The organism is Algoriphagus confluentis (assembly GCF_036245625.1).
GTDB classification, from domain to species: domain Bacteria; phylum Bacteroidota; class Bacteroidia; order Cytophagales; family Cyclobacteriaceae; genus Algoriphagus; species Algoriphagus confluentis.
This window is the reverse complement of sequence record NZ_BTPD01000005.1, coordinates 113,358-171,028: the sequence shown is the minus strand read 5'-3', so window position 1 is coordinate 171,028 and position 57,671 is coordinate 113,358. Positions and strand designations below refer to the sequence as shown.

48 protein-coding genes and 1 riboswitch (2 of these 49 cut by a window edge) are annotated in these 57,671 nt (G+C 46.0%); of the genes, 28 read left to right on the top strand and 20 right to left on the bottom strand.

Going from position 1 to position 57,671, the window contains the following annotated elements; all coding sequences use genetic code 11:
* On the bottom strand, positions 1-564 hold the 5' portion of the coding sequence (locus AAA943_RS09025) for a YncE family protein (protein ID WP_338223901.1). 489 nt of this gene lie to the left of the window's left edge; only the first 564 of its 1,053 coding nucleotides appear in the window; it begins with the start codon at positions 562-564; the stop codon falls past the left edge of the window.
* Complete coding sequence (locus AAA943_RS09020; RefSeq protein ID WP_338223900.1) at positions 561-2,534, bottom strand: TonB-dependent receptor plug domain-containing protein; 1,974 nt, start codon at positions 2,532-2,534, stop codon at positions 561-563. The genes AAA943_RS09025 and AAA943_RS09020 overlap by 4 nt, the downstream gene beginning before the upstream one ends.
* Positions 2,534-2,774: riboswitch (cobalamin riboswitch) on the bottom strand. (Overlaps the previous gene by 1 nt.)
* Before the next feature lie 232 nt (positions 2,775-3,006).
* Between AAA943_RS09020 and AAA943_RS09015 the strand changes: the two genes are divergently transcribed.
* From AAA943_RS09015 to AAA943_RS08985, 7 genes are all read left to right on the top strand, one after another.
* Positions 3,007-4,041: an ABC transporter substrate-binding protein gene (locus AAA943_RS09015; RefSeq protein WP_338223899.1), complete on the top strand. Its 1,035-nt coding sequence runs from the start codon at positions 3,007-3,009 to the stop codon at positions 4,039-4,041.
* A gap of 151 nt (positions 4,042-4,192) precedes the next feature.
* Positions 4,193-4,393: a helix-turn-helix transcriptional regulator gene (locus tag AAA943_RS09010; RefSeq protein WP_338223898.1), complete on the top strand. Its 201-nt coding sequence runs from the start codon at positions 4,193-4,195 to the stop codon at positions 4,391-4,393.
* A gap of 4 nt (positions 4,394-4,397) precedes the next feature.
* Entirely contained in the window at positions 4,398-4,733 is a 336-nt protein-coding gene (locus AAA943_RS09005; protein WP_338223897.1) for a HipA N-terminal domain-containing protein, read from the top strand.
* Positions 4,726-5,652 carry a HipA domain-containing protein gene (locus AAA943_RS09000; protein ID WP_338223896.1) on the top strand — a complete coding sequence of 309 codons (927 nt, stop codon included), beginning with the start codon at positions 4,726-4,728 and terminating at the stop codon, positions 5,650-5,652. The genes AAA943_RS09005 and AAA943_RS09000 overlap by 8 nt, the downstream gene beginning before the upstream one ends.
* 47 nt (positions 5,653-5,699) lie before the next feature.
* Positions 5,700-6,719: an iron chelate uptake ABC transporter family permease subunit gene (locus tag AAA943_RS08995; RefSeq protein ID WP_338223895.1), complete on the top strand. Its 1,020-nt coding sequence runs from the start codon at positions 5,700-5,702 to the stop codon at positions 6,717-6,719.
* Between the two features lie 145 nt (positions 6,720-6,864).
* Positions 6,865-7,842, top strand: a complete 978-nt coding sequence (locus AAA943_RS08990; RefSeq protein WP_338223894.1) for an ABC transporter ATP-binding protein — start codon at positions 6,865-6,867, stop codon at positions 7,840-7,842.
* Positions 7,843-8,504: 662 nt separating this feature from the next.
* Entirely contained in the window at positions 8,505-11,510 is a 3,006-nt protein-coding gene (locus tag AAA943_RS08985) for a PVC-type heme-binding CxxCH protein (protein WP_338223893.1), read from the top strand.
* A 929-nt stretch (positions 11,511-12,439) separates the two neighbouring features.
* Here the strand turns inward: AAA943_RS08985 and tnpA are convergent.
* Complete coding sequence (gene tnpA, locus AAA943_RS08980; protein WP_338223891.1) at positions 12,440-12,901, bottom strand: IS200/IS605 family transposase; 462 nt, start codon at positions 12,899-12,901, stop codon at positions 12,440-12,442.
* Between the two features lie 334 nt (positions 12,902-13,235).
* Positions 13,236-14,411 carry an ATP-binding protein gene (locus AAA943_RS08975; protein WP_338223890.1) on the bottom strand — a complete coding sequence of 392 codons (1,176 nt, stop codon included), beginning with the start codon at positions 14,409-14,411 and terminating at the stop codon, positions 13,236-13,238.
* A 723-nt stretch (positions 14,412-15,134) separates the two neighbouring features.
* Here AAA943_RS08975 and AAA943_RS08970 point away from each other — a divergent pair.
* The gene (locus tag AAA943_RS08970; protein ID WP_338223889.1) at positions 15,135-16,073 is read left to right on the top strand and encodes an alpha/beta hydrolase; all 939 of its coding nucleotides are present in this window, start codon (positions 15,135-15,137) and stop codon (positions 16,071-16,073) included.
* Positions 16,074-16,192: 119 nt separating this feature from the next.
* Positions 16,193-18,238 carry a family 20 glycosylhydrolase gene (locus AAA943_RS08965; RefSeq protein WP_338223888.1) on the top strand — a complete coding sequence of 682 codons (2,046 nt, stop codon included), beginning with the start codon at positions 16,193-16,195 and terminating at the stop codon, positions 18,236-18,238.
* Here AAA943_RS08965 and AAA943_RS08960 read toward each other — a convergent pair whose 3' ends face one another.
* The 4 genes from AAA943_RS08960 to AAA943_RS08945 form a co-directional block, all read right to left on the bottom strand.
* Complete coding sequence (locus tag AAA943_RS08960) at positions 18,239-18,712, bottom strand: acyl-CoA thioesterase (RefSeq protein WP_338221801.1); 474 nt, start codon at positions 18,710-18,712, stop codon at positions 18,239-18,241.
* A gap of 126 nt (positions 18,713-18,838) precedes the next feature.
* Positions 18,839-21,601, bottom strand: coding sequence for a TonB-dependent receptor (locus AAA943_RS08955; protein ID WP_338223887.1), 2,763 nt, complete (start codon positions 21,599-21,601; stop codon positions 18,839-18,841).
* A gap of 18 nt (positions 21,602-21,619) precedes the next feature.
* A complete protein-coding gene (locus tag AAA943_RS08950) occupies positions 21,620-22,711 on the bottom strand; it encodes a phytase (RefSeq protein ID WP_338223886.1) in 1,092 nt (363 codons plus the stop codon).
* Positions 22,712-22,903: 192 nt separating this feature from the next.
* On the bottom strand, positions 22,904-24,493 hold the full coding sequence (locus AAA943_RS08945) for a tetratricopeptide repeat protein (protein WP_338223885.1): 1,590 nt from the start codon (positions 24,491-24,493) through the stop codon (positions 22,904-22,906).
* Positions 24,494-24,803: 310 nt separating this feature from the next.
* Between AAA943_RS08945 and AAA943_RS08940 the strand changes: the two genes are divergently transcribed.
* Complete coding sequence (locus tag AAA943_RS08940) at positions 24,804-25,865, top strand: alkane 1-monooxygenase (protein ID WP_338223884.1); 1,062 nt, start codon at positions 24,804-24,806, stop codon at positions 25,863-25,865.
* Here the strand turns inward: AAA943_RS08940 and AAA943_RS08935 are convergent.
* The 6 genes from AAA943_RS08935 to AAA943_RS08910 all read right to left on the bottom strand — a co-directional run bounded on the left by AAA943_RS08935 (position 25,862) and on the right by AAA943_RS08910 (position 31,117).
* Positions 25,862-26,593: a class I SAM-dependent methyltransferase gene (locus AAA943_RS08935; protein ID WP_338223883.1), complete on the bottom strand. Its 732-nt coding sequence runs from the start codon at positions 26,591-26,593 to the stop codon at positions 25,862-25,864. The genes AAA943_RS08940 and AAA943_RS08935 overlap by 4 nt on opposite strands.
* A gap of 102 nt (positions 26,594-26,695) precedes the next feature.
* Entirely contained in the window at positions 26,696-27,220 is a 525-nt protein-coding gene (locus tag AAA943_RS08930; RefSeq protein ID WP_338223882.1) for a hypothetical protein, read from the bottom strand.
* A gap of 12 nt (positions 27,221-27,232) precedes the next feature.
* Positions 27,233-28,522: a hypothetical protein gene (locus AAA943_RS08925; RefSeq protein WP_338223881.1), complete on the bottom strand. Its 1,290-nt coding sequence runs from the start codon at positions 28,520-28,522 to the stop codon at positions 27,233-27,235.
* Positions 28,523-28,549: 27 nt separating this feature from the next.
* A complete protein-coding gene (locus AAA943_RS08920; protein ID WP_338223880.1) occupies positions 28,550-29,128 on the bottom strand; it encodes a YceI family protein in 579 nt (192 codons plus the stop codon).
* Between the two features lie 267 nt (positions 29,129-29,395).
* Positions 29,396-30,481: an endo-1,4-beta-xylanase gene (locus AAA943_RS08915; RefSeq protein WP_338223879.1), complete on the bottom strand. Its 1,086-nt coding sequence runs from the start codon at positions 30,479-30,481 to the stop codon at positions 29,396-29,398.
* 93 nt (positions 30,482-30,574) lie between these two features.
* Positions 30,575-31,117, bottom strand: a complete 543-nt coding sequence (locus tag AAA943_RS08910) for a hypothetical protein (protein WP_338223878.1) — start codon at positions 31,115-31,117, stop codon at positions 30,575-30,577.
* 153 nt (positions 31,118-31,270) lie between these two features.
* Here AAA943_RS08910 and AAA943_RS08905 point away from each other — a divergent pair, with 153 nt between their 5' ends.
* The 5 genes from AAA943_RS08905 (at position 31,271) to AAA943_RS08885 (ending at position 35,542) form a co-directional block, all read left to right on the top strand.
* Complete coding sequence (locus tag AAA943_RS08905; RefSeq protein WP_338223877.1) at positions 31,271-31,849, top strand: hypothetical protein; 579 nt, start codon at positions 31,271-31,273, stop codon at positions 31,847-31,849.
* Positions 31,850-31,929: 80 nt separating this feature from the next.
* Positions 31,930-32,361, top strand: coding sequence for a VOC family protein (locus tag AAA943_RS08900; RefSeq protein ID WP_338223876.1), 432 nt, complete (start codon positions 31,930-31,932; stop codon positions 32,359-32,361).
* Positions 32,362-32,516: 155 nt separating this feature from the next.
* Complete coding sequence (locus AAA943_RS08895; RefSeq protein WP_338223875.1) at positions 32,517-33,470, top strand: carbon-nitrogen hydrolase family protein; 954 nt, start codon at positions 32,517-32,519, stop codon at positions 33,468-33,470.
* A 198-nt stretch (positions 33,471-33,668) separates the two neighbouring features.
* On the top strand, positions 33,669-34,847 hold the full coding sequence (locus AAA943_RS08890) for a hypothetical protein (RefSeq protein ID WP_338223874.1): 1,179 nt from the start codon (positions 33,669-33,671) through the stop codon (positions 34,845-34,847).
* Positions 34,848-34,927: 80 nt separating this feature from the next.
* Positions 34,928-35,542, top strand: a complete 615-nt coding sequence (locus AAA943_RS08885; protein WP_338223873.1) for a DUF4230 domain-containing protein — start codon at positions 34,928-34,930, stop codon at positions 35,540-35,542.
* 241 nt (positions 35,543-35,783) lie between these two features.
* Here AAA943_RS08885 and AAA943_RS08880 read toward each other — a convergent pair whose 3' ends face one another.
* Positions 35,784-37,154, bottom strand: a complete 1,371-nt coding sequence (locus AAA943_RS08880; RefSeq protein WP_338223872.1) for a Gfo/Idh/MocA family protein — start codon at positions 37,152-37,154, stop codon at positions 35,784-35,786.
* A 149-nt stretch (positions 37,155-37,303) separates the two neighbouring features.
* On the opposite strand from AAA943_RS08880, the gene AAA943_RS08875 reads away from it, so the two are divergent.
* The 5 genes from AAA943_RS08875 to AAA943_RS08860 all read left to right on the top strand — a co-directional run bounded on the left by AAA943_RS08875 (position 37,304) and on the right by AAA943_RS08860 (position 41,839).
* Positions 37,304-38,161 carry a geranylgeranylglycerol-phosphate geranylgeranyltransferase gene (locus tag AAA943_RS08875; protein ID WP_338223871.1) on the top strand — a complete coding sequence of 286 codons (858 nt, stop codon included), beginning with the start codon at positions 37,304-37,306 and terminating at the stop codon, positions 38,159-38,161.
* Positions 38,162-38,493: 332 nt separating this feature from the next.
* The gene (locus AAA943_RS21885; protein WP_420915599.1) at positions 38,494-38,778 is read left to right on the top strand and encodes a type II toxin-antitoxin system RelE/ParE family toxin; all 285 of its coding nucleotides are present in this window, start codon (positions 38,494-38,496) and stop codon (positions 38,776-38,778) included.
* Between the two features lie 259 nt (positions 38,779-39,037).
* The gene (proB, locus tag AAA943_RS08870) at positions 39,038-40,120 is read left to right on the top strand and encodes a glutamate 5-kinase (RefSeq protein ID WP_338223870.1); all 1,083 of its coding nucleotides are present in this window, start codon (positions 39,038-39,040) and stop codon (positions 40,118-40,120) included.
* Positions 40,113-41,354, top strand: a complete 1,242-nt coding sequence (locus AAA943_RS08865; protein WP_338223869.1) for a glutamate-5-semialdehyde dehydrogenase — start codon at positions 40,113-40,115, stop codon at positions 41,352-41,354. Before proB ends, AAA943_RS08865 begins: the two co-directional genes overlap by 8 nt.
* 71 nt (positions 41,355-41,425) lie before the next feature.
* Positions 41,426-41,839, top strand: a complete 414-nt coding sequence (locus tag AAA943_RS08860; RefSeq protein WP_338223868.1) for a rhodanese-like domain-containing protein — start codon at positions 41,426-41,428, stop codon at positions 41,837-41,839.
* A gap of 1 nt (position 41,840) precedes the next feature.
* On the opposite strand, the gene AAA943_RS08855 is transcribed toward AAA943_RS08860, so the two are convergent.
* Together AAA943_RS08855 and AAA943_RS08850 are read right to left on the bottom strand one after the other, a co-directional pair.
* On the bottom strand, positions 41,841-42,296 hold the full coding sequence (locus tag AAA943_RS08855; RefSeq protein WP_338223867.1) for a hypothetical protein: 456 nt from the start codon (positions 42,294-42,296) through the stop codon (positions 41,841-41,843).
* Between the two features lie 130 nt (positions 42,297-42,426).
* Complete coding sequence (locus tag AAA943_RS08850; protein WP_338223866.1) at positions 42,427-43,527, bottom strand: Gfo/Idh/MocA family protein; 1,101 nt, start codon at positions 43,525-43,527, stop codon at positions 42,427-42,429.
* A gap of 94 nt (positions 43,528-43,621) precedes the next feature.
* Here AAA943_RS08850 and AAA943_RS08845 point away from each other — a divergent pair, with 94 nt between their 5' ends.
* Positions 43,622-44,074 (top strand): GlcG/HbpS family heme-binding protein, encoded by a 453-nt coding sequence (locus AAA943_RS08845; RefSeq protein ID WP_338223865.1) that lies wholly within the window; start codon positions 43,622-43,624, stop codon positions 44,072-44,074.
* Between the two features lie 41 nt (positions 44,075-44,115).
* On the opposite strand, the gene AAA943_RS08840 is transcribed toward AAA943_RS08845, so the two are convergent.
* Positions 44,116-45,153 carry a patatin-like phospholipase family protein gene (locus tag AAA943_RS08840; protein WP_338223864.1) on the bottom strand — a complete coding sequence of 346 codons (1,038 nt, stop codon included), beginning with the start codon at positions 45,151-45,153 and terminating at the stop codon, positions 44,116-44,118.
* A gap of 305 nt (positions 45,154-45,458) precedes the next feature.
* On the opposite strand from AAA943_RS08840, the gene AAA943_RS08835 reads away from it, so the two are divergent.
* The 4 genes from AAA943_RS08835 (at position 45,459) to AAA943_RS08820 (ending at position 48,900) form a co-directional block, all read left to right on the top strand.
* A complete protein-coding gene (locus tag AAA943_RS08835; protein WP_338223863.1) occupies positions 45,459-45,830 on the top strand; it encodes a VOC family protein in 372 nt (123 codons plus the stop codon).
* A 74-nt stretch (positions 45,831-45,904) separates the two neighbouring features.
* The gene (locus AAA943_RS08830) at positions 45,905-47,059 is read left to right on the top strand and encodes an aspartyl protease family protein (protein ID WP_338223862.1); all 1,155 of its coding nucleotides are present in this window, start codon (positions 45,905-45,907) and stop codon (positions 47,057-47,059) included.
* A gap of 11 nt (positions 47,060-47,070) precedes the next feature.
* The gene (locus AAA943_RS08825) at positions 47,071-47,922 is read left to right on the top strand and encodes a CHAD domain-containing protein (RefSeq protein ID WP_338223861.1); all 852 of its coding nucleotides are present in this window, start codon (positions 47,071-47,073) and stop codon (positions 47,920-47,922) included.
* A 12-nt stretch (positions 47,923-47,934) separates the two neighbouring features.
* Positions 47,935-48,900, top strand: a complete 966-nt coding sequence (locus AAA943_RS08820) for an NAD(P)-dependent alcohol dehydrogenase (RefSeq protein ID WP_338223860.1) — start codon at positions 47,935-47,937, stop codon at positions 48,898-48,900.
* A 27-nt stretch (positions 48,901-48,927) separates the two neighbouring features.
* Here the strand turns inward: AAA943_RS08820 and AAA943_RS08815 are convergent, their stop codons facing one another.
* Positions 48,928-50,289 (bottom strand): M20/M25/M40 family metallo-hydrolase, encoded by a 1,362-nt coding sequence (locus AAA943_RS08815; protein WP_338223859.1) that lies wholly within the window; start codon positions 50,287-50,289, stop codon positions 48,928-48,930.
* A gap of 247 nt (positions 50,290-50,536) precedes the next feature.
* On the opposite strand from AAA943_RS08815, the gene AAA943_RS08810 reads away from it, so the two are divergent.
* The gene (locus tag AAA943_RS08810) at positions 50,537-53,347 is read left to right on the top strand and encodes a PQQ-dependent sugar dehydrogenase (protein WP_338223858.1); all 2,811 of its coding nucleotides are present in this window, start codon (positions 50,537-50,539) and stop codon (positions 53,345-53,347) included.
* Positions 53,348-53,402: 55 nt separating this feature from the next.
* On the opposite strand, the gene AAA943_RS08805 is transcribed toward AAA943_RS08810, so the two are convergent.
* Complete coding sequence (locus tag AAA943_RS08805; RefSeq protein WP_338223857.1) at positions 53,403-54,329, bottom strand: C1 family peptidase; 927 nt, start codon at positions 54,327-54,329, stop codon at positions 53,403-53,405.
* 209 nt (positions 54,330-54,538) lie between these two features.
* Here AAA943_RS08805 and AAA943_RS08800 point away from each other — a divergent pair, with 209 nt between their 5' ends.
* Entirely contained in the window at positions 54,539-56,926 is a 2,388-nt protein-coding gene (locus AAA943_RS08800; RefSeq protein WP_338223856.1) for a DUF1549 domain-containing protein, read from the top strand.
* 173 nt (positions 56,927-57,099) lie between these two features.
* Positions 57,100-57,671, top strand: the 5' portion of a protein-coding gene (locus tag AAA943_RS08795) for a DUF1501 domain-containing protein (protein ID WP_338223855.1). Its footprint extends 856 nt past the window's final position; only the first 572 of its 1,428 coding nucleotides appear in the window; its start codon is at positions 57,100-57,102; its stop codon lies beyond the right edge, outside the window.

Below are 57,671 nucleotides of genomic sequence, written 5' to 3'. Positions count from 1 at the left end.
TTTGCTCTCCTCCGAACTTGCCACAAAAACGTACTTCCCAAAAGCAAACAAATCCTCCGGCTTGCTAGAAACCTCGATTTTCTTTTTCACCGGACCTCCATCCAAACCGGAAACCACCGCCACATAGGAATCAGGAGTATTGAAACTGGCGTCATAAGGTCCATAATCTGAGATAAAAAGCTTTCCCCGGGCTGTAGCCAAAGATCTTGGCTGATCCAAATCTCCAATCACAGATCCGGAGGATTTGAAATCTCCAGGATTGACGATCTCCACCTTTCCGGTATTGGCTACCAAATACAGGCGATCTTCTTCCAAGACCATATCCTCCAGCAAACCCGCAAAAGGCCGGTTATTTTCTGCTTCAAAAATGTTTGGAGTCAGGGTCCCTGATGAAGGATCAAAGTGAAACACCTCCCCGTCATTGGCTCCAAAAGCACCTTCATTCATGAAGAGAATTCCAGTATCATACTTCCCAAGAGGACGCTCCTCGGTACCATTCTCACAAGAAAAAAGAAAGGTAATCAGGACCAAGGCCCATAGTTGGTTTTTAAATAAATACTTCATAGTAAAAGAGTTAGGTTAAGTTGATATGATCGACCGGGCATGGCCCGGAGGTAAAGCACTTGATAGTCCCGATCCAGCAGGTTGAGCACCTGAAAGCTGATCGGGATTTGGAATTTTTTAAAGTTGAGCTGGGAAAAAGAAAGCCCCGCATTCCAGAGTTGGTAGCCATCCAAGACTCGGGCATTGCCTGTCCCTATAGATCGTGAACCAACATAAAAAGTGGAGAGATTGATGGAAAATCCGCTTCGCTGCGCCTCTAAGCTCCAGTTGGCCTGATGCTCGGGTGTGTAGGGAAGTTGCTGGGGATTTTGAGCATCAGAGGTGAGATCCAGGGCTTTAGAAAAGGCATAACTTCCTCTGGCTTCCCAGTTCCATCGACCGGATTTCCAGGCTAATTTCCCTTGATACTCCAAGCCCTGATTTTGTACTTCCCGAATATTCTGCGGACTCCAAATATTCCCTTGAGGCAGCCAGATAATCCAATTATCCACCTGCATTCGATAGTAAGTCAGACTTTGCTCCAATGAAAAATCCCCTTTTTTGATCCAGTTTAAGCCCATTTCTCCATTCAAACTTTTCTCGGGTAGCAGGTCGGGGTTTCCTCCCGGATTCCAAAAGCGGTCATTCAGCGTGGGCACCTTAAATCCTTTTCCCGCGGAAGCTTTGAGCAAAAATTGATGTTCTCCTTTTCCCCAAATCAAAAAATCCATCCCCAATCCCGGAAGAAAAGGTTCAATCTGATCCTGGTAGGCCAACTGACGAAAATTCGCAGAAAGTGAAAGTCGATCACTTGCCTCCCACTTGGCACTTTGATACAACTCGAGTCGCTGGTCGGTGGCCGAATAGGTACTCAGATCACCTTTGGCAAAAGTCCCTCTTAGGCCGAGTTTAAAAGTCCAGTTTTCAATTTTTTGGATATCCCAGTCGGTAGCCAATAGGAATTGACGAGTACGGTTTTCGCTTCCGTTGAAAGTGAGTTGGTCTGCCACCCAACCTGCTTTGACATTCCAAATCGACCCTTCCCCAAAACGGAAATAGTCCAGCACGGCTCGCCAACTTTGATCTTGTTGGGTGTCCTGAGTGGCCGAACCCATCACCGGCTGAATCTGTCGATCCGCGCGATTCCACCAAAAGGAGGCTTTCAGCTGACTTTTTTCTGAAAGATTCCAAGCCAAATCCTGCACCCATCCGACTTGTCCGGTTTGGGCATTTTCAGCTCGGATTTCCGGAGTTCCGGGCCTGGAAAGGTCTCGGAAAGGAAAATCATTGACTGCAAACTGTCGGTAAATCTTGGTTTGAGAGCTAAAGTTTTTTCCAGAAAACCCAGCAGAAATCGCAGAATTCCTTAAACCAAAACTTCCAAATGTCTGACTCAATCGCCCTTTGAAGCCTTGACCAAAACGAGCCTTGGTGCCTAAATGTACACTTCCTCCGATGGCCTCATTGCCAAAAAGCGCCCCCGAACTTCCAAAATGAACTTCTGCCTGATCGATGGCCTGGACCGGCAAAAGACTAAGGTCACTTTGACCTAGAGATATGCTATTGATGGGGAGGCCATTCCAAAAAACGGCGGTATGCCCGGCCGAAGTCCCGCGGAAAGATGGGGAAGCAAGCATACCGGCGCCGTATTGACGCACGAAAACAGGAGACTTTTCCTGAAGTAAATCACCAAGAGATCGTGCTGCATAGGCCTCCAAGTCCCTTTTCTCAAAGGAAATCACTTTTTGCCCCTGGGCAAACCGATCCAAGGCAGGCGCATACACCTCCACCTCAGCCAAAGCCACCGTGTCCTGTGAGGCAGACACGCCAAACAGCGAAAACACCCAAAACACCAAGGTCATATCCGATCGAATAGGTTTAGTCCAATCGATTCGGCCTTGAGAGAAATTAAGAAAGAAATGAAAGGTTTCACTACCGACTAAGTCGGCTGAGAAATCGACACGTCTTCTTCGCTTTTCCTCCGAAAGCACAGAATCAGCTGATCTAGGCAGGTCTCCTGGCTCGTCTGACTTTTGCCGGCCTTCTCTCCCGTCCCAATAGCTATCGGGAGCGGAAAATGGCTAAGTGGTGCAAAAGTACTTCCCCATGTTGCGATGGGGCAGACTTACAGTTGCGGGGACAGCTCCGGTTTTGCACCGGATTCCCTTTTAATCCCAAGCTCCAACCCAAAATCAAGAGTTGGTTTGAGAACCAAAATCAATTCAAAGTAAAGCGATTTTTATTCGGAAGAAAACCTTCCCGATGTTAAATATTTTGGAAAGCAGGGAAAATGGCGTTTACCTTGGTGGAAAATTTCGCCTATTTCAGGAGATGAATAGCCCCCTTTCAAAATTTACTTCATCTTATCTTCCAGCGCCTTACCTCCTTTTTTTGGGTTTGGTGTTTTTTATTTTTTCCTGCGAAAAGAAATCGGAAACTGCTCTGGAAAAAAATTTAGTTCCCTTGGAGTTTGCCAAAGGGTTTGAACTGTTTCGAGGGGAAAATTTCTGGGAAATCCATGTCACCCAAGGCTACACCGGTGCGGAAAAAACCTTCCGATATTTGGTTTTGGAAGAAGGTACCGAAGTCGAAAAAAGCGGTTTTGATGCGATAGTCCAGCTCCCGATTTCCAAAGTGATTTTGACCTCGACCACGCAGGTTCCTCACCTCGATATGTTGGGGGATACGGATAAATTGATTGGCTTTCCACAGACCGATTTGATCTCATCTGTTGCTGCCCGTGCCAGAATAGATGCAGGAAAAGTTACCGATTTAGGCAGTGGACCTTCGGCCAATCCGGAAATGGTCATCGACCTGCAACCGGACTGGATGATGATTTCGACTTTGGGAGAAGATTTGCGGTACTTGGATCTCTTTGCCCAAGCAGGAATTCCCGCTCTAATCAACGGGGAATACGTGGAGCAAAATCCGCTCGGAAGAGCCGAATGGATCAAGTTTACGGGGATTTTACTTGGGAAATATGAGGAGGCAGTTGCGGAATTTGAAGAAATCAAAGCGGCCTATCAGGACGCTGAAAAGCTAGCCGCTCAAATCACTGCTGACAATCAACCCAAAGTCCTTAGTGGGGTGATGTATCAGGACATTTGGTACGCACCGGGCGCCGAAAGTTGGGGTGCGCAAATCCTCCAAAATGCAGGCGGAGACTATGTATTCTCTGACCAAACAGGCTCAGGCAGCTTGCAACTCAACTATGAATTCGTACTTGATCGGGCCGCAGAAGCGGAAGTTTGGATTGGTTCGGCAGACTTTCCAAATGTCAAAACCATGGGGGCCAATGAATCCAGATACCGAAATTTTCAATCTTGGAAAACAGGACAGGTCTACACCTACACTGCCAAAAAAGGAGCCACCGGAGGCCTGGAATACTTTGAACTCGGCTATGTGCGTCCCGATCTGATTCTCAAAGACCTGATCAAAATCCTCCATCCGGAACTTTTGCCTGAGTATGAGTTATATTTTTATCAGAAGTTGGAGTGAGGGAATAGGTAATGAAGTTTGATTGGGTCAATTCTAGAAAAAATTTAAAATACCCGATCGGGTATATTTAATACCACTTTCATAAGAATTATACCCGATCGAGTATATTTATAAAAATTCACTTAAATTTATACCACAAAGGGTATAAAAAATGACAAATTTCTCCATCTTCTTAAAGGAAAAGCGAAAGTCTGTAGGACTAACTCAAGAGGAACTTGCTGCTAAGGCAGGTGTCGGGTTACGATTTGTCCGTGATCTGGAGCAGGGCAAAGAAACGCTTCGGCTTGACAAGGTGAATCAGGTTTTGATTTTGTTTGGTAAGCAAGTGGGTGTAGTGGACCTTGACTCTTGAACCTATGAGCAGAAAAGCACTTGTTTACTATCAAGACCAACTCGCAGGATACTTAACGGAGACTGACGAAGGCTACACTTTCATTTATGATGGAACCTATTTGCAATCCAAGAATGCAATGCCTGTTAGTTTTACTTTACCCCTTCAAAACCAATCTTTTGAAAGTAAAACACTATTCCCATTTTTTGACGGATTGATCCCGGAGGGATGGCTTCTCAATGTGGGAAAAAACTATTGGAAGCTTAAAGGGAATGATCGATTCGAACTGCTGTTGACCTTATGCAGAGATACAATTGGGGCGGTAAGCATTTTGCCTGCGGAGGAGGTTGCAGATGTCTAATTGTATATTCTGCTACCAAAAAGTAGAGGATCAAAGTCTTTACCATGCCAACTGCTGTAAGAAGTTTTTTGGCACAAAAACCCTTCCGGAGCTTCAGCTGGATAAAACCCTTTTGAATCAGCTGGCCATCCAAACTGTCAATAGGCGAATAGCAGTGACAGGAGTTCAACCCAAATTGTCTGTCAATCTCAGTAAGGAAGTTGGGAAAAACAGATTGACGCTAGTCGGTCTCTGGGGGCAATATATCCTGAAACCACAGCATGAGGAGTTTCCTTACATGCCGGAAACCGAAGATCTGACCACGCATCTAGCTGGCTTATTCAAAATCAGAACCAGTGAGCATGCACTTATTCCTACATCAGAAGGTAAGCTTGCTTACATCACCAAGCGGTTTGATCGGGAAAAGGGGAAGAAGATTCACGTAGAAGACTTATGCCAGATTTCAGGATTTCTGACCGAACAGAAATACAAAAGTTCCTATGAAAAAGCAGGAAAACTGATTTCTACCTATTGCACAAACAAAGGGCTGGACACACTGAATTTCTTTGAACTAGTGCTCTTCTGCTACCTCACAGGCAATAATGATATGCATTTAAAAAATTTCACGCTGATCCATCATCCTGATCGGACTGTTTCGCTGTCACCTGCCTATGATCTACTTAATATCAATCTGATTTTCCCTGCGGACGCTGAGGAACTTGCGCTTACCTTGAATGGGAAAAAAAGAAGAATTACCAAGAAGGACTTTGATAAGTTTGCTGCGAGTTTGAATTTGCCTGAAAAAGCGGTTTCCAACAGCTATTCTAAATTTATCAATGCCACTGAGAAAGTAGAAAAGGTAATCCTGTCATCTTTCCTCCCTGAGGAAATGAAAATGAGGTATTTGGAAATCTGGAAAAGCAAAATCAGCCAATTCTAAATCCTACAATGTGGTCTTTATCCCCAAAAACCACTAAAAATCAATAAATGAAATCAAAAACCTATCTCTTCCCGATTTCCATCCTTCTCCTTGGACTGAGTTTGCTGCTCAATCTGAGCTTGGGTTCGGTATGGATTCCCTTTGGAGAGATTGTTGGCGGATTGGTTTCAGGCGACTGGACCAAAACTTCCTGGGAGCAAATCATCCTCAACTACCGCCTTCCCAAAGCCTTGGTGGCCATTTTTGCCGGAATCGGATTGAGCTTAAGTGGCTTGCAGATGCAGACCTTTTTCCGAAATCCCCTTGCTGGACCCTTTGTCTTGGGAATCAGTTCCGGGGCTGGATTGGGGGTGGCTATATTGATATTGGCAGGTTCAGCATTGGGATTTGCCTTGAGTGGAATCAACTCATGGGCCATTGCCACCGCAGGGATTTTGGGGGCGGGTTTGGTCCTTTCTGGAGTGAGCTTGGTGGCTTGGCGGGTTAGGGACAGCATGACCTTGCTGATCGTCGGACTGATGTTTGGGAGTGCGGTTTCGGCAGTGGTTTCGGTTTTGTCCTTTTTCTCAGGAGCTGAAGCATTGAAACTTTACACGGTGTGGTCGATGGGGAGCTTGGGAGCATTAGGTTGGACTCAGGTTTCGATTTTGGGAATCCTGATTGCTTTGGGCAGCCTGCCGGTTTTTCTTTCCATCAAATCCTATAATGCTCTTTTGCTTGGAGAAAATTATGCCCGAAGTATGGGCATCCGCACCCAGCAAATGCGCTGGGTGATGATCCTGAGCACGGGGATTTTGGCAGGTGGAATTACGGCTTTTTGCGGACCGATTGCTTTTTTGGGCATTGCCGTTCCACACTTGGCGAGGATGGTTTGGAAGAGTTCGGATCATCGAATTTTGTTTCCGGGTTCGGCTTTGATCGGCGCGATTTTGCTTTTGCTTTGTGATGCAGTGGGGCAATTACCCGGTTTGGCGAGTACCTTGCCAATCAATGCCGTCACTTCTTTGGTTGGGGCGCCGATCGTGATTACGTTGATTTTGAGAAAAAACTTCAGTAAAGATTTTTAAGGTTATGAAGAGACTGATCGCTGCTTGCAACCAAAATTTGAAAAAAATCCCCCTAACCCCCTTTCAAAAAGGGGGGGGTGCCGAATGGAAGCGTCAACACCCTCCCTTAATTCTTTCCAAGAATTTCATAAAAGGACTATAAGTCATGGAAAGGATTCAAAAACATATCGCCTTGTCAGGCAAGGAATTAGCCCTTGGTTATTTTCACCAAAAAGTCAAAAAAGAGATTCTATCCGACTTGGATTTTGCCCTTTTATCGGGTGAACTCACCTGCTTACTTGGACCCAATGGAGTGGGAAAATCTACGCTGATCAAAGCCATTTTAGGACAGATACAGCCTTGGAAAGGGAGCATCCAGCTTGACAACCAATCGATTTCCAACTTCTCTCTGGAAGAGCTTGCCAAGCGGATTGCCGTGGTGCTGACCGACCCGGTTTTCCCCGGAAATATGACCGTGGGGCAACTCGTGGCATTGGGCAGAACACCTCATACGGGTTGGTCGGGAAAACTGAATTCAGATGACCGGGAAATCGTCGAAAAAGCCCTCTCAGACACCAATATCTCCTACCTCCGCGAAGAGCGACTCAGCGAAATCAGTGACGGGCAGCGTCAAAAAGCGATGATTGCCCGGGCCTTGGCGCAGGATGGTCAGGTGATGATTTTGGACGAACCCACCGCTCATTTGGACTTGATCAATCGCTTTGAGACAATGAATCTGTTGCGAGACATCGCCCATGGCCAGCATAAAGCAATTTTGGTGGTGACTCATGATCTGGACATTGCCATCGAGACCGCAGATCGATTTTGGTTGCTTAACTGCGGCACGCCACTGATCCACGGTAAGCCGGAGGATTTGATTCTCTCAGGTAAAATCAACCAATTGCTTCCAAGTGACAAGTACCGATTTAGCCTAAGTCGTGGAAAGATGGAGGTTGAAAATCAAAAGTTGGGATTTGATATTGAAGGACCACTGGAATTGGTTTTTTGGGTGGAAAAGGCACTGGTCAAAGCGGGGATTCAGGGCTTGGATTCAGGGGTTTCTGTTTCCAAGGAACCATTTTTGATTCGCTACAAAGACCAGGATTTTAGCACTTTGGAAGAGCTAGTGATTTTTTTGAAATAGTAAGAAACTGAGAGAATTAAGGAGGGCCCAAACTCAATCCATACCTAGCTAAATCATAGATGCTCTATGGCATTTCTGACAGTAGCATTTTTCCACCGGTTTGAGACAGAGTACAGTGCTGTATTCTGAGTTTAAATTAATTCAGATAAATTGTCAGATCTAGTAATTCTCCGTGTTACTCTGTGAGACTCCGTGTTCCATAATTTACTGATTTATTAAAAACATTGAGAAATTGAGAGAAGTAAGGAAGTTCTTAACTGAATCGAGGCTAAGCCAAAATCAGGAAAATATACCCAATTTTCATTCATAACAGATCGCGCCTTCAGCGCTCTTGGGAAGCCTTTCATCTATTACCCAGAATTGAATTCTGGGTTTTTACAGGATGCGCCTTCAGCGCCTCTTCAATCAACAGTCTTAGAATCAGTCAAAAGTCACTCGTTCACCTAAAAAGCTTCAGTTTTTTTTGCTTTTCAGAAATAATTGAACTCAAAGCAAACCCGGAAGAACAGTAAATCCTCTCCTAGCGACCTCCTTTTTATCCTCTGTGACCTTAGGGGTTAAAATCCTCAACAGTTAAATTTCCTTTGATCTCAAACGAATTCCTTCTATTTTGTAGATCCATTGATTTTCAGAAGAAATCAAGCCAATAATCCCAAATACCGATGAAAAAACCTATTCTAGCCTTGATCGCACTGGGCATTCTCACTTTTTCCTGCGATACCACCAAACCTCCACTCAGCCAAGAACAATACGATGCCCTCACCGATGAGCAAAAACGCTCCGTTGAATTTGCACTGGACGGAATCGAGGTGCTGGACGACCGATTGCAATTGACACTTTTCGCCTCCGAACCCATGATGACCAACCCGACCAATATGGACATCGATGACCGGGGTCGGGTGTGGATCACCGAGGCATATAACTACCGAAATCACCTCAACCCCAAAAATCCGGTCAATTCCGAAGGAGACCGTATCCTGATCCTCGAAGATACCGACGGAGATGGTCAGGCGGACAAATCCACGGTCTTCTACCAGGGAACCGACATCAATGCTGCTTTGGGAATTGCGGTTTTTGGCAACAAGATCTTTGTCTCCGTCAGCCCGAATGTCTTTGTCTTTACGGATGAAAACGGGGACGATGTGCCCGATAAAAAAGAAGTCCTTTTCACCGGAGTGGGCGGCGTACAGCACGATCACGGCATGCATGCCTTCACGTTTGGGCCGGATGGCAAACTTTATTTCAACTACGGCAACGAGGGAAAAGGCCTGCATCATGCCGATGGAACCCCGATTTTGGATCCATTGGGTCGCCCCGTCACCTCCGAAACGGCTCCCTATCAGGAAGGCATGGTCTTCCGCTGCGATCCGGACGGCAGTAATCCGGAGGTCCTGGCCTGGAACTTCCGAAATAATTACGAACTCGCCGTGGACAGCTATGGTCGCATGTGGCAGAGTGATAACGACGACGACGGCAACCGCTCCACGCGGATCAACTTCGTGATGGACTACGGCAACTACGGCTTCAAAGACGAAATGACCAAAGCCGACTGGAGAACCCGACGGGTGAATATGGAAGACTCCGTTTGGCGTCAGCACTGGCACCTCAACGATCCAGGTGTAGTGCCTAATTTGGTGCAGAATTATGCGGGTTCACCCACCGGCATCCTCGTCTACGAAGGCAAACTCCTCCCCGCTGAATACCAAAATCAGGTCATCCACGCCGATGCCGGTCCCAATGTGATCCGCATGTATCCCGTACAGGCTTCCGGAGCGGGTTTTACGGGTGAAGTCAAGCCGATTTTGGATGGCAACAAGCGTGACAACTGGTTTCGTCCATCCGATGTGACTGTGGCTCCTGATGGCTCGATCTTCATTTCCGATTGGTACGATCCGGGCGTAGGCGGCCATGCTGTGGGGGATTTGGAAAAAGGCCGGGTCTATCGCCTCGCTCCGAAAAAGTCCAAATACAAAGTGGAAGCACCGGATTATTCTTCTGTCGAATCCCTGATCGACCTCCTGCAAAACCCCAATCGGGCGATCCATTTCAAAGCTTTTATGGCTTTGAAGGAAAAAGGTGCTGAGGCCAAAGATGCCTTGGAAAAGGGCTATGCCTCCGAGGAATCCCGCATGAAAGCCCGCGCTTTTTGGTTGCTGAGCAAGCTCCCCAATGGAGAAGAATACATCCGCAAAGCCGCTGCAGATGCCGATGAAAATATCCGGGTGGCGGCAGTTCGGGCCTCCCGAATGAACAAGCTAAACGATCCCTCCTTCTTGCCTCTACTCGCTGCCGATCCTTCCGATCAGGTGCGTCGGGAAGTGGCGGTAGCCATCCGATACCAAGATGCTCCTGAGGTGTGGCTGAAACTGGCCGAAGGCTATCGAAGTGGAGATCGCTGGTATTTGGAGGCCTTGGGCATCGCGGCGGAATACCATTGGGACAGCTATTTGCCGGCCTACCTAGCCAAACTGGGTCAAGGCTGGAGCAATTCACCTGAGGCCAAAGACCTGATTTGGAGGTCGAGGTCAACGGGTACTCCGGCACTCTTGGAGGAATTGATCCTAGCGGAAAACAGTCCAGCGGATCATCGCTACTACCGGGCTTTGGATTTCCAAACCGCCGATCTGAAAAACCAAACCCTCAAAAACCTCTTGGCCAAGGGCCAAAACGAAGATCAGGTTATCATCCTGAGACAGGTAGCTTTTGATTCCAAAAAACCGGATTCCCAACTCCTCAACCTGGCCAAAGCCAAGGCAGGAGAAATTGCCGATGATCGGGATTTTCTCGAGATCGTCCGCAAATACCAGCTGAAAGACCAGAAAGAACGTCTGCTAGGCTTGGTGTATCAGGAGGAAAACCGGGGCTTGGCCAATCAGTCTGCCGGACTTTTCGCGTCTCTGTACGGCATGGGTGAGATCGAGCAGGCCATGAAGAATCCCGATGAAACCAAAGCCATCGTCGCCATTCGCAAATTTGGTTCAGTGGATACTCCGGACATGGCTAACCTGCTGGCTAAATTCTGGAAAAACGACCAAGCCTCCACCGCCATCCGAACCGCAGCCATGGAAGAAGCCAAAGGCTATCAGTCCGAGGCAGTACTTTGGGAACTAGCCAAGGAAGACCAGATTCCTGCTGACCTGCTCCCTATCGCCCAAAAGATCCTGATGAGCAGCTGGAACGGAAATATCCGTGTGCTGGCTCTGGAAAAATACGGGGACAGCATCGCGCAAGGCTATGACTTGGTGAAAATGCTTTCTGCTAAAGGGGAAGTGGAAAAAGGAAAAACCTTGGCTTCCACCTACTGCGTGGCCTGTCATAAGATAGGCAATGAAGGCGTGGACTTCGGCCCTGCCCTTACTCAAATCGGAGGCAAACTCAGCCGGGAAGGACTGATCAATGCGATTATCAATCCATCCGAAGGCATGGGCTTCGGCTACGAAACCCAACTGGTGAAATTCAAAGACGGCAAGGAAATCCGCTGTATCGTCAACTCCAAGACCGAAAACGACCTGATCGTAAAGCTCGTCGGTAGCGGCGAACAAACCATCTACAAGCTTGCCGACATCGCCTCCATTACCCAACTTTCCGAATCCCTGATGCCCGCCTTCCCGCTAAGCGAACAGGAATTGGTGGATTTGGTGAGTTATTTGGAGGGGTTGAGGAAATAGGGATCCGGGAATTGAGAGGATATATCATTGACAAATTGAGAATGAAAGCCAATTGCAATTTGACGGGGATAATGGGGAGGAATTGCAAATTCCACCCAGCGTCCAAACAGAGGCTTTTACAACACCCAGCGGGGATATTTCATAAAGTTTTACAAAATGGATGTTTACACAATCTTATTAATAGTAACAGTCGCTTATGTTTGGATTCCAACGCTAATAACTAGATGGTATATATATTTAAGAAATACGAAGACATTTTACATCAACTTAGTATTTGCTTCGGTATTACTTTTTATCTGTCATTTATCTTACAGCCCAAATTTAGAGTTCCAAAAAAAAGGGAGTATTCTCTTACTTATGGCGCCATTTTTATTCTTAGTTCTATTCAAACTTTTAGATCTTTTGTCTTTATTGTTATTCAAAAGGCATGTTATTATGACAAACCGGTTTACAATAGAGCCAAATGAAAAATGGAATATTTTTGATATAATAAGTTTCCTTATCATTATTTTAATTCCATTTATGCTCCCCTTGTGGTTAAGAGAATTACAAATATTGTAATCTCCGCTGAGCTGAGTTTAACGCTGGCCTGAGTGTAGTTTGCAAAACCCCTTCATATCCAAACGATACCGTACATCTGTAGCGATGGAATTCGCAGGAAATTCAAATCTTGATTTTGCGGTTTCCTGACTTCGTTTTCGGAAAAATATCGGTCATGCCTAAAGTCATGCCTAAAGGCATTTTGGAAAATCGGTGTCAATCCATTTTTCCAGCCATTAAAATGACTGGCTAAGCAATCGTTCATGCCTAACGGCATTTCCCCTTCAAAGTCCCATAGGGACGGCCCCTCACTTTGCCAGAGGTTTTAACCTCTGGATTTGAAAGTTACCGCCAAATTTGGCCAAAGCCCCATAGGGGCGGGCGATGTATTATTCCAACTCCTTAAAAAGATATTCTGGCAAAAATTCAATTTTATGAGCCTTTAGCATTTTCAGATATTCCTCTCTGAAGGTCATTTTCTGATGATGGATTTCCTGATTTTTCACATAGTCAAAAACTTTGGCAATCTCCCTTTCACTATAGGTAAAAGAACCAAATGCCGATTGCCATTCAAACCTATTCCCGAGAAGGCCGGATTCGTTTAACCACTTGGAAGATTTGGATTTGGCATTTTTCATAATCTCGGAGACTGATTGCTTAGGAAAAAACTGAAACAAACAATGAACATGATCGACATGTCCGTTGACAATGAGAGTCTTAGCTTCAGTCTCGTTGATTAGGTTTCCAATTACAGCATATAATTCGCTTTTGAATGAATCCTGAATGACCGCTTTTCTGTATTTCACCGCAAAGACGGCCTGGCAATACATCTTTGAATACGTATTCGGCATGGTAAATTGGATTTTGGATCTAAACTAATTTAAAAAAAATCGGCCATGCCTAAAGGCATTTTCGGTAATCCTTAGCCATTTTTTCCAGCCATTAAAATGGCTGGCTAAATAATCTATCATGCCTACGGCATTATTGTCCAATGTAAGGTAATTCTATATCAGTTCCATCGGGACGATACATCCAATAGCCAGAGGTTTCAACCCCCAGCTTCCCATAGCTTATTTAAACCTGGCCGGAGCGGATTTTGCCCCCCAGCACCCAATTGAACTTCAAGGGCAAAAAGAAGAAACCTATCCGAGCGTAGGGAGTTTTGGGCGAAAGAACAAGCCATTCTTAGCCAGGTTCATTTCCTACTCTAAACCTACTCCAGGAAACCACATCCGCCATGGTTCTCGATTGAACTTGGGCCCCTCCATAGACGAGAATCTTTTGGGTTATCTTTTCATCAGAAATCGCTTCATACTTCACCAATCCTTCCAGAAGATTTGATAGGATGGTTTGGGTTGCTTTGATTTCGACGATCGTTTTTTCCAGACCCTGATCAATAATCAAATCTACCTCGTTGCCGGAAGAGTCCCTCCAAAACCAGATATCCGACAGATCGCTTCGGTGGTGCATCTGCTTGACATAGTCAGCGATGACCATGTTTTCGAATATCGCTCCTTTCAGAGGATCGGCTGTGAGCTGTTCAGGATGTTGGATTTTTAGCAAATGCGCCAACAATCCCGTATCGTAGAAGTACAGTTTGGGAGTCTTGATGATTCTCTTGTTGAAGTTTTTATGATAGGGATACAGCTGGAATGTGATGTAGCTATGTTCCAAGGCAGACAGCCAGGCCTTTGCCGTGGGCTGACTAATTCCGGCTTTGTTGGCAAGGGCATTGAGATTAAGCAGTTGTCCAGCCCTCCCGGCACATAAGGCTAGAAAATTTTGAAAAAGCCGCATATCCCTCACAGCGATCAGTTCGCTCACATCTCTGTTGATATAGGTTTGGATATAATTGCTATAAAAGGTCTTCGGGGGAATATCCTTGTCATAAATGGCAGGATAAAAGCCTTTGACCATTTGGCTTAGGTAGTCTTCTGCCAATAGTCCCGCCTGTTGCAGTTCTTGGGTATCCAAAGGGAAAAGTTTGAAGATAGCAACCCTTCCAGCCAGACTTTGGGTGATACGCTCCATGAGGTGGAAATTTTGCGAACCAGAAAGTACATAGATGCCTGTTTCGGGACTTTTCTCATCCACCTTGCTTTGCAAATAGGAAAAAAGTGCGGGGACTCTTTGCACTTCGTCAAAGATCACCTGATGGTCATATTCATTTAGGAATCCATTGGGATCCGTTTCGGCGAAGTTTCTAGCATCTGGATTTTCGAGACTAACGTATCGGTATCCCTTAAAGAGGCTCTTGAGCAGGGTGGTTTTTCCTGACTGCCTTGGTCCGGTCAGAGCGATGATCGGATACTTTGGGATCATTGCTTCAATAGATGCTACTATATGTCTGTAAATCAGCATATTTTTTTCTCAAATGTAATTTCAATTTTGAAATAACACAAAACGAATTTTGAATTAACATAGACTAAATTTTGAAATGGCAAGACCAAAACTTTGAAATTGCAGAACCAAAACTAGAAATAGTTAGACTTCGCTCACCCTACATGGTTGGCTAAAGCCCCGGTCAAGCCAACGGAATTTTCTCCTAAATCGGTGAGCGGGAAAAAGGCGATCGAGGACTAAGCCCTGACAACTTCAAAGAAGCGACTGCCACTTTCCATTTTTCCCTCAAATCTATTTCCCTTAACCTCCCACCTGGGTGTAGTTTGACGTTGGACTGAGCGTAGTTTGCAACAACGCTCGACTATCAGTAGTTTTTCAGGCACCAAGGGACAGGTTCACAAAACCCCACTTAGACAAGTAATATTTTAATAAGTGGGGATTTTTAAGTACACCTAAAACTCTAATCGATTCTTTTCTATTTTTGAGCTGAAATTCACTTTCACCAAAAAAATTTTGAATTTGACTTTTTCTGACTTGGTTTTAGGGATTATACCGACTAGGCCTAAAGGCATTATTTACTCTTTCAAATTCCCGAAAAATATTTCGCTTTCTCCAAAAAGCATTTTCTCCTCTTGCTTTTTTGAAAAACCACCCAAATCAATTTCCCAAAATCAAAAACACCCTGACTTTTCCCCACAAAACCAATATCTTACTCCTTTCAAACCCAAAAAACCTAAACCTATGAACAAACTGATCAAATCAGGCTTTGTAGCCTTAACTCTGGTAGTTTCCAGTCAAGTTTTTGCCCAAGACGGCACCATCTACCCACTGGAAAATCCCGCCGAACCCAATGCCATCTTACTCGGCACCGGCGGTGTGGACAATCAACCTGCACCCGAAACCTGGTTCCGTCAATGGGGTGATCCTATGGCACGGAATATCTCTACGGCGACTTTGACTCCTTTTCTTCCCGAACCCGGAAAAGCAAACGGTGCCGCAGTGATCGTAGCTCCGGGAGGCGGATTCAGCTGGCTGTCCATGGGCAATGAAGGCTGGGAAGTGGCCGAGGCTCTAGCAAAGCAAGGAATCGCTGCTTTTGTGCTCAAATACCGACTCAACCCTACCCCTCCTTCGCTCGAGGACTTTTCTGCTTGGATGAACAGACCCCGACCTGCCGCTCCCGCTCCACCTGCTTCCGGAGGCTCAGGATCGGCTACTCCAGCACCCCGACCTCCACAGCGCGACCTCTCCAATCAATTGGAAGATGCCGAAGCCGCCTACGCCATGATCGTAAATCGAGCCCAAGAATGGGGAGTGGATATCAACCGAATCGGAATGATCGGCTTCTCTGCCGGCGCGGGACTGACTATGCACTCCACGTTGAATTCCAAAACCATGAAACTGGCCTTTATAGGCCCTATCTACGGAGGTATGGGTCCGGTGGACGTACCAGCCGATGCACCTCCGATGTTTAATGTGATAGCCACGGATGATTTCCTCTACAATGGTCAATCCGGCATCATCGAATCCTGGTACAAAGCAGGCAAACCGGTCGAGTTTCATCTCTACCAAAACGGCGGTCATGGCTTCGGACTCGGCAACCCGAACCGCACCAGCAATCGCTGGTTTGATGCCTTTATCCATTGGTTGGATGTGAATCAATTTTTGGTCAAGAAATAGCTCAAATCTGGCTTTTTCAATTGAAATGATTCTGGTCTGAGCTAACCATTTTCAATTCCAAAAAAAGAAAACACCAACTTGATTTGCATTCCTCATTTGGAAAAGGAAATCTCAAAACCATGAAAAAACTGCCCATCTATTTTCTGATCGGTCTACTTGGAATAATCCTGAATGCCTGTAGCTCACCGGAAAAAAAACCAGCTCAATTTGAACTCCTTCCAAGTCCAAAGGAAATCACCATCTCAGGACAGTCTACCTTGGACTTGGTAGAAGTCAAAGCATCTTTTGATCAGGCAAAAACAGCAATGATTGAGCAGGATGATTTGGAAGGGATAGAAATGATTTCGTTCAAATACACCTTGGATTCCGGCCTGAAGGAAGAAGGGTATCTGCTTGAAATCACAGCTAAGGAAATCTTGATTGAGGCACCCAGTGATGCAGGACTTTGGTATGGCCTTATGACTCTAGGACAACTAATCGAGGATGCCCGAGATCAGAATGCGGATTTGCCTTTGGTGAAAATCAAAGACGAACCCGCTTTAGATTACCGTGCCGTTCATCTGGATGTAAAGCACCATTTGGAGAAAAAGGAATACTATTTCGAATTGATGGATCGATTGGCTGCGCAAAAAATCAATGCAGTCATCGTGGAGATCGAGGACAAACTCAAGTATGAACTGCAACCCAAAGTGGGTTCTTCGGATGCCTTTACGATTGCGGAGTGGAAAGAACTGAGCGATTATGCCTTAGCCAGACATATCCGCATCAGCCCTTTGGTTCAAGGCTTGGGTCATGCATCCTTTATCCTCAAACATCCTGAATTCATCCCACTTCGTGATGATCCGGAGAGTGATTGGGCTTTCAATCCGCTGAATGAAGAGACTTACCGGGTCCAGTTTGACCTGTACGAAGACGCTTTGAAAGCTTTTCCTCATGCCAATTACCTGCATGTGGGCGGAGATGAGGTACATACCACGGGGAGAAATTCAGGAAAATCCCCGCTGGAACTCCAACTCATCTGGCTAAACCGGGTAAGCGAATACGCTTCGAATAAAGGATTAACTCCCATTTTCTGGGACGATATGCCTTTGAAAAACGCGGAAGTCTACCGCTCCATTTATGACCGAAAGTTGACCCAAGCCCAAGTGGATAGTATCTGGTCAGCCAATGAATCCAAGCTCAACAGGTACATTGATTTATTTCCGAAAAACTGCATCTACATGCGCTGGAACTACGATATGCCGGAGTCTCCAGGGAATAATCAGGCAATTCAATGGTTTACCGACAATGGACTAAAAGTAATGGGTGCAACTGCTGGACAAACCCGCTGGAACCTGATGCCACAGGATCAAAGTAACACGGACAACATCCGTGATTTTGCGCTGATTTCCATCCGAAACAAAGCAGATGGCCTTCTCCTTACCCTTTGGGATGATGATTCACCTCATTTCGAATTGTATCAAAGAGGCATAGCCATCTTTGCAGAATACACTTGGGCGGGTGAAAAAAGAAGTTCGGACCAATTACACCAAGCCTATCGTCAGCGGACTTTCGGACCTGCTTTGGCCTCTGCAGATTTTGAGTTTATCAACGCCTTGGAAGGCCCTGTGGCCGAATGGAAAAATATGCTTTTGGATAAGGGCCGAGACAGAAATCGCCTTAGAAAACTGGAAAATCCTATTCAGGAGGCTGTGATTTCTTTCCCTGATTTGGATTCGGCAGGAAAATGGTCTGAAAACTACCAAAGCAAAATTCAATTGGCCCAAACCAATCTGGCAAAAGTAGATACTATTCTAAAGCAAATCAGTCAAGCCAAAAAGTCGGCAGTAAGAAACACCTATCCACTGGAAGTCTATGAGCAGGTAGCTCAGGTGGTTCAATTTTCCAATCGTGCTATCCTGACTTTGGCGGAATTGGATGAACCCAGTGGAGAAAAGCGGGATATAGCCCTTTCCAAATTAAAGGAAATGGAAGCAGAGTGGGCTACCCTGCTAGCCAATGTAGAGGAAGTCTATGGCAAAACCCGCCAACTCAACAAACCTAAAGACTATATCTTAGATCAGGATCACCATGTGCATTTGGCCAATCAGGCACTCAACTTCAGGGATTGGCAGTTTTATGTGGAGGGCTTGTTTTTGGAGAAGGTAAAACGGGAATTGAGATAATCATTCATTAAAAAACGGTCGCATCTCCTCGTGAATTTCCTCCCGGAGTGTTTTGAGTTTGAGGGCGTATTCTTCCAGTTTTTTTTCCTGATCGGTTTTTGGGACCCATGGCTTGACCTTTTTTGGATTTCCGTTTTCATCAACCGAGACAAAAATGATGATGCAGTGCGTCTTTTTTTCGAATTTCTTCTGCTCAAAACTTCTGGAATAGACCTCCACCATGATGTGAATACTGGAGCTGCCGGTGTAGATGACCTGTGAATCGATCTTTATGACCTCCCCGATTCCGATGGGCTTGTAAAAACGGATTCCTCCTACGTAGACCGTGACGCAGTAGCTCTCGGCCCAGTTTCTGGCACAGGTATAGGCCGCCTGATCGATCCATTTCATCACGGTGCCTCCATGGACTTTTCCCCCAAAGTTTACATCTCCGGGTTCGCTGATAAACTGAAAGGTGGTTTTGTTGGAGGCCATAGGATCAAATAAAGGGTTTAAAAATCCAAGATAGGGAAATCCCATGAAGTGCATAAACCCCGAAATTCAAAAAAAAACTGTCCTCTCCATTCGGAAAGGACAGTTGAAAGGCCCCAAGGATTGGGGTTAATTGAATAAGTCAAATTTCAATCCGAAATTAAATCGGGCATTGTAATATTCGGCCTGCATGGTTCGGGCCTGAATACCCTGATAGTAGCGTAGAGGCTGATTGGTAAGGTTGTTGCCTTCCACAAAGAAACGCCACTTTGGAGTAAAGGCATAGGAGGCATTTACGTCCAGAAAGGTCTGCTGATCGTAGTATCGATCCTCGAAACCCTCTCCTCCCAGCTCGTCCAGATAATCAGAGGCATAGTTGAGCGAGACTCTCACTACTAGTCGCTTGTTTTCATAAGAAAGGGAAGCATTAAACATATTGCCTGCTGTGCCGGGGAGCTCCAGGTCTTCTCCTTCTCGACCTTCGATTCCTTCGGTAGAGGAGGCAGTATAGGTATAGTTGAGGTAGATCCCGAAGTTTTTCAAAAACTGTCGTTGAAATGAGGCTTCCAAGCCGTAAACAGTAGCCGTACCGCCATTTTCGGGGCGGGAATACTGCAGGTCACTTCCAAAAACCGGATCATCAAACCCTTGAGTGGTGATGGTATAGACAAAACTGTCTATATCCTTGTAGAATCCTCCGAAGGAAAACAAACCCACATTGTCATAGTAGCGCTCAGCCATCAGGTCGAAATTCATCGATGTGGAAGGCTTCAGGTTGGGATTTCCACGTTCCAGTTCTTGATCTTCAATACTGAAAGCCGCATAAGGGACCAAATCGAAGTAATTGGGTCTTGCAAGGGTATTGGTCCAGGCAAATCTCAGTACGGTATTTGAGTTGGGATCATACTTGAAGTGAACCCCTGGCATCAGGTTGGTGTAGCTTTGATCTCCAGAGGTAGGGGAGATTTCTTCATTGTCAATATCAAAGATATTTCCGGTGTAGTCAATGGCCGTGTGCTCTAGCCTCAACCCTGCAATAGCCGAGAACTTTTCAGAAAACTGGTGGTCAGCCATCACATACGCTCCAGAAATTCGCTCATTAGCCACATAATTACCCGGGGCATATTCTTCCAGAAGGTCGGACTCTTCAAATAGCCCCCCATTTCTCAAATCCAGTCCGCCGAGAAATTCCGGAGTAGCAAATGTCCCTACGGCATATTGTGAACCTGCCAGGTAATTGGGATCGGAATAATTTCTGTTGGGCACGGCTCCAAGGGTGGCTCCAAAAGCATCTTCATCCACGGGTTCATACTCGAAGAAATTATTGGCTCTCTCCTTATCCTTGCCCCGATATCGAAGACCAAACTGGAGAATCCCCTTGTTGGAATACGGAAGTTTAAAATCCAAGCGAGCGTTCAAATCCTGATCAAAAGTGTAGCTATACTGCTCTGAAATCCCATTAAATCCAATAGCCAGATTGTCTGAAGGATTGGACAGAATAGCCAAAGGCTGCTCTGGATTGGATACGTCTACCGTCACATTCTGCCCTGAAGATCTGTAGGAAATGTAGCGCTCATTGGGCCGCTCTTCGGATGCTTTGGCATAGGTCACATTCCAGTCCATTTTCAGCCTGTTGAACAAGTGGTCCCCACCCAATGTGGCATTGTAAACCCGCTGATCTTCCAATCGGGTAGCCTTGATTCGGTCGTTGTCCAGTCCACCTTTGGTCTGAAATTCTACCCGTCCGAACGTCTGATACCTACCCGGAGACACTTCAGTGAATTCCCCGTCGTCAAAAGAGTCGTCAAGTCTGCCCACTCTCATCCTAAATCGATTTTCCCAGTCATCCCTATGATTGTACATACCGGATAGAAATAGGGTGTGATTGGCGCTGATCTGATAGTCAAAAGCAAGGTTGACCGACCTTCTTACTCGCTGAACCAAGTATTTTCGGATATCAAATTCTTCCAAAACAGCACCTTCATCAGAATCATACCAAACTGCCTCCACATTGTCTGATCCGAAGGTGTGGTTATTGTAGGAGGCGGACAAGACGACACCAAGCTTATCCTTGGCAAAGCGGTCACCCAAAATGAAAGCCCCGGTCCAGATGGGTTTATCTGTAAGAAGATTGACCCCGGAAGCTGCTGTACCGGATACCCGGAGTCCGTTTGGAGTCTGTCGGGTAACCAGATTGACAGATCCTCCAATCGCGTCTGCATCCATATTGGGAAGGACAGCTTTGTTTACTTCTATGGTTTGAATCATGTCCGAGGGAATCAAATCCATTTGGATATTCCGGTTGTCTCCTTCTGCTGAGGGAATTCTTTCCCCGTTTAGGGTCACCGAATTCAGCTGGGGTGCCAAGCCACGGATAATGATATTTCTGGCTTCGCCCTGATCATTTTGCATAGTAATCCCGGGAATCCGCTTCAATGCATCTCCGATATTGGCATCGGGAAATCGTCCGATTTGATCAGAAGACACGATGTTGGTAATGTTGGGATTGTTTTTCTGCTGATTTAGGGCCTTGGCTTGGCCTTTTAGCCTATCCCCAAAGACCACAAATTCCGCACTTTCCAAAGTGGCTTGGTTCATGGTGAAATTCAAAACGGCCGTCTCCCCGTCTTTGATCGTTACTTCTTGGGTGAGGGATTCGTAGCCCAAGTAGGAAACCTGAACTTGGTAGATCCCGGATTCCAGGTTTGTCAGGGCAAAATCCCCCTTTTGATTGGTGATGGTCCCTATGGAGGTCCCTTCCAGGACTATATTTGCTCCCGGAAGTGAGAGCTTATCTCCATCGATTACTTTTCCTTTGAGAACTCCCTGAGCCCATGCTGCAGCTGAGCCGAGGAGCAAGAAAACAAGCGTGAATACTAGATACTTTTTCATATAGAAATGGATTAGAAATTACTTGGATTGGGGTTGAAGAATTACCTGCTCCAGGTCCTCCCATCGGTAGATCTGGAAAGTTTTGTCGTCAGACATGGCTACAAAAAGTCCTCTGGGGAAATCTGCTCCCAAAGCCACTGAGGTGACCTCAGACCCGTCGCTGGATTGGGTGCTTACCGGTATGGCTGTGATCAAGGGGTGAATATGAGGTCCGTCAGGTGTGCCTTGTCTGGGAAAAACCCGGAAAAGATTGGCCTGTTGATCCGAAATCAGGATGTATCCTTCTGTTTCTGAAGTTTTGTAAATGGAAATCCCCTCGTGATCCTCCTTGAATCCCTCAGTGCCAAAGAGCGCCAGCTCTTCATTGCCCATTTCCGGCTCTGCATGATATTTTCTGATTCCTACCCCTTCATCAGAGTAGTAGATATAGCCCAACTCTGCATCTACGGCAATAGCTTCGATTTCATTTTTTCCGGAATACTGTCCAAACTGCCTGACCAGCTGAAGATCAAGTACTCCCTGGACAGATACTACTTCGTACTGCCATAAATAAGAACCATCAGTTGGTCCGTTTTTTCTGCCGGCAATGATGTACGTTTTTCCGCTTTTGGGACTGGTATACACTGCTACTCCCATCAGGTCCCGATATTCCGGGCCGGTCTCTCCTTTAAAAATTTCAATACCCGGAGCTCGCAGTTCCCTCATCTCTGGAAGGGTGAAAAAACGCAGTCTTGAGGTGAGTCGCTCTCCGGTAACTGCAAAATCCACGGTATCCGATCCTAAGGAAAGGCGGTATCCAATGTCCACATTGTTGGGCCGGAGGATGTCCCTTCTGACTAGCGAATCAATAATTTTCCCTCTGAGGTCATAGACGTACAAGGCCCCTATGGAATCCTTGTCCGTCCCCACAATTAAACTTTGCGAAGGATCGTTGGGATTGATCCAAATGGCAGGATCGTCCGAATCGTACAGGACGGGATCGGTGATATAAACGGGTTGGACCGTAGTCAGAGAATCTGTTTTGGACTCTTCTTTATCCGTTTGAGGGGATTGGCAGGCTAAGGCTGCAAGGCCTAAAAGAAAATAAAGCGGGGTAATTTTTTTACGCATAATTGGCTGGTTAAAATCTCATTGCAAGATTAGTCCAAGCCCAATCACCAGACTAGTTTTCCATGTTATCAATTGAGCAACAAGGCTGAAAACCACCGTTAACAAAACTTCTACAAAAAGTAAAAAACAAAACTCAACCTATTGATTTACAATACTTTACCTTGTGTTAAAAAGAGATTAACAAATCGTGAATCATATACAAAGCAGAAATTGCTGGAGGCTGGTTCCTTTTTCCAGATTGAGTTTTTTCCGAAGTCTGTATCGGGATATTCTGAGGCTGTCCTGAGAGATCCCAAGTGTAGACGCTATTTCTTTTGAATTGAGATTCATCCGCATCAAGCTGGCAAGCTTCAGTTCGCCAGGGGTGAGTTCTTGCCCATTCTCATTGAGTTTTTTGAAAAAATCCTGATGCACTTTTTCGAAACTTGATTTGAACTCCTCCCAGTCAGTATCCTGAGAGAAATTGTAATCAATCTGCTTGATCAGGTTTCGGATTTTCTTTTTCTGGTCTTTGGGATCCTCCTCGAGGACTTTCTTCAATCGATCCTGTATGCTCATCAGCATTTGATTTTTTTCCAGGACATGGAGGGTCTGAGCAGTCACTGCCTTGGATTGGGCCTCTACTTCTGCTGCCATTCTAGCTTCCAGAAGATTGATGTTTTCTTTTTCCGTGGCGATCAGGCGCTCCTTGATTTCCAAGAGTTCGTTTTGACGGCTCAGGAGTTCTTTTCCGTTTTTAAGTTTGAGTTTTTGCCGATTGAATATGGTCCAGGCGAGAGAAATCAAGGTGAAGATGGTGAAGATCAGCAACCACCTGATTCTTGATTCTGAATGGCTCACCTCTTTGAGATGGTTGATCTGGGCAATTTTTTGATTTACCTCGTATTGAGCTTCTTTAAGGGCCAATTGGCGGGCTGTTTCTTCAGAAAACAACTGTTCGCTGACCTGGCGGGCTTCCTCCAAATACGAAAACCCCTCCTCATACCTTCCTGCCAATGCACTTACTTTGGCCAAATCCACCAAAGCACTGCGGAGTTGATAATTGTTGTTTTGCCTTTGGCTCAGTTCCAAAGCCAGGGAGGAAAACCAAACAGCTGAATCCAGCTTTCCCGATTTCCGGAACACATCCCCGAGATTATTCAAGTTGCCGATTAGCGAGGTACTGTCACCGGCAAGCAGATTGTATTGGTAGGATAATCTAAAGTATCGGTAGGCTGAATCATACATTTCCCGGTCCTCATAGATGCTTCCGATGTTTTCCATGACAAAGGCCAATTCCCCGGGCGTTCCTCCTTTGCGGTATCCCTCAAAGGCCTGGTTTTGGTACTCCAATGCAAGCGAATAGTTCCCCATCTTCTCATGCATCGCCCCAATATAGGCTTTGGTCTCTGAGATTCCCCGATGTTCCATTAGGCTTTCGTAGATTTCAAGCGCAGCCTCATGTCTTTGTAGGGCTTCTTCAGCACTTTTGATCTTGTAGTAGAGCTTGCCCAAGAGGTTATGGCTTGAAGCAATGCACTGCAAACACTCATTTTTCCTAAATAGGACTTCCGCTTCGTACAAGGGTCCCAATGCTTCCTCATACAAGCCCAACTGGTAGAGCAGCTTGCCCTTGACCATCAGCCCTTTCCCATACGCTATGCTTGAGAGATCAGATTGCTCTCTTTCCCATGCGGTAATTTGGCGATAGGCTTCTTCGGGATTGTTGGATAGCAAGCGTTCAGCCTGACTCAGGTCCAGACTAGCTTTGGAATCTTGACCCTTTGCCCAAGACCCAACCATACAGCTGAAAATCAATAAAATCCATACCTTTTTCCTGTGCATTCTCAAAACTCCCCAAACGCTGTGAATTCAATGTTAACTCATGGTTTTGTTTTGATGAACAACCAACTCTCAGGATAGACCAACACCAAAGTCTAAACCTTATCCGCATGGAAGCCACCCCTCCTTACTTCCTGAAAAAGTCCAGCCAATAGGGCGGAAAAATGGATACTCAAGCTTCACCGTGCACCCGAAAACGAAAAATCCACAATCAAAGGAAAGGGGTCAAAAAGCCTTTTTTTTCCTCTTGCTTTGGACTAAATTGGGTATAATGAATCTCCGTGCTGCCAAATACCTCCTTGTCTACATCATCCCCTTGGTGGTGGCTTTCTCCCTTTGGTCGGCCAATGCCTGGTCTTATTCTGCCTTGATTTTTGTATTCGGTCTGATTCCTTTGGTTGAGCTTTTTACCCGTTCTTCCAGCAAAAACCTTGAAGCTTTGGAGGAAGAATTGGTCAAAAAGGACAGGGCCTACGATTGGATTCTCTATTTCTTGGTGCCGGTTCAGTATGCGATGCTGGCCTATTTCCTTTTTCAAATCAGTCAGGAAGGCCTTTCTATTTCCACCAAAATCGGAATGGCCTTAGCTTATGGAATGTCCTGCGGGGTCTTAGGCATCAATGCCGCTCACGAACTGGGTCATAGATCCACATGGTACGAGCAGTTGATGAGTAAAATGCTCCTGCTGACTACGCTCTACATGCATTTTTTCATTGAGCACAATCGGGGACATCACAGGAATGTAGCCACCGATGAGGACCCTGCATCCAGTCGGTTGGGAGAAAATGTCTATACTTTTTTCTTCCGCACCATCACAGGAAGCTATCGGTCTGCCTGGAGGCTGGAAAAAGAAAGATTGAATAAGAAGTCGCTCCCTTTTTGGTCCTTGGAAAATGAAATGCTGAGATTTCAACTCATTCAATTAGTCTTGTTGGGCGCTATTTGGTTTGCTTTTGGTTGGGAAACTCTTCTCTTCTTTGGACTGGGAGCCCTGGTAGGAATTCTCCTCTTGGAAACGGTCAACTACATCGAGCATTATGGTCTGCGGAGGGAAAAGAAAAACGGGCACTATGAAAGGACTTTGCCCATTCACTCTTGGAATTCCAACCATCCCATAGGCCGAATGATATTACTCGAGCTGTCCCGACATTCGGACCACCACTACATCGCAAGTCGAAAATATCAAGTTCTCAGGCACCACGAAGAGAGTCCCCAAATGCCCACCGGCTATCCCGGAATGATGCTTTTAGCCTTAATTCCTCCGCTTTGGTTTCGCGTGATGAATGGAGAAATCCAACGATTCAATTCAAGTCTGGCACTGGAAAAATCCTAATCCACCCGCTCAAAAACCAAAAAATGCTGGATGCTGAGGAATTTCCCGTTTTGGACTAATTTAAATCCATTGGCTTCCAGCTCCTTTTTTGCCTGGTTTACCGTCATTTTGTGAAGGGGCTTGATGGGAATCCAGTCATCTTCTCCCCGGTACTCGATCAAGATCAGTTTTCCCTTTGGCTTTAGCGCCTTTCTGATTCCGGCAAGCATCTCTACCGGATACTCCAGCTCGTGGTAGACATCGACCATCAAGGCTACATCCACAGTGTTTTCAGGAAGGTTAGGCGAAGTTTCAGTCCCCATAATGGGTTCTACTTGAGAAAATCCCAATTCCTTGCTTTTGGTGGTCAGGTATTGAATGGCTGCATCTTGAATCTCCACTGCATAGACTTTGCCTTCGGGTACTCTTGGAGCTATCCGAAAAGTAAAATATCCAGAACCAGCGCCTATATCTGCCACCACGCTATTGGGCTGAACGGGTAAGTTATCAATGGCTTTGGAAACATTCTCTTCCTTTTCCCTACTGGATCGTTCCAGCCAAGACATGCCCTCAAAGCCCATCACAAAGGAGATTTCTCTTCCCATATACACTTTTCCGATCCCATCAAAGCTGGCGGTTTTGTAGGAGTAAACTTCCTCTTTACTTTTTTTTGAGGAACTCTGTCCGGAGCAAGATAGCGCAACGAAGGACAAGATAAGAAAAGCTAAATAGCCGAATGAAGTTTTCATAAGTTGATAACTAGGTAGCCGAATTTCAGTTTTGCCTCGGGAAAATATATTTTGATTAAAATAGAAAAGGCTTCTCTTGACAGGAAAAGCCTTTGATTGATCTTACATTCCTAATAATAGCTGCAGGTCCAATTGGTCTTCAACTTTGATCAGACCTCCCAGCTTTTTGGGAGGGGAAAGACCCAATGCTACAAAATCAAGACATAAATTACCAGCTAATCCATCTTTATGTTTCTCCAGAATAAAATCCGGGAATTCAAGACTTTTACCTGCTAAATCAAGAAAGAGATGACAGTAGATTTTTCCTGATTTTTGTCTGAGATTATTGACTTTTACCTCTGCAAATGGATACACATCTGCTTTAAGGGTAGATCTAAAATCACTGTTTAGAATAAAATTACCGCAGGAAAAATCGCGGATCGGGATTTGAAAACTCAAGGAATGACCAGCCTTGGTACTATTCACTTTCAGCGTATCAAAACTGCCTACTTTGGTGTAATCGCAGTTAAACTTCCCTAGAGAGGTGGTTCCGCTTACCAGCACTTTTTGACGCACAATCACTAAATCTCTCTCCCCCTGAAGAGGAGAAGAGAGAATTATGAGAATAAGGAAAACCAGACTGTTCATTTTGTTGATCAGTTAAAATCCGACCACTCCTTCAATCATGATTCCATTGAATTTACCGCCATTTCTGATATCAGTGGCTGCAAATCCGTCATAATTTTGATTAACATATTCGATTTTGGCAAGTATGTTTTTTGAGATAAACCAACCCCCGCCAATCTGAGTCCGGTCGATGGTCACCTCCAATCCGCTTCCTGCCAAGGCTCCTTTCACCTGATTGTATCTTCCGGCAAAGTAGAATTTTTCATTGGATCCAAATCGATACACCAAATCTGCCCCCACCTGATTCCAGGTTCTGTCGTCAGTTTCATTGGCAGCCTTACCTTTGGATTGCTCGAAGTTTCCGAAGAACTCCAATCCTTTATATTTCAGGAAGGGGTTGAAAACCATCGCCGTGATGTTGTCAGTCTGTCCGGGATTGAATCGACCGGAGGTAAAGTTGGCACTGGTAGTGGCAAGGGTGTTTTCCAGGACGAGATAATACCTGGACCCACTTCGATCTCCCCCGTAGAGGGTATTTCTCGCAGAACCCGAGGTCGTGTAGATAGATCCGGTCAATCGGAGTCTGAAGTCATCAGAGAGCTGCTTGTCATAGCCCACTTTACCCATAAGGGACACTTTTCTGCTATCCGGACGGGTGACTCCCCCCTGAATCTCCCCACCGGTCAAGCCTCCCATGATCAGGAAACCGTTGCTTTGGAAGGTCAAATCACCGCCTACTTCTGTGGTGAAGGCATCCATGATGTAGTTGCCTACAAATGGGTTAAACATGGCGTTACCGTTGTCAGTTCTGCGGAAGTGCGCATCCCCATAGTTGATTTCCATGTGTCCGACTCTGAGGGTCAAGTACTTGGAAAACCACTCCGGATTTCCCAGGAAAGGCAGTTTGTCAAACTGGAGAAATCCCCCTTTTACCCAAGTTTCGGGATGGTGACGGGAGGATAGATAGGTGATCAGATTCAAGCGAACCCCGTCCATCAGCTCCACGTCAATATTCAGGTTGGCAGTGGCCAGGTTACTTCCTGCGCCGATTTCTATCAGCTCATTGATATTGACTCCGTTGGCGTTTAGGACAGATTGAGCTGTATTTTCATGACTCAGATTCTGAAGTTGTTGGGTAAAATGTCCTCCGATTCTAACTTTGACCCCTTCAAAAGGCACCGTGTCCTGCTTGCCAGTTTCGAAGACATTTACTCCTCTTTGGTCATAAGGTCTCCAATATTGGACATCTCTTTGTAATCCCTGGGACAGACCTGTAGCAGAGATTCCTGCTGCAACTAAGGCAGTGAATAGATACTTCTTCATTGTTTTTGAATTAAAAGGGTTGAATAATTAAATACTAGGTTGAAATCCCGTTTTAAAGGAGATTTTGATTTCGTCGTCTGTTTTTACTGTTCCTAATAGCGCTGTGGGAGGTTCTATATAAAAATAGGTCAGCTTGGTACTCAGCTCTCCTTCAAAGATCAATTGGTTGCCTGCAGGAGTCATTTTCACAGGAAAACTGACAGACTTGGTAGCTCCTGCTATGCGTAAATCTCCTTTGGCGGTAAAGCTGCTGCCAGAGCCTGTCAGCTCTCTTAGGGTAAATTTGATCTCCTTGTAGGAACCCGTCTTCAATGCTTTGTAGGCATTTTTATCCAATCCTGAGGTTCCACTCTTGAGGCTTTCTGCCTGAAATGAAATATTGAGTGATTGAACGGTCTTTAACTTGCCAGCTTCCAGCAAAAAGACACCTTCACCTTTAGCCTGATTGGTTTCCATATGCCAATCGTGCAAAGTAGACCCCCCTTCAATTTTCAGCATCGGGGCAGAGGCGATCACATATTTGGTCTGTGAAATACCCACTTGACATCCTAGAAAAATAAGTATCGCCAGGAGGTATGCGCTTTTGATTTTGGAGATTTTCATCATCGTTTGGGTTAATTTGATGATGCTAAACTCAGCACAGGCTCCAAGAATAAATCTGACGAAAGTCAGCTTTATCCATGATAGATTGCATCTACCCAGCTGACTATTTTAAAATTTAATTCGGATATTTTGGATTAGTGAATGATTTTACAAAATTTTAATTTATAAAATATATAATCTTAAAATTTAATTTTAAAAAATGAAAACCATTTAAAATATTAATTGGTTTTTTGTGACTTAAGTCACAAAAGCTGACAAAGAAGGTGTTTTTTACCAGAATCGCCCTTTCAAGCCCTTCTCCCGGTCAAATAGCAAGGGATAATTAGTCCTGCCTCGCACAGGCCAGTTGTTGAGCCAGCTGCTGCCATCATGCAATCCCCAAAAAGTAACCCTCGAAATTTTATCTCCGTACTTTTTAAACAAAGCGAACAAAGAGGTGTATCGATCGACCAATTCCTGCTCCACTACAGGAGAAATCCCCTCTTTGTAAGGATTCCATTCTTCTGATTCTGCAAAATTCAAAGACAAATCTGCCCCCTCCACATCCGAGGGCCTCGGAAGCACATCCACATCCAACTCGGTGATATGGACCTCAAAACCCGCCTCGTGAATGTCCAAAATGGCCTGCTCGATTAGATCCAAACTGGGAAAATTCAGCCGATAATGACCCTGCATGCCGATCCCGTCAATTCGAACACCTTTGGCTTTCAATGTCTTGGCCATATCCAAAATGGCTTTTCTCTTTTCCGGTTTCCAGACATTGTAATCGTTGTAGATGAGCTGGACTTCAGGGTCTACTTCATGAGCTTTGCGAAATGCGCGTTCGATGAAGTCTTCCCCAATCAAATTGTACCAATGGCTCTTTCTCCAGCTACCATCCTCTTCAAAAGCCTCATTGACCACATCCCAGGCATCAATCCGTCCTTTATACCTTCCTACCAAGGTAGAAATATGGTTCTCCATGCGATTCAGAAGATTTTCCCTGTCCAAAAACTTCCCCTCACTGTCTTTAAAAACCCAATCCGGAGTCTGCTGATGCCACACCAAAGTATGGCCTACAATAAAAGCATCTATTTTTTCACCCATTTCCACAAAGGCATCCCCAAAATCAAAGCGGTACTCCCCCTCTTTTGGGTGAACAGGCCCCCACTTGAGCCCATTTTCTGAGGTGATCGAACTGAAGTGTAGCAGAAGCAAAGAGTCTGCCCCCTTTTCTGACCCATTGACCTGCCGCATATTGAGTGCAGCTCCGATGTAAAAATCATTTTCAAAATGATCTTTTAACCCCTGCGCTTTTGAGATTTGGCAGGAAAACAAAAAGACAAACGGCAGTAGGAAATAGAGCGGATTTTTCATGTTGGAATATAAAAAAACCTTCCTCAAATAAGAGAAGGTTTTCCATCAACAGTCTTTAGCACCTATTGCCGGAGAACAGCTTTTTTCACTTCCTCAATCTTTACCTCCACTCCCTTTGAATTGGTCTTCCTTGTAGGCAAAAAGAACATTAAATGTGGTCAGGGATCCGTAGCAGCGGGTAATGTACTGCTGCAGCCCCACCCGGTCTTCGTCATCGAGTTTGGGATGATTGTTGATGTTTTGCTCCAATACACGGAGCTTTTCTCTCACCATCACAATTTTGTGGAAGAAAGTCTCAATCGGAATTTCTTTACTTTGCAAGCTCCTGTCATAAGGCTCAATGATCAAGGTCCCCCCCATCCATTTGCCCCCAAGGGGAACCAATGGGGCACGTTCTGAAGTAGCCAAGAGCGCTTCCCGAATGGCTTTTTCTACATCCTTCATCGTGAGCATGGGAAAGTCAGGCACTTTGGCTTCCTCCACGGTAAAGCCCTCATAATCCCGGGCGAGGGTTTTCACTTCCTCGATGGAGGAAAAGTAGATTTTATAGTAGCTGGCATCCACAGAGACAATGACCCCGGATCCAAATTTGGGGTGACCGATTCGGCTTCCCACCCCCAGTTCACTTGCTGTCATAAATTCAAAAGTTTGTTGGTACGAAAATAGAAATAGCCTGCGTATTGCCAAGGCTTCCTCCCAGTTTCCCCGGTAGCTTAGCTGTAACTTTTTTCGGATTATTGCATCATTGGATTAGGGTTCCTACTTTTCCTCCCCAGCCACATGTTCACGATGAAAACTTTCTTTGTCCAGGGTCTTTCCGCATTTCTTGGGTTTACCTTTTGGGGTGCCGGCATGGTCAAATTATACGAAGGGCACAACTTTATCCAATGGATCGGACCACCTTGGTTGGTGGAGCGATTGGCTGAGTTTGATTTGGGGCTTTATGCACAGTTTATCGCATTATGTCAAATCATCATCGGATTTATGCTGCTCACCACGCGATACAAGCTGCTCGGGGGTATCATGCTCATTCCCATGATTTTGAACATTCTCATGGTGACCATTTCCCAAAACTGGAGAGGGACTCCCTTTGTGCTCGCTTTTCTTTTGCTTCTCAATGGAGTACTCCTGTGGCAATACAGGGATTTCTTTAAACCCATTTTGCAGGAAGAACCGATGATAAACCCAGTACGAAAAGCTCCGGGAAGAACCTGGCAAGGCCATTTGGTTTGGCTGGCAGGTTTGGGACTCTGCATAGGATCGGTTTCCGTTTCCTATTTCCAGCTGACCTTGGCCTTTACTTTAGCCGGCTTGGGATTGATTTTGGGGATTCTTTCGATACGAGTGGACCGGATTTTCCCGATTTGATATGGGTAAGCTGATTTTTTCCCATTTCAAAGTCTAAAAATGGTACCTTTTATCCTTTATTTCCCAAAACCCCGCCTACGATGAAACTTTACCCTTACCTCAATTTTGACGGCACGGCTGAGGAAGCCATGCGATTTTACCAATCCGTTCTCGGTGGAGAATTTGAAGGGCCCATAGGCTATTTCGGAGAAATTCCCAGAATGGAAATCCCCGAATCAGAGAAGCAACGGGTCATGCATTCCTCCCTTCGGATCAACAATCAGGTCAAAATCATGGCCAGCGACACCAGCCCCAGCATGGGACACCACTGGGTCAAAGGCAATCACAATTACATCTCCATCGATGCTCCCAGCAAGGAAGAAGGGGAAAGGTACTTTCATCAACTTTCCCAGGGAGGAAAAGTGGAAATGGAGTACCAAAAAACCTTCTGGGGAGCCTATTTCGCCAGTTTCGAAGATCGGTTTGGCATCAGCTGGATGGTGAACTATGATTTGAAATCGGGAGAGGAATGATACTTTGAAAAGTCTGAAAACCCTAAACACATCAACAGCCAAGAATCAATTACCTAATTGTCTGGAAGACCGAAGCAGAATTAAATTAAGCAAGTTGATTGCTTTGATCAGTCTAAATTTCTTCCCCGGAGAAATCCCCTTTATTTATCAATAGTATGTCAGCCCATAAACTAACCGTCGCCTTAGCCCAAATCTCCCCTGTCCTTCTAGATCAAAATGCTACCCTGGAAAAAGTGCTTCAGTCCATTCAGGAAGCCGCCGCCCAAAAAGCCGAACTAATAGTATTCGGAGAGGGCTTGGTCCCCGGCTACCCTTGGTGGCTCAGTATCACCCACGCCTCAGCCTGGGATGATCCCATCCAAAAGGAAATTCATGCCCACTATGTCCGAAATGCCGTGCAAATCGAAAGAGGGGATTTGAAAGAAATTCAGATTTTGGCCAAAGAACATGAGATTGCTGTCTACCTCGGAATCATTGAGCGACCGATGGACCGGGGTGGACATAGCCTGTACTGCTCTCTAGTCTATATCAATCCCCAAGGAGAAATCTGCTCCGTCCATCGAAAACTCCAGCCCACCTACGACGAGCGCCTAAGTTGGTCACCCGGAGACGGACATGGTCTACAGGTACACCCGCTCAAGGCATTTACCCTGGGTGGCCTCAATTGCTGGGAAAACTGGATGCCTCTGGCCAGGACTGCGTTGTATGGCCTAGGTGAAAACCTCCACATTGCGGTATGGCCCGGTGCGGTAAGAAATACTGAAAATATCACCCGAATGATCGCTCAGGAAAGCCGGTCATTTGTGATTTCTGTGTCCAGTCTGATGCGAAAAAGCAATTTCTCTTCGGATATTCCACATGTAGAAACTATCCTGAAAAACTGTCCTGAGGTGTTGGCCAATGGGGGCAGTTGTATCGCAGGACCTGACGGAAAATGGATTTTGGAACCGGTAGCCGATCGGGAAGGTCTTTTGTTTGAAACTTTGGACTTCAATAGGGTCTTGGAAGAGCGACAAAACTTCGATCCGGTAGGACACTATTCCCGGCCGGATGTGCTACGTATGGAAGTCAACAGAGAACGGCAAAGCTCAGTTTCTTTCACAAAATAAAGTAAGGTTTCGTTGGCTGGAGCTTAAGTGCAAGGCCTCCATTTTTCCTGGCGTCCCGGCTATTCCTGAGGATTTTTCTGGCAATTCATGAGAAAAAAGTGAAAAATGAAGAAATATTGACTTTTTTTTCGGGCAGCAAGAAGCTGTTTTATCCATATTCAGGTAACTTTTAGTACTTCAATCGATTTTTCCGTCCTCATGTCTGCTTCCATTTCTGATTCTGAATTTTCAATCACCCGGGGAGGTTTTCTTTATAGGCTTTTGAAAACCATCGGGGTGATTTTGCCCGAAAAGCCCTCCATTTTACGGCAGATTCTGTTTTTCGTCCTGCTGAGCTATATTCCTTTGGCCCTACTTAGCCTCTTCGAAGGCTTGCATTGGGGGAGTGATATCGATATCCCTTTCTTCAAAGAATTCGCCTCTGCCATCCGGTTTCTTCTGGTCATCCCTCTGCTTATCGTTTCTGAGATGATCGTTGATAAGCGGGTCAAGCTGACCCTCAACCAATTTGAGCGATCCAACCTGCTCACCGAATCCGGGAAGGCCAAATTTGATATGGCCAGACTCAAAGCAGACCGGTTAGGAGAATCCGTTTGGGGGGATTTGGTGATCATTCTCATCATTGTGCTCAATATTTTCTTCCAAATCCATGGCAATACGATCGAGTTGACTACTTGGGCATTTCCCAATCCCGCAGACCCCTATCAGCACTCCTTGGCGGGGATGTGGGCGGCCTATGTGAGCTACCCTATATTTCAGTTTATGATTCTGCGATGGATATGGAGATGGATCATTTGGAGTCGGATGATGAAAATGATCTCCCGGGCCGATTTGGCGGTGATTCCCACCCATCCTGACCAATCCGGTGGCTTGGGCTTTTTGGGAGAGCCTCCCATGCCATTTAGCATCTATACCCTAGCCTTAAGCTTGGTTTTTTCAGGCATTATGGCGGAGCGGGTCATTTTTCAGGATCTTAATTTACAGGAACACTACCCCCTGATTGCACTTTTTGCCATTCTCTGTGTGCTGATCAATCTTCTTCCTCTGATTCCCTTTATTTCCGTACTCAATAAGGCAAGGTTACAGGGAATCTACGATTACCATGCCCTCATTTCAAAACATCACCGGGCATTTGAAAAGAAATGGATCAGCTCGGGAAAGAGTGAGCAAGAGGAAATTTTGGGAAGTCCGGACGCTTCCTCGGCCGCTGACATTCAAGCGGTCTATGAGGCAGTCAAAAAAATGAGCCCTTATCCTTTCAACCTCAAATCCATGATGGCTACCCTGGTTTTGGTTTTGTTTCCTCTTTTATTTGTATTCGGTTTGGAAATTCCCCTAGTGGATTTGCTGAAAAAGCTGTTGGGATTTTTCTTCTAAAAAGTCCTAAAAAAAGCCAAGCCCAATTTTGAATTGGATAGCAAAGCCAATTTTTCCAAATTCCCAAAAAAATAACCCGCATGAAGAGCTCTCTTTTCAAAATCCTCCTTGTGGTCCTGGTAATGGCAGGAGTCTTTTTCCTTTTCCAGCGGAGTGAGGAAAGGGAAGAGCTGGAAGCCAACTCAGCCCTCATTCAGCAGCAGGTGGAGCAGGTGGGCAAACTCATCGTGACCGAGGGCAACTACGCCAAAATCTTCAGCTACCGCAATTCCCAAGGGCTATTCTATAACCTGCTCAGCTCAGACAAAAAGGCCCTGATTCTCGTCAATGCCAAGGCGACCGTAGAGTATGACCTTAGAAAAATCAGCACCGAAGTCGATCCCAAAACCAAAACCCTCCGGATCAAAAACCTCCCCGACCCGGTGCTCAATATTTATCCCGATATCGAATACTACGACGTGACCCAAGGGTATTTCAACCCCTTCAGTGCGCAGGACTACAACAAAATCAAGCAATCCGTCACCGCCCAAATCCGCGCCCAAGTCGAAAAATCCGACCTGATGAAAAACTCCCAACAGCGCCTTCTCGAAGAGCTCACCCGACTCTACATCCTCACCCAATCTCTGGGCTGGACCCTGGTCTACGAGGAGCAGGTAATTGAGAATGAGGGGGAGCTGGAGAGGTTGGGGAAATAGCTTTTTTAAATTGGTTTGACTTATTAAAAAATCCCGTCTGACTGTAAAGTAAGCGTTTGACTGGTCGCGATTTATAATTCCTCCCTACTATCCTTGGGAATTTGTAATTCCTCTCGATTTCCATATTAGACCTCTCTTCCGTGAACCTCAAAAAAAATCCCGCGAAGCCTTAGCCCCGCGGGATCAATCCGAAATCCGAAATCAAATATCCGAAACTTGAACTGAGCTTGTCGAAGTATCGCTAAGCTCCTCTTCCGCTAACCGCCAAAGGAATATCCGTCAGGTCCTGAACCTTAATCGGCTTGCCTTCTTCGATGGACTTCCGGGCGGCGATGCCTACGAGGCAGGACATGGCCCCATCCCGGCTACCTGCGGATTGTCTCCATGGATCAGGAGCATTGGTGTCCAAGAATAGTTTATCCTTCAGTCGGGTATCTCCTCCCCCATGACCTCCTCCTCCCTGAGGTACAGTGATGAGGTAGCGCTCCCCGAAGTTTTTCACCAAGACGATTTCGTCTTCGTTTTTCTCATCCCAAGGTTGGCTTTCTTTAATCCAGGCTTCCAGTCGGCCTTTGGTCCCATTGAAAGCAATTCGATAGCCCTCATAGGGAGAATAGGTTGTAAGCGAGTAGCTGACCTGCACCTTGTTTTTGTATTTGATCTGCACAGCCATCTTGTCGTAGATATCGATGCTTTCGCGGAATACACAGCCATCTCGATGGTAGCCGTCGTACTTTTCGTTGTCCACATAGAGCTTGGTGAGATGATCGCTTTTGGTGATATCCCAGTAGAAATCGCATTTGTTGGCATGAGGACAGCCCCGACAGGTCGTGGATCGGAAGGGACCGTTTTTCCCATAAAACTCCAAGGAACCATAGGCAAACACCTCCTCCGGATCGGAATCCAGCCACCAGTTGAGCAGGTCAAAGTGATGCGTGGACTTGTGCACGAGCAGGGTACCCCCAAACTCCCGGTGTCCATGCCATCTGCGGAAATAGTCCGCACCGTGAGAAGTATCCAAGTACCAGTGGAAATCCACCGAAGTGATATCCCCGATCTCTCCGGCACGGAGGAGTTCATAGAGCTTTTGGCGATGAGGGGAGTAGCGGTAGTTGAAGGTCACAATCAGCTTTTTACCCGACTTGCGCTCGGCATCGAGGATGGCCTGCATCTTTTGCTCGTCGGTAGTCATGGGCTTTTCAGAGATCACATTCATACCCGCCATTAGCCCTTTGACAATAAATTCATGATGCGTGCTGTCCATGGTGGTCACAATCAGAACGTCAGGCTTTGTTTCGCTCAGCATCTTATCAGTATCCAGGAAAGTAGGACAGCTCACGCCCATGTAGGATTTGCCATAGGCCAGCCGGCCTTCATTCTTATCTGCCAAACCGACAAATTCGATTTGATTCTGGTAGGCACGGACCACTTCTCTTCCCCACATGGCAAGTCCCCGAACACCGGTACCCACAAGGGCCAATTTCATTTTTTCTCCGGGCCGGTCAAAAATAGAAAGAGCCTGAGCCACCGGATGTATAAACATCGAGCCTGCTAAGGCTCCTCCTGTCTTGGCAATGAAATCTCTTCTGGACTGAAGCAGTTTACTTTTCATGGTCTTTGAGTTTTATTGTGGATTCAAGTTAGGAAATTGAAAAAAGGAAGGAATAAAATTTTACGGAATCGATTTTCCTTTTCCAGAAAAGGCAAAAAATCCCCCTCGGCTTGGTTTTTCGTCTATTTTTACGTGAGATAAGCAATTCCATGGAACGGACACTCTCAGTGCGGGGACTTTTCAGAATCAGCAGACCCATCAATCTGCTCTTGGTTGCTTTTGCCCAAGGGATGACGGCCTATTTCCTGGTAGAAACCAATGCGCAAGGACTGCCCGTGCTTCAGGATTACCGCTTGTATTTATTGATTTTGTCCACGGTCATCATTACCGCGGCAGGCTATATGATCAATGACTACTATGATGTCAAAATCGACTATGTCAACCGCCCCCATGAAGTGGTCGTGGGCAAAGTCATCAAACGGCGGGTGGTCATAGTCCTGCACACGGTGTTCAACTTTACCGCCATTGGCTTGGGCTATCTGATTGCCCCGAGAATGGCTCTGATCAACTTTTTTGCAGCTTTTCTGCTTTGGTTGTACAGCAATCGGCTGAAGCGCGAACCCTTCATCGGGAATCTGACCGTGGCCTTTCTGACCGGACTGGCGATCTATTTGGTGGCGTTTTACTACCAGAAAAATGAGCTTTTGGTATTTACCTATTCCATGTTTGCCTTTTTCTTAAACCTGATCCGGGAAATCATCAAGGATATCGAGGACCGTCCCGGAGACCGTAAGCATGGGTGCAGGACCTTGCCTATTGTCATTGGCTTTCGCAAAACCAAACAGGTCATCTTTGCCATCGCCATTTCCTTTGTTGGCGCGATTTTGACCGTGACTTTCAAAATCAACAATGCCCATATCTTTGTCTTTTTTGGGATTTTGGGGATTGTCTTTTGCGCGTTTATGTGGAAAGTCTATCGCTCTGACCGAAAAAATCACTTCACCCAACTCTCCGCCTGGGCTAAACTTCTAATGCTGATGGGGACGATGAGTATGGCTTTTCTTTGATTTGAAATTTTAGGTTTGAGATTTGAAATCGAAGATGGTAAGGATTCTCTTTAATCCTATCACGCGAATAGTTAAATTTGATTTTAACAAAGATTAAAGATTATGGGTGCGCTACAACTTAAATCAGACCTTCAAAAGATCATAGAACGAATTGACAATGAACAACTTTTGCAAACAGTCTATGATTTCCTTAAGCAACGAGAGGATTCAAAGGAAGGCGAATTCTGGAAATCCTTAACAAAGGAGCAAAAAAAGGAAATCTATCTTTCCTACGAAGAATCTGAGGATGACGAAAATTTGATCGCCTGGGAGAATTTAAAGAAAAAGTACTGATGGAAGTCTTTGTCACTCCAAGGGCTGAAAAAAATTTTGATTCCATCATGGAGTATATTAAAAAGAATTGGGGCGATAATTCTGCAAAGGAGTTTATTCACAAAGCGGATGGATTTTTTAAAATTCTTAAGGTCCAACCTCTGATTGGCCAAGTGGAAACAGATGATATCCGAGGATTCCAACTTTCGCCCCAAACAAGAATTCTTTACCGAATCAGGGGAAGTAAAATTATCATCTTGTCATTTTTTGACGTTAGAAAAAATCCAAAGAAAAAGTTTGAATGAAGTGGTTGGATAGATCCAAAATCCTGATGCTGATGGGGACGATGAGTAAGGCGTTTTTGTGATTGACGATTGGCGATTTCGGATTTACGACCTATTTAGGAACTCCAACCCCCTATTTCAGCGCGAAGCGCTTTATTTCGATTGAATTTCCAACTTATTTCCACCCTATTTCAAGCTAATTTCCATTCCTCGACTCAAAAACCATTTTTTTTAGCAACTCCGCACCAAATCCCTTACTTTCATGCAAATTTTCTAACAAATGCTGGATTCCAAAGTAGCGGTGATCAAAATCGGGTCCAATGTCTTGACTCAATCCACCGGTATTCCTGACCTAGACCGAATGGCTCATTTGGTGGCCCAAATCCAAGGATTGATTGCCAAAGGAAAGAAAATTGTACTCGTGAGTTCGGGGGCAGTGGCCTTTGGTCGAGAGTCCATCGCTTTGCCTGAAAAACTCAACCCCGTCTTTAAAAAGCAGATTTGGGCTGCCACAGGACAAATCAAGCTGATCAACCAATACCAAGATCTCTTTGGAAAACTCGGACAACCAGTCGCACAGATTCTCGTCACCAAAGAGGATTTTCGGGATCGAAAGCATTTTCTCAACATGAAGAACTGCCTCGAGGCTTTGCTTCAGCAGGGCATTTTGCCCATTGTAAACGAGAATGACACGGTGACCATCACCGAGCTGATGTTTACCGACAATGACGAACTAGCCAGCCTGACCGCCGCCATGCTCAATGCCGATACGCTACTACTGCTCACCAATGTGGATGGTATCTTTACCGGGCCTCCTTCTGAGCCCGATTCAGAGCTCATCGAGCGCGTCTCCTCTTCTATGCCGGAGATGACCCAATACATTTCTGCCACCAAGTCTTCCTTTGGCCGGGGTGGGATGCTGACCAAATATGCTATGGCCAAAAAGTCTGCAGATTTGGGCATTCAAGTAATTATCGCCAACGGGAAAAAGGAAGGAGTCCTGGAGGAATTTGCCAAGAAAAGTCTCCGATGCACATGGTTTGAACCCAAAAAGGTAAAACAGGCAGCAAAAAAATGGCTGGCCCACGGTGCCCAATACTACAAAGGCGAAGTCTTCATCAATGAGGGAGCAAAATCCTCGCTCAGTTCTTCAGTCATCCGCAGCCTGCTACCCGTTGGGATTATGAGAATTGAAGGAGAGTTTTCCAAAGGAGATATTCTTTTGGTCCGTGATGAAAACGGGAGGAAATTAGGCCTTGGCAGAGCAGAATACTCTTCCAAATTGGCACTCGAAAGAATAGGCCAAAAAAACCAAAAAGCCCTGATCCACTACGATTACCTTTACCTCTTTGACCATGAGTGAATACCGTTCCATTTTTGAATCCGTCCAAAAAAACAGCCGAAAACTGATTCATTTGGAAGAGGCACAGATTCGATCGATTCTATCCGACTTGGCTGAATTGGCCGAGGAAAAGACTCCTTTTTTGCTCTCGGAAAACCAAAAAGATCTCGATCGCATGGATTCGGAAAACCCCATGTATGATCGTCTTCTTCTTACCGATACCAGAATCAAGGGAATTGCGAATGAAATCAGACAAGTAGCCGATTTGGAAAGTCCTTTGGGAATTGTTTTGGAAAAGAAAAGTCTGGAAAACGGTCTGGAATTGACCAAGATTTCCGTGCCATTGGGAGTGATCGGGATTATCTACGAGGCGAGGCCCAATGTGACTTTTGATGTGTTTTCTCTTGCTTTGAAATCGGGAAACGGATTGGTTTTGAAAGGGGGATCGGATGCAGACTTTTCCAATCGGGCCATCATGAGCTTGATCCATGAGGTGATGGGAAAGCACGGGTTTCCCAAAGAAGCTTTTCAGCTTTTGCCCCCTGATCGAAAAGCCACACAAACCCTGCTGGAAGCAGTGGGAATGGTAGATGTGATTATCCCAAGAGGATCCCAAAGATTGATTGATTTTGTGAGGCAAAATGCCAAAGTGCCTGTCATCGAGACCGGAGCGGGAATCGTACATACCTATCTGGACGAAAAGGCTGATTTGGAAAAAGCCAAGGCTATCCTCTTCAATGCAAAAACCCGACGGCCCAGTGTCTGCAATTCGCTGGACTGCCTGATTGTCCACCAAAACCAACTTTCAAACCTGGAAAGCCTAATCCTACCTATGCTCAATCATGGGGTGCAGGTATTTGCAGATTCTCAGGCCATGGCTTCCCTGCCCTCTCATCCTCAAATCCAAGCGGCAGAGAAGGAACATTTCGGAACGGAGTTTCTCAGCCTCAAATTGGCCATCAAAACGGTAGCCGGGCTGGAAGAGGCTTTGGACCATATCGCCCGATATTCTTCCAAGCACTCTGAGGCCATCCTTTCCGAAAATGAGAAACATATCGGCAGATTTCTTAAGGAAGTGGATGCAGCGGCAGTCTATGTCAATGCATCTACAGCATTTACAGACGGGAATCAGTTTGGTTTGGGGGCGGAAATTGGTATTTCTACCCAAAAACTTCACGCCAGGGGTCCTATGGCACTGCGCGAATTGACCAGCTACAAATGGCTGATCCAAGGTCAGGGACAAGTCAGAAGTTAAACCGGCCTTTGTGCCCTAAATCGCCAAAAATGATCGGGCGTTCATCCTAGCTTTGTGTCAAATCTTATCTTATGAAATATCTGTCCGCCCTCATTTTGGCCTCTTTGATTCTGTTTTCTTCTTGCTCTAGCGAAAAATCAAGGCAAGAGACAGCCGTTTCCAGCACCAAAGCAGAAGTGATCAATCTCAACCCCAAGGACTTTCAGGAAAAAAGCTCAAATGGGATCATTTTGGATGTGAGAACTCCCGGAGAGATCGCCCAAGGGAAGATTGCCAATGCCGTAGAACTTGATTTTTACCAATCGGACTTCCTGTCCAAGGCTTTGGAATATCCCAAGGATCAGGAAATCTACCTTTACTGCGCTGTTGGCGCACGAAGTCTGGAAGCAGCCCGAATTCTCAGTCAGCAGGGATTTACCAAGGTCTACCACCTTCAGGGTGGCATAAAGGCTTGGAATCAAATCGGGCTTCCCATGGACTACTAAATCAATACACATCCAAAATCAGGTAGCGGACACCGGCATGTTCAAAAGCTTCTCCGGCTTTTTTGCCTCGCATGGAGGAAAAAATCGGAGCCTTGGTGGAGATTCCGAATAGGCAGTGACTATTGACTTCTACCAATTCCACCGAAGTGGAGATAAAAAAAGTCCGCTGATCGGTGATGACCACTGCCCCGAGCTGAACTTGCCCATGTTCCAACTCAGGATCTATATTTTCAAGTACCCAGAGTTCATTTTTCAGGAAAGTCAACTCTTTTTCCAACCTTACCAACATCTCATTCCGTTCGGCACCAGTGCGCTGCCCCTGACTGACTGTTTCTGAATGATCGGTAATTTCACCTCTCAGAGAATGTATCTCCTTTTCAAAATCATGGATAGTCAGCTTCTGCTTGATAAGGCAGGCCTGGAGAATGGTGGATTTGGAAATACGGGTCGTCGTCATGGGGTTCTGATTTTCGCTTGCCCAATACTAGCTTCAAAACCGCGAAAGAAACATGAGGAAAGTCAGTCAAAAAGATGATTTGGGAAAAGGATACGCTCTGTTCCCAAGCCAGAGCGTTCCAAGCAATTCTCTATCCAATTTTCACCTGTTTTCCTGTTCGGGCACTTTCTAAAATCGCCTCCACAATCCGGATATCTCTTAGCCCTTCTTCCCCCGGGACAGACATAGGCTGCTTATTCAAAATGGCCAATGCGTCCTGATCCATTTGATTGGCTTGCTGCCAAGGGACTTCATAGGGGAAGTTGATTTCACCAAATGGACTTTTTCCCTTATTTCCCGAATAGGAGGAAAAAGGCGCCATCTCCAGCTTTCCATTTTCAGCGGTTACATGAAGGTAGTTGACATTTTCAGCGAAGGAAGTCTTGATCCATCCGGATATTCCATTCGGAAATTCCAATTCAGCTTCCACAATCTCGCCCAGCCCATCTTTGTAGATCTCCGGTCTTTCGGTCCATACTTTGGCAGATTTGACTGCCAATGGTTCCAGTTGAGTACCCAATCGAGCTCCCTGAATGGCATACACTCCCATATCGTAGATGACTCCGCCGCCCAATTCCCGCTTTTGTTTCCAGTGATCTGTCCGGTTTTCCCGATAGCCTGCGGCGCAGGCCACAGACTGGATTTTGCCCAGCTTTCCACTTCGAATGAGCTGGACGTACGTCTTCGTATTGGGCTCATGCTGACATCGATAGCCTATGGAAAGACTGACCCCGTTGGACTTGCAGGCATCAATCATGGCTTGGCAATCCTCCGCAGTTACAGCCATGGGTTTTTCGCACCAGACTTGTTTTTTAGCTGCAGCTGCCCGCTCCACATAGGCTCGGTGCATCGAGGGTGGCAGGACCACGTAGACCACATCGATATCCGGATTGTCCTTGATGGAGTCGAAGTTTTCGTAGTTGTAAATATTCTTTTCGGGGATGTTGTATTTGGTTTTCCAAAGCTCGGCTTTGGAAGGAGTTCCTGTGACTATTCCTGCCAAATGGCAGTGCTGAGTCATTTGCAGGGCCGGAGCCAATAGGTCTGTACTGTAGTAGCCCAAACCTACCAAGGCAATGCCCAATTTTTTTCTTTTTGGGGCAAAGCTTCCTGCCCAAAGTGATGAGGGTTTGATCAGACCTACTCCACCGATCAAGGCCAAGGTTTTTAAAGAATCGCGTCTATTCGCCATATTGTTTTGGTTTATATTGAAAAGAAGACAGGGTAATCACTGAAGAATGCTGCTAAAAATTAAGTATTTTTAAGTTAAACCAAACCACTTCGCCATGAAATCCATGCTAATTATCGCTTTTTCACTCCTTTCCTTGGGAGTGATGGGACAAAACAAACCTTACCTCAGCCTCGTGGATGCCGACCGAATCTATGAATCCGCCGCAGCCAAAGCCCAAGCGGAGGGTTGGAATGTCGTGATCGCCATTTTGGATGACGGAGGCCATCCGATTTTGCTCAAAAAAATGGACGGGGTTCAAATCGGCTCCGTAGAAGTGGCTTTGGCCAAGGCCAAGTCGGCAGTTTTTTTCAAGCGGCCTACCAAGGCATTTGAGGATGCCATGAAGGGGGAAGGGGGAAGTAGAATTGCCACCTTGCCCAATGCAGTAGGCGTAGAGGGTGGACTTCCTCTATTCAAGGACGGGGTAATCGTGGGCTCCATAGGAGTATCCGGAGTGACCTCTGCTCAGGATGGAATCATCGCTCAAGCCGGAGTTGAAGGATATTGAAAAATGGCCCTCCCTACTTCATGGAGGGCCATAGTGAAGGATTAAGCATTTTTGATCAGCTTTTGGGCAATTTCATCGAGTTGGCTTTCAAAGGCCATAACGGACAGTTTTCCGTCTTCGTGAAGAGCCTTTAAGTTTCTCAGATCGGCTTTATCCATATCCGAACTGGCATTGATGATCTTTGGCTCTATCCGGTAGTAATCCTCACAGTTCTTACCGGAGAGGGTACTGTATATTTTGGCCAGCTGGTAATCCACCGTCTCGGAGTTACCGCTCATCATGATATCAATAAGTGGCTGGACCCATTTGATCAGTCCCGCATCTTTAAACTCTTTGAAGTGATAGGGAGTCTTGACCGAGCCTGTCCCCATGGATACGATCATCATATCTTTTGCACTGGGCTTGGTAGGTTTTTCCTGGTCGTCAAGAAGAGTCTTGAAGTCCAACTTTCTACATTCCGAGTAGGCACATAAGGCTGGATTATTGGCAAAAACCCCACCGTCGATCAGGGTATGAGGCGTGCCGAAAATCGAATAGACATGGGCAGGTTCAAAATAGGTCGGAGCCGCAGAAGTGGCCCGGGCCACATCCCTAAAATAAAAATCATGGATTTCACTCTGCGCATCCGAACTGGTGAAAAAATGGGCCTTTCTGTTGCGCATATCGTAGCTGGTCACCAAACAGGGTTTTTTGGACTGACTCAACCGAATCTCCCCAAAGTAGTTCAACAAGGCTCTTTCCAGCTCCTTTTGGGAATACCTTTCATCTCTTAGCCCTCCCATCCTCTTGATCTTCTCTCCGATGGACACATCAAAAATCTCATCCCCCTGATCCAGATAAAGATCAAGGGCATCCTTGGCAGAAAAACGATAGCCTCCATTCTCGTCGGGGCAAAGCATAATCAGCCCCAAAATACCCCCTGTGCTGGTCCCTGCCATAAAATCAAAATACTCTCCGATTTTGGCATCTGGATTTTTGGTCAAATCCTGGATTCTTTTCTCCAGGTGAGTAAGGATGGTCCCGGGAAGAATCCCTCGGATTCCCCCTCCATCGATGGATAAAATTCTGACTTTTTTCATACGATTAGTTTTGGTTTTTAAAGGCCAAATGAAATCTGACAAGTTGGAAAACCATCACTTCTTGACGGTTGAATCTTGCTCAATTTCATGGCTGGAATATGGGTTGGTTAAAAGAATCATTTTCCCAAACTGAAAGAGAGGCATTTCAAATGGCTGATTGACATGCGATCACTTTTGACTTGGAGTTCCTAAAAATCAGGATTGAAAACGCTAGCAAAAAATAGCTTTTAATCTCCTTAATTCCAATTGATTACCTATTTTGAGCCAAGTTTTATCCCAATTCAAACCACCTAACTCCTACTTCTATGTCTCTTGGTGCATTTTCAGTCAGCCTTTCTGTCAAAAACCTCGAAGCTTCTAAAGCTTTTTATGAAAAACTCGGTTTTCAGGTCTTTGGAGGCTCCGAGTCGATGAATTACCTAATCATGAAAAACGGCGATGCTTTGGTAGGTCTTTTCCATGGCATGTTTGAGAAAAATATGCTCACATTTAATCCGGGATGGGATCAAAATGCCCAAAACCTGGATTCCTTTGCTGATGTCAGGGAAATCCAAAAAAGAATCAAAGCAGCAGGAATCCCCCTGGCCCAAGAAGCCAATGAATCTTCTGTCGGACCGGCAAGTTTGTTGATTTTTGACCCGGATGGCAATCCGATTCTCATCGATCAGCATCGATAATCTGCACTGCTCCCTGCATGATTTGAGAATATTCAATGCCTTTATTTCTTTCCGGCATAATTCATTTTTCCTTGATGATGAACACAAAAATGGTTTCTTTCTATGTATTTCTCTTAGCAATACTCTTTTCCTTTCCGGGGTATGGAGACCCAATGGATTCTGTTTCCACTTTTCCCTTTCACTTGGAAAATAAGCTCTTGGTCTTTACCGGCAAGATGAACGGAATAGAGACACAATTTGCTTTTGATACCGGAGCAGGAATGGGTCTGGCAAACAGCCTCAGCAAACCCACCGGAAGGCTCAAAATCAAAGGAAAAAAAATCAAGATGAGAGACTCCAACAGGCAGGTCAAAAAAGTACCTACAGGCCTGACCGATGAAATACAAATAGGAAATTATCGGATCGAAAAAGTGAGAAGTCTGGTCAATGACATGACTTTGCTCTATTGCCTGGATTACTACCTTCTAGGCTCGAACGTAATCAATCAACTCAATTGGGAAATCGATTTTGATGCCATGCAAATCCGGGTTTCTGCCCGGCCATTTCCGGTGGAAGAAGAGGATTTAACCTTTAAAGTGACTTATGCCGGAAATCGACCCTTTGCCGAGATGGAGCTTCTGGGCAAAAAGTATGAGCGGATTTTGGTGGACTTTGGCTACATCAAGGTGATGGACTTTGACGATCAGGAAGAGGCAGTTCAGAATTTTCTGGCTCAAAAAGACAGCTTGGGGCTCAGTAACCCCCAAATCACCACCTCTATGGGTGCTTTGGGTTCAGACACCTATTCTTCCCGGACTATCCGGGTAGATAGCCTGAAGTTGGGAGAAAAATACCTGTCGGGAATTCCTATAGATTTTGAAAAAACCTCAGGTTCAAAGATAGGCTTGGGCTTTTTCCGGGCCCTGACCACCAAAACCATCATCAATAGCACCGATTCTACCTATGCATTAAGGCTCAGGGCTGAGCCTGAGTTTGAAAAGTCCACTCATCTCGGGGTCTTCTATTCAGATGGAAAACTAATCGTCCGGGGCAAACCGCTTGGCCTTACTCCCAATGACGGTCAACTTGAGATCGGAGAAGAAATTCTGAGCATTGACGGAAAAAAGGCCTCGGATTTCCCATCGGAATGTTCATTTATCGAATGGTCCTTTTCCAGAACACCCAAAGAGCTGGAAATCGTCAAGCTCGACGGAACCCGACTGATTTTTCCCCAAATTGAGTTGAGATAAATCTTCCTTTGGTGAATTCAATCCAAAAATGGCCATTCCGGAGAAAAAAGCTAACTTTTGACATGCTTTCCCCAACCGACACGAAGGAATCTATCCGTGATTTTTTCCTCATTCGCCAGACCCGCCTGAGCTTCATGCTCAGGTATTCCCGCAGAAAATTCAGCCAGTCGGCATTTCATCGGTTTCGGGTTGAAATCAAGAAATTGAAAGCAGTTTTGGCAGTTTTGGAGGAAGAATCGGTCGAGTTTTCAAGAAAAAAAACTTACGCTCCCATTAAGAAACTCTATGCTCAAGCAGGTCGGGTCCGTGAGCTTCAAATAGAAAAAGAATTGATTCTTTCGCAAATTCAGGCCAATCAACTTCCCGAGTTTTGCAGGAGAATGAACACGGAAATCCAACAGGAAAGGGATTCTTTTTTTGAGATTAGGACATGGAAAGCCCGGAAAAAGGCAGAGCAAAGCTTGGGAAAAATTGCCAAAGAAATCGAAAAGCTCAAGAAAATCAACTGGCTGCCCACCATTCAAACTAGCCGGAAGAGGATCAAAGCTTTGATCCAGGAAAGCATTGGGCCAGAAAATGCGCATGAACTCCGCATCCAGCTCAAATTGAGTAAAAATGCCCTGGAAATGCAGGGATTTCCTGCTCTTCAACAAGCCGACCCTCAGGAAGAAGAATTGATGAAGTTATTGGGGGACTGGCATGATTTGGAAGTATTGGCCCAAAGAATGAGCCCATCTCCCTGGGCAGGGACACTCCCCGCGCCTGAAAAGAAGATTTTGGAAAAAGTAATCCAAACCCTGAGCCTCCAAAAATCAAGGCTCTTATCAGAGATCCAATCCAAAGCTCCTTCCCTACTAACCTAAACCAAAAATGCCATGAAAGCTTGCCTACGACTAAACTATGGTCCACCGGAAACCTTCCAGGTAGCTGATATATCCAAACCTGCCCCAAAGCCGGATGAAGTTTTGGTTCGAGTCATGGCAACCACAGTCAATCGGACGGATATTGGTGTTTCCACAGGGAAACCCTACGCCATACGGGCATTTACTGGTCTTTTCTCTCCAAAAATCCCGGTTACAGGTACAGATTTTGCCGGTGTGATCGAAGAGCTAGGAGCGGAAGTAACAGACTTCCATGTCGGAGATCGGGTTTGGGGGTTTGACGACAACGGTGCCGGTACCCATGCAGAATATGTGACATTTCCCATATCCAAAGCCATGCTGAAGATACCGGAGGGAGTGGACTTTGACTTCATGGTCGCCTGCGCAGAAGGGACACACTATGCAGTCAATTTTATCAACAAGGTGAACCTTACTCCAGATATGCAAGTATTGGTAATCGGAGGCACAGGAGCAATCGGTTCTGCTGCTATTCAGATTTTAAAAGCAATGCAAGTTCAGGTGACAGCGGTCTGCTTTGAAGCAGATCTGGAAATAGTAAAAGCCCTTGGTCCAGACCGGGTGATTGCCTTGGAACGGGAAGCATTTACCAGAGATTTGGGAGCATATGACTTTGTATTCGATTCGGTAGGCAAAAGTCGCTTTTCCATCTGCAAACCGGTACTCAAGGAAAAAGGGGTGTATATTTCCTCCGAGCTCGGTCCCAACTGGGAAAACTTGGCATTTGCGCTAAAAGGTAGGTTTGCCAAGGGTAAAAGAGTGATTTTTCCAATCCCTTCGGATATCCCTGCCAGCATGAAGACTGTCACAAAACTGGTGGAATGGGGAAAATTCAAACCTTTGATGGATTCAAGGAAATTTACTCCCATCCAGATTAAAGAAGCCTTTAGCTACGTAGCCTCAGGTAAAAAAACCGGCAATGTAGTCCTACATTGGCACTGAACCTCTTTCAGCTTTTTTTGATTTTTCTCAAATCCCTTCCTGCTCGATCAGATGTACCAATGCAGCCATGGCAGCTGCACCCAACTCCAATTCCCGCTGATCAACCGCCTCGAAAACATCCGCTTCGGTGTGATGGTAGTAAAAATACCGTTGCGAATCCGGCTTAAGCCCGATCAAAATCGGCCCCTGATCCCGTAGAGGACCAATATCAGCACCTCCACCCGGTCTATCCAAGCTCCAAAGCTGGTAGGGTCGGAGCAAATCTGCCCAAGAGGTCAACTTACCTCGCTGGGCCTCTGTCCCACTTGAAGAAAAGCCAATGGGCAAAAATCCTCCCGAATCCGACTCCAGGGCCGCAATATGCTTTTCTCCTTTTTCCTTGGCTACCCGGGCATATTCCTGACCGCCACGAAGTCCGTTTTCCTCATTCATCCACATCACTGCACGGATGGTACGCTTAGGTTTCCAGCCCAATTGCTTGTAAAGTCTGAGCACTTCTATTGCCTGCATACAACCCGCCCCGTCATCGTGGGCACCTTCTCCCACATCCCAGGAATCCAGGTGTCCGCCCACGGCAATGATTTCCTCAGGCTTTTCGGTGCCACGGATTTCCCCGATCACGTTGTAAGAAAGCTTCTCGGTTTTCATTTCCCCATGGGATTCGAGATATACTTTCAGGTCTTTTTGATCTGCAAGCAGTTGGCTTAGCAATTCCGCATCGGCCGTGCTGATCGCCAAAGCCGGGATTTTTGGAAAATCAGGATTGTAGCGCTGATTTCCGGTGTGGGGAATATCATTGATGGTATTGCTCAGCGAGCGGACCAAGGTGCCGATGGCCCCTAGTTTGGAAGCTTCTGCCGCACCTGAACTCCGCTGTGCATTGGCACCGCCATAAGCTTGAAAGGTGTCGATAAGTTTGGGGTCCATGGGCCCGTTGAAAAAGACGATTTTACCTTTTACTTTTTCTCCCAAAGACTGAAGTTCCGGAATACTTTTTACCTCGACTACTTCCCCAACCAGCCCTTTGGCTCCGGTTCCCTGTGTATTCCCCAAAGCCAAAGCATTCAACTCCACCGTGCCGTGCTTTTCGGAATTGACGATTTTGACCATGTCCTTTCCACCTCGTTCCCAATGCGGAACCATCACCGGTTGCAGATACACTGTATCAAAATCATAGCTTTCCATGAGTTGCTTGGTCCATTCCACCGCAGCGGCTGCTCCGGGTGAACCTGCGAGTCGGTTGCCCACGACCTTGCAGAGGTAGCGGAGATTTTCATAGGTATGTCCGGAGGAAAGCTCGGCATCGTAGATTTTTCGGAGATTGGATTCGTGGTTTTGACCGAATGCGAGAGACGGCACAAAGGCTAAGGCAAGGAGAAATTTCTTCATGCGCGAAGTACTTTTTTGAAAAAATAGAAAAAGGAAAATTGTCCTGAAAATGATTTTGACCAATGGTTATTTTTCTTTTAGGCTTCTGTCTGGACTTTCTTTCGAAAAAGTAGTTTTACTCCAAATAATCAATCAATTCCATCGCTCGCTCATCCCCAAAATTTACCGAAACAGCAAGAGCGTTTGGTATTTACCCTCCTTTTGTCCAACATTGAGACAATAGAAAAATTTCCTTTATCTGAAACCTATGCGAAACAATTTACCCTTGAGACCTTTTTGGGCCTTGCTGATGGGATTAGTAGTTTTTGCCTGCAAAACTGACCCTTCAGACAATCCCAAAATCAAACCCGAAGACAACCGATTCACCAAAGTCGTCCTGACCGAAGGCATGGATGAACCCATGGAAATGACCTTTCTTCCCGGCAATCGGGTCCTTTTCGTTGAGCGAAAAGGTGGGGTGAAAATCTTGGATGAAAACACCGGAGAAGTGACTTTGGTCGCCACCATCCCTGTCAACACCAAATACACCAACAAAGCCGGAGTCACCCGCGAAGCGGAAGAAGGCCTGATGGGTGTGATTGCCCATCCTGACTATGCCAAAAACAACTGGATCTACATGTACTATGCAGATCCAACCGATTCCAAGCACGTTTTGGCACGTTGGGAACTCAAAGGAAACGAACTGGTCGAATCCTCCAAAAAGATTGTCCTCGAAGTACCTACTCAACGCGAGGAATGCTGTCACACCGGTGGTGGGATGGTCTTCGATGCAGAAGGAAACTTGTACCTGACCGTGGGCAACAATACGGTCAATCCAAGAGAAGGCTCTTCCAATTTGGACGAAAGACCCGGCATGGAAAATTCTGATGATCAGCGCGCTCCGGGAAATACCAATGACCTGAGAGGTAAAATCCTCAGAATCCATCCCGAGGATGACGGTTCTTACACGATCCCTAAAGGAAATCTTTTCCCTGAGGGAACAGAAAAGACCCGTCCGGAAATCTACACCATGGGGCACCGGAACCCTTGGAGACCAACCCTAGACAGCAAGACCGGCTACCTCTATTGGGGCGAAGTGGGACCGGATGCTTCAGAAGATTCCATTTGGGGACCCAAAGGATATGACGAGTTCAACCAAGCCAAAGGCCCAGGATTCTTCGGCTGGCCGTATTTTATCGGGGACAATTTTCCTTACAACCGTCACAATCATGCAGACAGCAGCTATGGTGCCCCTTTCGATGTCAATGCCCCTGTGAACGAATCAGTAAACAATACCGGTTTGCGCGAGCTGCCGACACCCGTGGTACCGGCGATGATTTACTATCCCTATGGTACCTCTGAAAAATTCCCTGAATTGGGAAGCTCAGGCCGAAGTGCGACCGGTGGACCGGTTTTCCGCAAAGCCGATTTCAAAAAAGACGCGCCTTATGTGTTCCCTGCCTATTACGAAGGCAAATGGCTGATCGTAGACTTTATGCGAGGCTGGATCTTCGCAGTGACCATGGATGAAAATGGGGACTACCAAAGCATGGAGCGATTCTTACCTGCTGAAACCTTCAGCTCGGCAATCGATATGGACTTCGGGCCGGATGGTTCGCTGTATATCTTGGAGTACGGTTCGGCTTGGTTCCGTGGCAATGCCAATTCCAGACTGATCAAAATCCAATACAACCGAGGTAACCGTAAGCCAAATGTGAATGCAGTGGCAGACAAAACAGCCGGCGCGACTCCATTGACCGTCAATTTCTCTTCCGAAGGCACCAATGACTTTGACGATTACGATCAAGGAAACCTGAGCTTCGAGTGGAAAATCACCAAGGATTCCGGCTTCAACCAAACCTTGACCGAGGCTAACCCCAACTTCACTTTTGCAGAAGCAGGCACCTACCAAGTGACCTTGACCGTAACCGATACCAAAGGCGAGACCAATTCCACTTCACTGGAAGTCACCGCCGGAAATGAACCTCCCGTAGTCAGCATCGACTTCGGCGGACTCAATCGAAGCTTCTGGTTTGGAGACAAGGAGTTGGCCTACAGCATTTCAGTAAGTGATAAAGAAGACGGTGGTTCGGCAGATGGGAAAATCAAGCCTGAAGAGGTAGCGGTCACCTTTGATTATGTGCCGGCAGGATTTGACCCGATCGAGGTCGCTTCCAAGCAAAGCGGAGTGGAAAGTGCCGCCATTTTGAACTTGGGCAAAAATCTGATCGAGCAAAGCGACTGCAAATCCTGTCATCAATTCGCAGAAAAATCCATCGGGCCAAGCTACCAAGCTGTGGCTGAGAAATATCCGAATTCGGAGGAAAACACCAAGTACCTAGTAGGCAAAATCATCAACGGTGGAGCCGGAGTTTGGGGTGACCATGCCATGAGCGCCCACCCATCCCTAAGCGAGGCCGACGCCAAGCGCATGGTAGATTACATCTTGGCGATGGACGATGTTCAGGCCAATATCGCTTCGCTTCCTTTGAGCGGAAAAGTGGATGCTGTGATTCCTGAAGGAGAAAATGGGCAGGGTAGCTTCTTGCTAAGAGCCTCCTATTCCGACAAAGGCGGAAACTCCATCGGTTCACTGAACGGAGTGGATTTTGTGGCTTTGAAAAGTCCATTTGTCGATCCACAGACTTCTGTTGATCGTAAAGGTGTCCAACTCCTGACTACTCCTCGAGTCAGCTTCCTGATGGCAGGTGACAACTCCCATTTTGCCTTGAAGGGAATCGATCTCACCGGAATCCAGCAAATCGAAGTCTTGGCAGCGGTCACTGAGCGAAACGGAGGCATTGGGGGAGCAGTGGAAATCCGTCTTGGTTCTCCGACCGGGGAAGTTCTTGGAACTTCCGATAAAATTGGCAGAAAAGATGGCGGAGGATTCCGACCGCCTCAGGGAGTCAGTATGCAGGAATGGGTTCGAATGAATGCCAACCGTGCAAAGATTCAAATCAAACCAACTTCAGGCGTACAGGATATCTATTTCATCTTCAAAAATTCAGAAGCCAAAGGAGATCAAGTCTTGATGGGGATTAATGAAATTGAATTTAAAAATAAAGTAGAAGAGTAACAGCAGTCAATCACCCCAAAAAGCCCCGAATCGTAAGTTCGGGGCTTTTTTATAATCAATTCATCACGACCAAAGCCTGACACAAGACCCGAAAGGGATTTTGGAGGTCAAAGACATTTTCAAAAGCAGCATAATCCACCCATACAAAGCCCTGATCTCCCCAGCCTTCTCCCCAAGAGTTCACTAGTTTGAAAGCGTTATATTGATCCGAATAGCCAACTACAAGCATCGCATGAGCTCCATAAATCTGCTCCTTTTTGACCTGATGTGGACGGTAGGCGCTTAGACCTCTTTCATCTTTTTTCCCAAACTCCGGATCCAAGCCCATCGCCACCACGATCGGTTTTCCTTGAGTCAAAAGGGTCTTAACCTCAGCGACCATATTTTCCCCTGACAAAATAAGATAATCTTTCATTTTGAAGTTACTGGCATTATCCCGCTGTTCGGCTGTCGGTTGCAGATTGCATCCAGTGGCTTGGTAGGGAAAAACTTCCCATTCACTGGCGCCTTCATCCACCAATAGCTGAAGAGACTGGATGATTGACGTCCCTTTGCATTGTCCTTTAGTAATTTGATTATAAATGTAAGAAGGGCTCAAGGAGACCGATTGAGTCCGGGCTGAGCCTTGACCGAAATTATACAGTAGACTCCTGCCATAATAGGCAGTAGCCCAAGCGGTGCAAGATCCCAACCTTCCCTGATTGCCTACCTCAGGTAGAAAAATTGACAAATCAAAGGAGGCAGGTAGATTTTCGGGAATACTCAGGTTTTGCAGAGTTTTGAAACTTTCAGGAACACCTCCCAAAAAACCATAACAATAGGAATTTTCACAGCCCATCCAATATTCCTCCCCATCCTCGGCAATAAAAACCTCTCCGTTTTGAGTCAAAGGATCTGTACCTAGGGCTGTTGCAAATTCATTTTTTTCAAAGCAACCTGAAATCAGAAAAAGAAAAACCGGGAAAATCAAAAACCTACGCATATGGAATTCATTTAGTTAGTGTCATGACGGCCTTACCGCCGGTTTCGCTACTTGGCTCCAAATAAAAAATTGATATTTAGGTTTTTCACCTAGTAAAGGACTGTTTTTAGACGTGAAAGCCTTATATTTTTCGAGTATAATCTCATTCCATGATTTCTTCTTTGCTCCATGAACAAGTCACTTTATTCCTATTTCATCCAATCCTTGGAATGGGATTTTCAATTCTTGAAAGTGGCTTTTGGTTAAGCCAACTTTTCGGCCGACTTCACCCCATGCTGGTTCATTTTCCAATCGCCTTGCTTTTGGTGGCAGCCGTGATGGAGCTGTTTACATTGAAAAATCCCCATCATTCATTTCGATCCGGCATTCGCTTTTTGGTCGTTTTGGGAGCGGTCACAGCCGTTCTTGCTGCCGCAATGGGTTGGCTGTTGGCAGAAAATGAAGGCATCACAGGAAGTACCCTAGATCTGCATCGGATTATTGGCTTGGTCAGTGCAGGACTGAGCGTTCTCCTTCTGGTTTTGCTGCGAAAAAGTGAACTCAATCCTTCTACTTCAGCAATCAAAACCTACCGATCCGTCCTGTTTCTCAGCAGCATCGGAGTTGGAGCAGCTGGCCATTTCGGAGCGGCCTTGACCCATGGAGAAGATTATTTGACCGAGGTATTCCTTCAAAACTCGGAGCAGGAAGCGCCTCAATCCTTGACTGTGGATCTGGCCAATTTTACTTCCGAGCTTTCACCGGAAAAAGAAATCCAACTCGTAACCAATGTCCGGTCAGTCCTCGCCCACAACTGCTATAAGTGCCACTCAGGGGCTAAAATCGAAGGAGACTTGCGATTAGATGAAAAGGAATTTGTATTTGCAGGAGGCGAAAATGGTCCCATCATCATCCCAGGAAATCCAGATCAAAGCGAATTAATCCGTCGGATTTCCCTCTCCAAAAACCACAAAGACGTGATGCCTGAAAAGGGCAAACTCCTCAACAAGGAAGAAATACAATTGCTTACACTTTGGGTGGAAAAAGGCGCACCTTGGCCCGATGGAGTAGCTCAGCAGTCCGTGTATCGGGTGGCCGCTTTGGCACCTCGTAAACCCAAGCTTCCTCCAGCCAAACCGGGATTGGAAAATCCAATTGACCGTTGGGTAGATCAGTATTTTCAGCAAAACCAACTCTCTTGGAATACCCCTGTGGATGATCGGACCTTTCTACGAAGAACGTCTCTTGATATTATTGGGCTTTTGCCTTCTTCGGAAGAATTAGCTGCTTTTCAGGCAGACACCAATCCCAACAAACGAGAAATCTGGATTCAAAATCTACTCGGTCGAACTGATGATTACAGCCAGCATTGGCTGACCTTTTGGAATGATGCGCTGCGAAATGACTACACCGGTACCGGCTACATCACCCGTGGTCGTTTTGCCATCACGGATTGGCTTTACACCTCGATTCGGGACAATAAGCCCTATGATCAGTTTGTTAAAGAACTAATCAACCCCAACGAAAAATCCAAAGGCTTTATCGAAGGTATCCGCTGGCGAGGGACCGTCAATGCCTCTCAACGTACCGAAATGCAAGCCGCCCAAAATGTGGGGCAGGTTTTGCTGGGCTTGAATCTAAAATGTGCCTCCTGTCACGACAGCTTTATCAGTGACTGGAAACTGGAGCAAGCCTATGCTTTTGCCAATATTTTTGCAGATTCCACTCTGGAAGTAAGCCGCTGCGAGCAGCCTACCGGCAAACTAGCCCAAACCCAAATCCTTTGGGAGGAACTCGGAGAAATTGATTCCCTAGCCACCAAAGCAGAGAAACTCCGCCAACTTGCCGACCAACTTGTCCAACCTGCCAACGGGAGGATGTACCGCACGGTGGTCAACCGAATTTGGAAACAGCTGATGGGCCGAGGCATGGTAGAACCCGTGGATGAAATGGACAATGCTCCCTGGAGTCAGGATTTGCTGGATTGGTTGGCGGTAGATTTTGTGGAAAATGGCTATGACCTCAAGCGACTGATCTATCAGATTACTACTTCAAAAATTTACCAAAGTCCTTCAGTTGCTGTTTCCTCTGCCGAAAAGTTGATGGCAGAAGACTTCAAATTCCAAGGAGTTATTCGTCGTCGAATCACGGCGGAGCAGTTTTCAGATGCTGTCGCTGAAATTTCTGCCCCACTTTTTGATTCAGTCGAAGTCAAATTCCGTCCGTACCAACTGATTCCCGAGGCGAATACCAATCTAAGTTTTGCCAGAGCATCTTTGGTAGCTAACAATGAATTTCTAAAAGCACTCGGTCGTCCAAATCGGGAAATCGTCTCCACGAGTAGAGATTCCCAAGCAAGTCTGCTTCAAGCCCTGGAGCTCAGCAATGGAGAGAAACTCAACAAGGCTTTGGTTAAAGGAGGCGAAAAATGGGCAGAGACATTCTCAGATCCGGTGATTCTGACGGAAAATCTCTACGCCAAAGCCCTGCTCCGAAAACCAAGTCCCCAAGAACTGGAAGTTGCCCAAAAAGCTTTGGGACCCAAACCCAGTCCAGATGCGATACAGGATTTACTTTGGGCTGTTTTCCTCTTACCTGAATTTCAATTGATTTATTGATGAAATTATCTTAGACCTATACTACAGGACCAATTGTGAAATTCCTCTTTTTTCCTTGGACGGAAGACATAAGACGGAAGAAAACCCTTCGGTCTTCGGTCTTCCAGCCCACAATGTTAAAGAGGACTACAAATTTCTGAATTTTGAAAATAGTTAATAAAGAACTATAGCCTATGAAAACCTTACATACCCGACGCGACTTCCTCAAGAAAACCAGTGCGGCAGCCATTGCCACTATGGGTATGAGTGCTCCATTGGCCGGATTGCTTTCCTCCTGCGAAAGCAAAATACCGACCACCGCCGACTCGGTGATTCTCCTTTTCATGGCAGGAGGGATGGCCCATACGGAGACCTTTGATCCTAAAAAATTCACTCCTTTCAGAAAGGGAATGGAAGCCAAAGAAGTGCTGAGTACTTTTCCTTCTATCCCGACCAAACTGGATGGGATTTTCTTTTCAGAGGGACTTGAAAACATCGCCTCCGTAATGGACAAAGGCACTTTGATCCGATCCTATCAAGCGGCTGATCTGGGACACATTCTGCATACACGCCACCAATATCATTTTCACACCTGCTACGAACCGCCACAATCCGTGGTCGTTCCGCATTTGGGAAGCTGGATTGCCAAGGAAAAAGGCCCGCTCAATCCGGTCATCCCTCCCTTTATCAATATCGGGCAAAATTTCTCCGTCGGAGAAGGAGAAGAATTGAAGGCCTTTCATTCAGCAGGTTTTCTGGGTTCGGA

Bases quoted from the DNA above. Each gene is read 5' to 3' on its own strand.
- AAA943_RS09010 (WP_338223898.1), top strand. From the start codon at position 4,193: ATGACAAATTTCTCCATCTTCTTAAAGGAAAAGCGAAAGTCTGTAGGA.
- AAA943_RS09005 (WP_338223897.1), top strand. From the start codon at position 4,398: ATGAGCAGAAAAGCACTTGTTTACTATCAAGACCAACTCGCAGGATAC.
- AAA943_RS09000 (WP_338223896.1), top strand. From the start codon at position 4,726: ATGTCTAATTGTATATTCTGCTACCAAAAAGTAGAGGATCAAAGTCTT.
- AAA943_RS08995 (WP_338223895.1), top strand. From the start codon at position 5,700: ATGAAATCAAAAACCTATCTCTTCCCGATTTCCATCCTTCTCCTTGGA.
- AAA943_RS08990 (WP_338223894.1), top strand. From the start codon at position 6,865: ATGGAAAGGATTCAAAAACATATCGCCTTGTCAGGCAAGGAATTAGCC.
- AAA943_RS08985 (WP_338223893.1), top strand. From the start codon at position 8,505: ATGAAAAAACCTATTCTAGCCTTGATCGCACTGGGCATTCTCACTTTT.
- tnpA (WP_338223891.1), bottom strand. From the start codon at position 12,901: ATGCCGAATACGTATTCAAAGATGTATTGCCAGGCCGTCTTTGCGGTG.
- AAA943_RS08975 (WP_338223890.1), bottom strand. From the start codon at position 14,411: ATGCTGATTTACAGACATATAGTAGCATCTATTGAAGCAATGATCCCA.
- AAA943_RS08970 (WP_338223889.1), top strand. From the start codon at position 15,135: ATGAACAAACTGATCAAATCAGGCTTTGTAGCCTTAACTCTGGTAGTT.
- AAA943_RS08965 (WP_338223888.1), top strand. From the start codon at position 16,193: ATGAAAAAACTGCCCATCTATTTTCTGATCGGTCTACTTGGAATAATC.
- AAA943_RS08960 (WP_338221801.1), bottom strand. From the start codon at position 18,712: ATGGCCTCCAACAAAACCACCTTTCAGTTTATCAGCGAACCCGGAGAT.
- AAA943_RS08955 (WP_338223887.1), bottom strand. From the start codon at position 21,601: ATGAAAAAGTATCTAGTATTCACGCTTGTTTTCTTGCTCCTCGGCTCA.
- AAA943_RS08950 (WP_338223886.1), bottom strand. From the start codon at position 22,711: ATGCGTAAAAAAATTACCCCGCTTTATTTTCTTTTAGGCCTTGCAGCC.
- AAA943_RS08945 (WP_338223885.1), bottom strand. From the start codon at position 24,493: ATGGTTGGGTCTTGGGCAAAGGGTCAAGATTCCAAAGCTAGTCTGGAC.
- AAA943_RS08940 (WP_338223884.1), top strand. From the start codon at position 24,804: ATGAATCTCCGTGCTGCCAAATACCTCCTTGTCTACATCATCCCCTTG.
- AAA943_RS08935 (WP_338223883.1), bottom strand. From the start codon at position 26,593: ATGAAAACTTCATTCGGCTATTTAGCTTTTCTTATCTTGTCCTTCGTT.
- AAA943_RS08930 (WP_338223882.1), bottom strand. From the start codon at position 27,220: ATGAACAGTCTGGTTTTCCTTATTCTCATAATTCTCTCTTCTCCTCTT.
- AAA943_RS08925 (WP_338223881.1), bottom strand. From the start codon at position 28,522: ATGAAGAAGTATCTATTCACTGCCTTAGTTGCAGCAGGAATCTCTGCT.
- AAA943_RS08920 (WP_338223880.1), bottom strand. From the start codon at position 29,128: ATGATGAAAATCTCCAAAATCAAAAGCGCATACCTCCTGGCGATACTT.
- AAA943_RS08915 (WP_338223879.1), bottom strand. From the start codon at position 30,481: ATGAAAAATCCGCTCTATTTCCTACTGCCGTTTGTCTTTTTGTTTTCC.
- AAA943_RS08910 (WP_338223878.1), bottom strand. From the start codon at position 31,117: ATGACAGCAAGTGAACTGGGGGTGGGAAGCCGAATCGGTCACCCCAAA.
- AAA943_RS08905 (WP_338223877.1), top strand. From the start codon at position 31,271: ATGAAAACTTTCTTTGTCCAGGGTCTTTCCGCATTTCTTGGGTTTACC.
- AAA943_RS08900 (WP_338223876.1), top strand. From the start codon at position 31,930: ATGAAACTTTACCCTTACCTCAATTTTGACGGCACGGCTGAGGAAGCC.
- AAA943_RS08895 (WP_338223875.1), top strand. From the start codon at position 32,517: ATGTCAGCCCATAAACTAACCGTCGCCTTAGCCCAAATCTCCCCTGTC.
- AAA943_RS08890 (WP_338223874.1), top strand. From the start codon at position 33,669: ATGTCTGCTTCCATTTCTGATTCTGAATTTTCAATCACCCGGGGAGGT.
- AAA943_RS08885 (WP_338223873.1), top strand. From the start codon at position 34,928: ATGAAGAGCTCTCTTTTCAAAATCCTCCTTGTGGTCCTGGTAATGGCA.
- AAA943_RS08880 (WP_338223872.1), bottom strand. From the start codon at position 37,154: ATGAAAAGTAAACTGCTTCAGTCCAGAAGAGATTTCATTGCCAAGACA.
- AAA943_RS08875 (WP_338223871.1), top strand. From the start codon at position 37,304: ATGGAACGGACACTCTCAGTGCGGGGACTTTTCAGAATCAGCAGACCC.
- AAA943_RS21885 (WP_420915599.1), top strand. From the start codon at position 38,494: ATGGAAGTCTTTGTCACTCCAAGGGCTGAAAAAAATTTTGATTCCATC.
- proB (WP_338223870.1), top strand. From the start codon at position 39,038: ATGCTGGATTCCAAAGTAGCGGTGATCAAAATCGGGTCCAATGTCTTG.
- AAA943_RS08865 (WP_338223869.1), top strand. From the start codon at position 40,113: ATGAGTGAATACCGTTCCATTTTTGAATCCGTCCAAAAAAACAGCCGA.
- AAA943_RS08860 (WP_338223868.1), top strand. From the start codon at position 41,426: ATGAAATATCTGTCCGCCCTCATTTTGGCCTCTTTGATTCTGTTTTCT.
- AAA943_RS08855 (WP_338223867.1), bottom strand. From the start codon at position 42,296: ATGACGACGACCCGTATTTCCAAATCCACCATTCTCCAGGCCTGCCTT.
- AAA943_RS08850 (WP_338223866.1), bottom strand. From the start codon at position 43,527: ATGGCGAATAGACGCGATTCTTTAAAAACCTTGGCCTTGATCGGTGGA.
- AAA943_RS08845 (WP_338223865.1), top strand. From the start codon at position 43,622: ATGAAATCCATGCTAATTATCGCTTTTTCACTCCTTTCCTTGGGAGTG.
- AAA943_RS08840 (WP_338223864.1), bottom strand. From the start codon at position 45,153: ATGAAAAAAGTCAGAATTTTATCCATCGATGGAGGGGGAATCCGAGGG.
- AAA943_RS08835 (WP_338223863.1), top strand. From the start codon at position 45,459: ATGTCTCTTGGTGCATTTTCAGTCAGCCTTTCTGTCAAAAACCTCGAA.
- AAA943_RS08830 (WP_338223862.1), top strand. From the start codon at position 45,905: ATGATGAACACAAAAATGGTTTCTTTCTATGTATTTCTCTTAGCAATA.
- AAA943_RS08820 (WP_338223860.1), top strand. From the start codon at position 47,935: ATGAAAGCTTGCCTACGACTAAACTATGGTCCACCGGAAACCTTCCAG.
- AAA943_RS08815 (WP_338223859.1), bottom strand. From the start codon at position 50,289: ATGAAGAAATTTCTCCTTGCCTTAGCCTTTGTGCCGTCTCTCGCATTC.
- AAA943_RS08810 (WP_338223858.1), top strand. From the start codon at position 50,537: ATGCGAAACAATTTACCCTTGAGACCTTTTTGGGCCTTGCTGATGGGA.
- AAA943_RS08805 (WP_338223857.1), bottom strand. From the start codon at position 54,329: ATGCGTAGGTTTTTGATTTTCCCGGTTTTTCTTTTTCTGATTTCAGGT.
- AAA943_RS08800 (WP_338223856.1), top strand. From the start codon at position 54,539: ATGGGATTTTCAATTCTTGAAAGTGGCTTTTGGTTAAGCCAACTTTTC.